We start from the raw sequence: 57,671 nt of genomic DNA on the forward strand, positions 1-57,671 counted from the left end.
ATAGTCGGGGCGATCGCGTCGCTAAAAGCCGTAGCGGCGCGCAAATTCCTGGGCGAGCTGCGATACATCTTCGCAGGCGTTGGCCCAGGGGGCAAAGTCTGGGGTGTCCGAGATAATGCCGTCGGCTTCCCAAACCGCCTGGTGCGAGAGGTCCCAGGGGTCGCGCGGCTCGGGTCGGCAGGGAAGATACGGCGTCTGGTACATGGGGTTCAGCAAGAAGAACGCGCCACCCTCGCAACGGTTAGCGAACTCACGCAGCGCGCGCGTCGCCGGGCGCATCTTGTTTGTTTTGAACAGCAAGATCGTGCGGGCGAGCAAGTACCAAGGAGAGTTTTCGAGTGCGTCTGCCCCCATCTGTTCCTCGAGCTGATGCGCCAGGGCAAAAAAGCCGTCCTGGTCTTCCAGGCGGGCGAGGGCAAGCAATACGGTGCCGGCGGCCCGGGTGGAATAGCCCTCCGCCTTAAGGACACGGCGAGAATAGTTGGCGGCGGCGCGGTAACGAGCGCTCGCCATGCACAGCTGCGAGATGGCCTCGAGTGTGTGAAGCCACCCGATAAGGGCCGGCTCGCTCACGGTAAGGTCCGCTGCGGTGACACCGTCGGCCAAAACATTATTGGCCCAGTAGTGCGGGGCCTCCATATCAAACCCGGGCACGCCCTGTTGCAGGTAGTCGGCCGTGCTCGCTTCGAGCTTCATCAGGTCGCCCAGGCAAGCGTCAACGGGCGTGTCGGCCAAAATGATGGCGAGCAGCTGGGCATCGACGGCCAGCGCATCGATGCGGACGATCTTGAGCAGCTCATCACGCATATCGTCGAACAAGCGGTTGCGCGTCTGCTCAAACTCCTCGTCGCTGCCCATGTCCTCGATGCGATGGAGCTCGTCGAGCAGGTGGCGATGAACACCGGCATAGGACAGCAGCGCCTGAGCATGCTCGGACTGCGCATACTTTTGGGGATTCGCGCTAATGTCGTTATGGACAAGCTCGCGTGCTGCATCGGTGAGCTCGGGGTGCGACGCCAGATAGGTGCGCTCCAGGTAGGCGGGGATGTAGACGCTCGGATCCATTAGAGGTCTCCTCCCTTAAACGGCAAGCCCTGCTCGGCCGCCCGCAGTATGCGCTCGTCGATCTGGGAGCGCACGATGTCGTTGGTGGCGACCCAGGCGGCAAAGCTGGCGTTGTCGGGTGCGCCCAGGCCCTCCTGCAGTACCGGCGTCGCCTCGGAGAGTGCAAGGACGAGCTCGTCGGTGGAGCCTGCACCCACGTTGACGCGGGCATAGACGCCATCGGGAAACTCGGTTTGGAAGTAGAGCGCCTCGGCTGCGTGCGGGCACGAGCGCGCAAGGATACGCAGGTAGTGTTTGGCGCCCTCGTAATCCAGCTCGCGCCAGGCAGCGCTCATCAGCGCGATGAGCGTCCACGGGTCCAAGTCGCGTTCTGCATCCTTGGGACGACGGCGCAGCGGCGTGTTGGCGAGATAGGGGACGGAGTGGGCAGAGCGAAAGCGCTTGAGCTCCTCAGCGGGGTATTCGAGCTTTGCCATGGCGAGCATTGCGGTGTGGCGGACGCCGGCAGGATCGTTGGGGGCAAAGTCGAGGCTGCGGTTTGCGGCTTCGAGCGACATGCGGTAGCGGCCGCTAATGAGCGCGCGCGATGCCAAGGCGGCAAGCCAGCGCAGGTAGGGGCGGCGGGTCAGGTCGCCTGCGGCCTCGCGCTCGTAGGGGTCCTGCGCCGAGGCGATCTTGAGCGCCAGGTCGTGCTCCACCTCGTCGCACTTGGACACCAGATACTGCACGTACTCCTCGTTGGAGTTGGCGGTGAGGGCGGTCAGCATGCGCTGGGCGTCCCAGTTGGTGGGGTCGAGCGCGGCTGCCTCGCGAAGCATGTTCTCGGCAGCGCCCTCTTCTTGCTCTGCCTGGGTATCGTCAGGGATAAAGGGAATGCGGTAGTCGACAGCCTCGACCACCTTGGCAATGAGATGCCCGGCGCGGTCACGGTCGTGCACGATGAGCGGCGCGGGGTTGCGGGTGAATTGTTCCATCAGACGTTCTACGGCGGTGCCGTCGGTGAGCGGGATATTGTCGCGGCGCAAGGCCTCAAGAACGAGGCGATGGCAATCCTCTTGAATGGGATCGAATGCCATGGGGCCTCCTTTGCTGCGGTTAGGGTTCAAATGTCTCTATATAAGGTTCTAGTTTACCCGCATGTGGCACACCGGGGGTGCCGCACTTGGACTTGCACCTTTGCACCACGAAGACGGATGTCGCACAAATGTCGGCACCTTGGACGACCGAGTGGTATCACGGTGCCGCAAACGGTCGATTTTCGGCGGCGAACGGTGCATATTTTGGAGGGGCACCGTCCTGCCCGGGATATGTAGTCAACCTTGATAAAACGTTTGCCCAGCTTGGGGGTATGGATGCTGCACAAGGGTCTTCAGGGATAGAAAAAACGTTTCATCATTGGTAACTTTGGATGAATAACTGACCAACCAGAACGGTAAAATAGTATTTGTCTGAGCGTTGAGACGTTTAGACATCGCGCATTGTCATCGCCGGCAACGCGCAAACCGGTCCTAACGGAGCCAATTGGGTGCTCCGTTATATACGCAAGTCTAAGAGGGGCTTGTTTAGGAGGCACAGTATGGGACGTTTTACCAATCCTCGCGATCTGTACTTTGGTGAGGGCGCTCGCCACGAGGTGAAGAACCTCAAGGGCAAGAAGGCCATCATCGTTTCTGGCGGCAGCTCTATGCGCCGCGGCGGGTTCCTGCAGGACGTTGAGGCCGACCTCAAAGAGGGCGGCTTCGAGGTCAAGCTGTTCGAGGGCGTCGAGTCCGACCCGTCCATTGAGACGGTCATGAAGGGCGCCGAGGCCATGCGCGAGTTCGAGCCCGACTGGATTATCGCCATCGGCGGCGGCTCGCCCATCGATGCCGCTAAGGCCATGTGGGTCTTCTACGAGTATCCCGAGGAGTCCTTCGATAACATCATCCAGCCGTTCAGCTTCCCCGAGCTGCGTCAGAAGGCTCACTTCTGCGCCATCTCCTCTACCTCCGGTACCGCTACCGAGGTCACTGCCTTCTCCGTCATTACCGACTACGCCAAGGGCATCAAGTACCCGCTGGCCGACTTCAACATCACCCCTGATGTCGCCATCGTCGACCCCGAGCTCACCTACACCATGCCCGCCAAGCTGTGCGCTCACACCGGCATGGACGCTCTGACCCACTGCATGGAGGCCTACGTTTCCACCTGCGCTTCCATGTTCACCGACGCCAACGCTCTGCACGGCATCCGCGAGATCGTCGAGTGGCTGCCCAAGTCCTATGCTGGCGACCATGAGGCCCGTCAGCACATGCACGAGGCTCAGTGCATCGCCGGTATCGCCTTCTCCTCGGGCCTGCTCGGCATCGTTCATTCCATGGCTCACAAGACCGGTGCTGCCTTCGAGAACGGCCACATCATCCACGGTGCTGCTAACGCCATGTACCTGGGCAAGGTCATCCAGTGGAACTCCAAGGATCCCCGTGCTGCCGAGCGTTATGCTTACGTGGCCAAGGAGATCCTGCACCTTCCCGGCGAGACCAATGAGGAGCTCATCGCCGCGCTCGTCCAGAAGATTCGCGACCTCAACGACCAGCTCAACATTCCGCAGTCCATCAAGGATTACGCGAATGGTGGCGTGAAGGTCGACGCCGAGAACCCGCAGATGGTCTCCGAGGAGGAGTTCCTCGCCAAGCTTCCCGAGATCGCCGCGAACGCCGAGACCGACGCCTGCACGCCCGAGAACCCGCGTGAGACCAAGGCTGCCGACTTCGAGAAGATTCTCAAGGCCTGCTACTACGACACCGACATCGATTTCTAATCGACTCTTGTTATCGTAACGAGGGGCTCCGCACGTATCCGTACGGAGCCCCTTTCTTTTTTATTATTAGAGAATGGGATAGTTATGGCTGCAATTTTCAATAGCCCCAGCAAGTACATCCAGGGTCCGGACGAGCTCGCAAAGCTCGGCTCCCATGTCGAGCCGCTCGGTGCTAAAGCCCTCGTCATCGTGACGCCTTCGGGCAAGAAGCGCGTCGGTGCCAAGATCGAGGGCGGTTTTGCCGAGGCCAAGGCCGAGCTGCTGTTTGAGGACTTTAACGGCGAGTGCTCCAAGGGCGAGGTCGATCGTCTGGTTGCGCTTGCTCGCGACAACGGTTGCGACATCATCGTCGGCGTCGGTGGCGGCAAGATCCTCGACACCGCGAAGGCCGTTGCCTACTACCTGGAGTCCCCGGTCATCATTTGCCCCACCATTGCTTCGACCGATGCTCCGTGCTCGGCACTTTCGGTGCTCTACACCGACGACGGCCAGTTCGACAAGTATCTCTTCCTTAAGGCAAACCCCAATATTGTCCTGATGGATACGACAGTTATCGCGGCGAGCCCGGTGCGCCTGACGGTTTCCGGCATGGGCGATGCGCTCGCAACCTACTTTGAGGCCCAGGCGACGCATGATGCCGACGGCGGCACTTGCGCCGGCGGCAAGGGCGGCATGGCCGGCCTGGCGCTCGCCAAGCTCTGCTACGAGACGCTTATGGCCGATGGCGTCAAGGCCAAGGTCGCGCTGGAGAAGGGTGCGCTCACGCCTGCCGTCGAGCACATCATTGAGGCCAACACGCTGCTCTCCGGCATTGGCTTTGAGAGCTCGGGCCTTGCTGCTGCTCATGCTATCCACAATGGCCTGACGATGCTGCCCGAGTGCCACGGCATGTATCACGGCGAGAAGGTCGCCTTCGGCACCATCGTCCAGCTGGTACTCGAGGATGCCCCGACCGAGAAGCTCGAGGAAGTCTTGGGCTTCTGCATTGAGCTGGGCCTGCCGGTCACGATGAAGGAACTTGGCGTTGCCGAGCTTACGCGCGAGCAGGCCATGATTGTTGCCGAGGCCGCCTGCGCACCCGATGACACCATGTGCAACATGCCGTTTGAGGTGACGCCCGAGATGGTCGCAAACGCCATCCTGGGTGCCGACGCGCTGGGCCACTACTATCTCATGGATGAGTAAATCAAGCTCAGGAAGGGGCAAAGCCAGCAGATGACTTTGCCCCTTTTTACTATGGTGCAAAGTGGCCTGTCTCCAATGCACAAGTTGGTGCAGGGGGCAAGTTACTTTGCACCAATCGTTGTTTGATGAAGGGCGGATTCTCGTATGGCGCTTCCCATGGTTTATGGCGGTCCCGGCCGGTATGTTCAGGGGCCGGGCGAACTTTCGCGTCAGGGCAGGTATTTGTCATGGTTGGGCTGCGCTGCTTATGTCTTGTTTGACCAGGGCACCGAGGATCGGCTGTGCAAGCAGATCGTCGATGGATTTCTAGACGAAGATCTAAGTGAGCCGTTCTTTAAGATTTATGACGGTCCGTGTACGGAAGACGCCGTTGTCGAAATGGCTAAGGAGGCCCGGGCCGAGTATTGCGACATGGTGGTGGGCATTGGCGGCGGCAAGATACTCGATATTGCCAAGGCCGTTGCGTTTTATGCCGAGGTGCCGTTGTGCGTATGCCCCACGGCGGCTTCGATGGACGGTCCGTGCAGCGCGATTTCGGTGCTGTATCACGAGGATGGGTCGTTCGACCACTACCTGATGCTCGAGAAGAATCCAGACCTGGTCGTGGTCGATACCAACGTGGTCGCGGCAGCCCCACTGCGTATGACGGTCGCTGGCATGGGCGACGCACTGGCAACGTACTTCGAGGCGCGTTCGTGCGCCGCGGCGCACGGTGCCAACGAGCACGGTGGCGCGCCGGGGCACTTGGCCTTGGTTGCGGCTCGTGCCTGCTATGACACACTCATGGAGTGCGGCGTCGCTGCCAAGCGCGATCTCAAAAAGGGCCGTACATCGCCGGCAGTTGAGCGCCTGATCGAGTGCAATATTCTGCTCTCGGGTGTTGGCTTTGAGAGTGGCGGTTTGGCGTTGGCGCATGCGATCGCCAACGGCCTGACGATTTTGCCCGAGTGCAAGGCCATGCACGGCGAGGCCGTAGCGTTTGGTCTGATGGTTCAGCTTCGTCTGGAGCGTGCACCCGAGCTTGATCGGGTGCTCGAGTTTTGCCAACGCGTCGGTCTGCCGACGACGCTCGAGGAGCTGGGCCTTGGCGAGATTTCCGATGCCGATCTGCAGAGTGTTGCAAATGCGGTCTTTAGAAACGAGCGTAACATGGCCAACGAGCAGACCAAGGTGACCAAACAGAAGCTCGTGCAGCTCATGTGCGAGGCATAGTTTGGCGCTTGATTGACCTTGTGCAATCGAGGCAGCGATAGGCTATGGGTTATTTCCCTCAAGGTGCGCCGCGTGTAATTTGCCCGAGGCGTGGGCCGATAGCGTATCATTATCTCTTGCTTGTTTGCACTGCTCAGGGAGGGGCCGCGCATGGCGCAGGAACACGATCTGTTTGATGACATTATCGAGATCAGCAAGGGTTTCGACTTTCTTAAAAACCCGCTTGGCGGTGTGACCGATGCACTCGATCCGTCGGCGCCGCAGTGGAATCCTGCCGACTACAAGGAGCGTCCGCGCGGTAACACCATTCCGTGCCTGACCTGCAAAAACGAAAAGAGCGGCTGCACCGCGTGCATGGACGTGTGCCCGGTCAACGCTATCGAGGTCGAGGAAGACGCCATCGAGATTCTCGACTCCTGTCGCAAGTGCGGCCTGTGCGCCGCTGCCTGCCCGACGGAGGCGATCATCTCTCCGCGCCTTGCACCCAAAAACGTCTACGACGACATTGTCTCGGCGGCTACGAGCCACGAGACCGCCTACGTCACCTGCACGCGTGCCCTTAAGCGCATGCCGCGCGAGAACGAGGTCGTCGTCGCCTGCGTGGGCGATATTACGGCAGAGACTTGGTTTTCGGTACTGGCGGACTATCCCAACGTGAGTGTGTACCTGCCGTTGGGCGTGTGCGACAAATGCCGCAACACCGGCGGTGAGGACATTCTGGGCGAGGCCATTGCCACTGCCGAGGAGTGGGCCGGTACGGGCATGGGCCTGGAGGTCGACCCCAAGAGCCTCAAATGCCATAAGCGCCGCGAGTACGAGCGCAAGGAGTACATGGATAAGATTGCCCGCACCACGGGCCTAACCGTGACTAAGCTCAACCCGGCGACTGCGGCACTGGCCTCGGTGACGCAGAAGTTGAAGGCCCACCGTCACCAGATCACGCAGCTCGAGCGCACGCTCAACACCATGTGCGGCACCACGACGACTAAGCGTCGCCGTTCGCTTACGCACGGACGCCAACTGGTGCTCTCGACGTTGCAAAACCACCCCGAGCTTGCCCAGAACATGCAGGTGAGCACGCCGGAATGCGATTTTGACAAGTGCACGTCGTGCGGCGAATGCGTCAACGTGTGCCCCACGTTTGCCTGCGATTTGGTGGGAAGCGGTCGCTTTGCACTGGAGTCCACGTATTGCCTAGGTTGCGGAGCCTGCGTCAAGGTGTGCCCCGAGCATGCGCTTAAGTTGGTTGAGCATGATGCATCCAACCTGGTCGTCGTCGATCCCGAGGCCGAGGAAAAGGCTGCCCAGAAGGCCAAGGCTCACGAAGAAGCTGAGAAGGTCAAGGCCGAGGCAAAGGCCAAGCTGGACAAGATGCTCGACCAGGTGGAAAAGCTCGCGGACTAGTCAGCGAGCTCTATCTCTGCTTCATTTGCGCCGCCGTGGTGTCCGGATTCGCCCGGATGCTGCGGCGGCGCTATACTTATACTGTTTGAAGTACTGTACCAAAAGGAGCTGTCGTGTCCCTTTCCATCGGTATCGTGGGCCTGCCCAACGTGGGCAAGTCGACGCTGTTCACCGCGCTTACCAAAAAGACCGGCCTTGCCGCCAACTACCCGTTTGCCACGATCGACCCCAACGTGGGTATCGTCGACGTGCCCGATAGCCGCCTGCAAAAGCTTGCCGACATCGTTAACCCGGGTCGTATTGTGCCGGCGACGGTCGAGTTCGTCGACATCGCAGGTCTGGTGAAGGGCGCTAACGAGGGCGAGGGCCTGGGCAACCAGTTCCTGGCCAACATTCGCGAGACCGACGCCATCTGCGAGGTCGTGCGCTACTTTAAGGACCCCAACGTCATGCGTGAGGTGGGCCGCACGGGCGAGTTCGTCGATCCCGCCGGCGATGCCGACACCATCATGACCGAGCTCATCCTGGCCGACATGGGCACGCTCGAGAAGCAGCTGCCTAAGCTCGAGAAGGAGGCCAAGCGCGACAAGGAGCTCATGCCCAAGTTCGAGGTGGCCAAGCGCCTGCTCGCTTGGCTCAACGAGGGCAAGCGAGCCGCGTCCATGGAGATGACCGACGAGGAGCGTGCCGCCGCCAAGGGCCTGTTCCTGCTCACTATGAAGCCCATTCTGTACGTGGCCAACGTGGACGAGGATATGCTCAACGAGGACCTGGCACCCATCGATGGCGTCAAGCCGTTGCCCATCTGCGCCAAGATCGAGGCCGAGCTTTCCGAGCTCGATCCCGAGGACGCCGCCGACTACCTGGAAAGCCTTGGCCTGGAACAGCCCGGCCTGGACGTGCTCGCGCAGGCGGCCTATAAGCTGCTCGGTCTGCAGTCGTTCTTTACGGCCGGCGAGATGGAGGTCAAGGCCTGGACGGTTCGTCAGGGCGCGACCGCCCCGCAGGCCGCCGGCGTCATCCACACCGACTTTGAGCGCGGCTTTATTAAGGCCGAGGTCATTGGCTATGACGACTACATCGAGCTCGGTGGCGAGCAGGGCGCCAAGGCCGCCGGCAAGCTGCGCATCGAGGGCAAGGACTATGTCATGGCCGATGGCGACGTCGTGCACTTCCGCTTTAACGTGTAAGGACGACGCATATGTTTAAATATGGCAAAAAAGCTGGCTACATGGGTATTGCGCTGCTCGTACTTGCGGTGATTCCGCTGGTGGTCGCAGCGTGTGTTATCCCCAACATTGGTCCTGAGGTGGCAACAAAGTTTAATGCCGCCGGCGAGGCGACGCGCTGGGGCAAGAGCTACGAGTTGCTGGCGTTGCCGGTGCTCAACTTGCTGCTGAGCGTGGCGACGTACTTTACGGCGGGACGCCAGGCAAAGAACAATGATGACTCCGCCGCCATGGCGCGCATCGTGTGCGAACGCTACCTGCGTAACGGTTGCATCACGGGTGTGTTCCTCAACGTGATCAACGTCTACTTTATGTATTCGGCGATTACCGGTATGGGCTTTGGCCTGGGCTTTTAGCTTGCGCCTTTAGGCAACGAGCCTGCAAGCATATTCGATGGCTGCTGCGAGGCCGCCGCTCGATCGTGGTTGAAAGACCATGTCGGCGGCGGCCTCGTTTTCGTATCCGGCGCCGCGAAGACAGAGCGCGATACCGGCTTCCAAGAGAAGGGGCAGGCCGCGCTGGCTGGTTGCTATTACGGCAGTCTGATTGAGCGAGCAGCTGTGCGCTTGGCATTGGATGGCAAGTTCACCTTGCGCCGGGCAAGGGACCAGAACAGCGGCAACGCGACTTGATAGCAATGCAAATGCCGTGCGCTCATCGGGCGAAAGGCATGCAGCTTCAACGACGACGAGCTTGGGCGGCGCGCTGTTTGTGCGAGGCGTGGCTCGGTACATGCGGACCGAAGAACCCGACATAGAAAACTCCTGTGTATTCGGCAAAACGTAAACTATAGTTTACGTTTATGTTCGGCTCCATTTCAAACTCGGCTGCATGGACGAACGTGCGAAACAGATTCTTGGCAGGCGGGTCGAAGAGACACGCAGGGACCTTGGTATCTCCAAGGTTGATTTTTGTGTGGCGACAGGAATCAGCCGACCCTATCTCGACCGAATCGAAGATGGGACGGCAAATTTCACGCTCAAGGTTCTATTTAAGATCGCACCCGCACTCGGCATGACGGTGTCAGAGCTTCTTGAGGGTATCGAATAGAAGATGCCTATTGACCGGTGGTTACACCATCGGGATACGGTCGTGGTTGACTTGACTGTAGAACAGGCGCTGAATTTCTGACGCATCGCGTGACTGGCCGAGCGCCCACATGGTTTTGGCCACGAGTGTCTCGGTGGTCATATCGTCGCCGCGCAAAATACCCGGGTGATCGGCGTAGGCACGGCCGACCTCATAAACACCAAGGTCAAGGCCCTCTTCGGGGACCTGCGTGGTCATAACGACGGTGCGACCCGAATCGACCCAGCGGAAAATCGCCTCTTGGAACGACTCGCCCGACTCGCCAAACTCGGGGATACCGCCAATGCCAAAGGTCTCCAGGATTACAGCATCGTAGCTGTCGGCAAGGGCGTCCAGGATACCCGGGTTCACGCCAGGCGTAAGCTTGAGCACAAATACGCGCGGATCGATGCTGTCGTAGAAACGCACCGGGTTTTCGCCCTGATGCGTGCCGTGAAGCCCGTTGCGCACGATGCGGTCGTTGCGGATATAGGCGATGGGCGGATAGTTGACGCTAATGAACGCGTTAAAGCTCATGGTGCGTTGTTTGCGGGCACGCGTGCCGGCAATGGCTACGCCGCCAAACACGATTGAGACGTCGTGCGAGTGCTCGTCGAGCGCATAGAGCAGGCTCTGGTACAGGTTGAGCTTGGCATCGGTAAAGGGATTGCCCATGGGCTTTTGCGAGCCGGTGAGTACGATAGGCTTGGGGCTGTCCTGAATCAGATAGGAAAGCGCCGCCGCGGTGTAGCTCATGGTGTCGGTGCCGTGCAGAATCACGAAGCCGTCGTGGTCGGCATAACCCTCGACGATGACGTCGCGGATACGCATCCAGTCACTGGGGCGCATATTGGTGCTGTCGATGTTCATGGGCTGCACGACGTCGAGCTCGCAGAGGCCCGAGATCTCGGGGACGCTCTGGGCGAGCTCCTCACCGGTCAGGGCGGGGGAGAGGCCGTTGCCGTCCTCGGTCGATGCGATGGTGCCGCCCGTGGCGATGAGAAGGATGCGCTTCATGCTGGTATTCCTATCGTATTTGCCGCCGCAGAGGCGGAGTCGTTCGGCAGTATTGTGGCACAGGGCGTCCAATGTTCAAACGTATTACATCATCTGTAACGTTTGGTAACACTTCAATTGCCGTCAAATAGGGGCCTAGGTCGTGCGTTTGCCGTGCGCTGATGGCTGCGAGGGGCGAGAAACCCCATATAACGTGTACACTATGAAGGCTATTTTCGTTCATTCACGCGGGTGGGCACCGGCTCCCCGCCAACAAGAGGGGGAACCATGGATCAAAAGGCTTCCGCAAAGGTCCTCGTACTCGACTTTGGTGCGCAGTACGGTCAGCTCATTGCCCGTCGCGTCCGCGACCTCAACGTGTATTCCGAGATTGTCCCCTGCGACATCTCGGCCGACGAGATTCGCGAGATGAACGCCTCTGCGCTCATCCTTTCCGGCGGTCCGGCTTCCGTGTATGCCGAGGACGCTCCGTCTATAGATCCCGCCATCTTTGACCTGGGCCTTCCCGTCCTGGGCTTTTGCTACGGCCATCAGATCACGGCCGTGACGCTCGGCGGCAAGGTCGGCCACTCCGAGGTAGGCGAGTACGGCCGCGCCACCATCACGCGTACGGCCGGCGCCAAACTCTTTAACTCCACGCCCATGGAGCAGACCGTGTGGATGAGCCACCGCGACGCCGTGTCCGAGGTGCCCGAGGGCTTTACCGTTACCGCCAGCACCGACGTATGCCCGGTTGCCGCCATGGAGTGCGTTGAGCGCAAGATTTTCACCACGCAGTTCCACCCCGAGGTCAAACACTCCGAGTATGGCCAGCAGCTGCTGAGCAACTTCCTGTTTGAGATCTGCGGCCTGGAGCCCAACTGGAGCATGGACAACCTGGTCGAGACCATGACGGCCGAGTTCCGCGAGAAGGTCGGTGACGACCGCGTGATTCTGGCCCTGTCCGGCGGCGTCGACTCCTCCGTCGTGGCTGCGCTGGGCGCCCGCGCCGTGGGCAAGCAGATGACCTGTGTGTTCATCAACCACGGCCTGCTGCGCAAGGGCGAGCCCGAGCAGGTGGAGGAGGTCTTCACCAAGCAGTTTGATGTCGACTTTATCCACGTCCACGCCGAGGACCGTTATGCCGAGCTTCTGGCCGGCGTGACCGAGCCCGAGGAGAAGCGCCGCATCATCGGCACGCAGTTCTGGAAAGAGTTCTTCGCCGTGGCGCAGCAGCTCGAGACCGATGGCAAGCCGGTCAAGTACCTGGCTCAGGGCACCATCTACCCCGACATCATCGAGTCTGGCGCTCGCAAGACGGGCGGCAAGACGGCCACCATCAAGAGTCATCACAACCTGATCCCGTTCCCCGAGGGCGTGCACTTCGACCTTATTGAGCCGCTCGATCACTTCTTTAAGGACGAGGTCCGCGCGCTTGGTTTGGCACTTGGCCTGCCGGGTCACATCGTGTTCCGCCAGCCTTTCCCGGGCCCGGGTCTGGCCATCCGCATCATCGGTGCGGTCGACAAGGAGAAGCTCGAGATCCTCAAGAACGCCGACGCCATCGTGCGCGAGGAGCTCGACGCCTACAACCAGCGTCTGTTTGAGCAGACCGGTGAGCGCAACTCCGAGCACAGCTGCTGGCAGTATTTCGCGGTCCTGCCCGACATCAAGTCCGTCGGCGTTATGGGTGACGAGCGCACCTACCAGCGCCCGATCATCCTGCGTGCCGTCGAGTCCAGCGATGCGATGACCGCCGACTGGGCCAAGCTGCCCTACGACGTACTGGCCCGTATCTCCGGCCGCATCGTTGCCGAGGTTCCCGGCGCCAACCGCGTGTGCTACGACATCACGTCCAAGCCGCCCGCGACCATCGAGTGGGAGTAAACGATATTCGTTGATTTCAAGCCTCTGACCTGCGAAAACAGGTCGGGGGCTTCTTATTTTGCAACCTCTGTGCAACCTTTGCGGTTTCGCGCCCCGTGAACAGGGGACGTAGCACTGTTCACGTCTGGGTCCATATCGGCACTGATCATTGCCCGCGCTGCTTCTGCTTGCGCTTCAGCTTCCGCTGCTCGAGGCACGTCGCCCGGTGTTCCTCGCCAGAGGAGAGCTGGCCGTTCCTTGCGAAACCGCGAGGCCACCTATATCCGCTTGCTGCGGGCTTGCTTGAACCAGTTCCTCTTGAAAGAGCCTATGCCTCCGAAGAACTTGTTGTACGTCTCACCGTCCTCCTTGGCCTCGTACTTGACCAAGGCAAGTTCGATAGTGCAGAGGTAATCCGCCACTTGCTCGAGGCGGTAGTCGGTCATCGAGGTCTTGCGGCGTCGGACGACCCCTTTTGAGAGGACCTTGCCCACCGAGTCGTCTCGCCCGCGGAACAGAAGGAGCGCATCCTCGCGACCTTCGGCGACCTGTGCTGCGAGATGGAGGGCTGCACCATCGCGCAGGGCCCTTTCCAAAGCGAAGTGTCGAGCCGAAGTGTTGAGCGTCGGCCCTGAATGTTCAATGGCCGTTGTTTTCTGCCCCTCAAGTGGTGAACTTCTCCTCGGGGCTGTTGATTCCCCCACGCGCCCCCTTCCGTTCTCTGTGTTCCCCTTATACTCCTTGTACAAGGAGGTAAGAAGTCATGGACAAGACCGCACAGGACAGCTTGGCAAAGAAGCCCGTCGACATGAGGGACAGAATTCTCGAGCATCTCGAGGCCCTCACCTCTGCCGTCTCGCTCGACGACCTTGCCCGTCTGTCCACCTCCGACATCGCCGAGACGCTCATCATCTCCAGGAGTCTGGCGAGCCAGTACCTCAACGACCTTGTTCGCGCCGGCCTTGTGGTTAAGGTGGCGGGCAGGCCTGTCCGTTATTTTCATCGCCGCGCGTTCCAGAAGCGTTTTCAGGTAAAGCTCTCTGCAAGCGAGTACGCCTCGCTCGCCGACCTCATCCAGGCGACGGGAATCGCCGATCACCGTGACTTCGCGCGTGCCGTGGGCTTTGACCTGAGCCTCAGCTCCGTTGTCGAGCAGTGCAAGGCTGCGGTTCAGTACCCTCCGTTTGGCCTACCCATCCTCTTGAGCGGCGGCGTGGGTGTCGGCAAGTCTTTCCTTTCTCGCCTTGTGTACGAGTACGGCAAGAACCAGGGCTTGCTGTCCCGCGACTCCTCCTATGTGCGCATCGACTGCGCCGGGGTCCCGGACGCCGCCTCGTTCAACGGGCTTCTTGACGAGTCGATCGCGAAATCGCGCGGGGGTGTGGTTTTTGTCAACGGCATCGAGGCACTCTCTCCCTCTGCGATGGAGCACTGCCTTGCGACGGCCCTCGGGCTCGATGCCTCCCAGGATGCGCCGCGCGCTCGCCTCGTTCTTTCGACGACGCTTTCCGCCGATGATCTGAAGGTTTCCTCGGCCTACAGCAAAATGCCCATCTGTGCCCGTGTCCCCTCACTCAAGGAGCGGACCCCCGAGGAGCGCGAGGATCTCATCTTGAGCTTCCTGCGCAGCGAGGGGTGCCGAATCGGTTCTGATGTGAAGATCAGCCGCGGCGCATACCGTTGCCTCGTGAACGCGGACTTTTCCGATAACATCGCCGGCTTGCGCGCCTGCGTGACGAACTGCTGCGCCAAAGCGTTCCTCAATCGCGAGGGCGACTACGTCGTCGTTCGCCCGTATCTTCTTCCCAGCGGGCTCCTCTCCTCCGCGCAGATCGATCAACAGCCCGACGATGGCGTTCTGATCGACGCGTCCCTGGATGCCGCCGAGAGCACAGGGCCGGTCGAGCAGGCGCTCGATGCCCTGTGCTCTCTCGATGAGCGATTCTGCGCCGGGGAGCTCTCTGTCTCCGAGCTCGTCTCGCAAGCTGTCTCCGCTGTGCGCGGCGTTGAGGATCACTTGATCTTCGGCCGCGGCGTCGCCTCCTCGAGGTCGCGCGCCTTCGAGCGCATCGTGGGCGCGGTCCTTGCCGACGCAGGCTCTTCTTATGGCATCGAGCTTTCGAGGAAGGTCGCTTTTCTGCTGGCCCAGGAGATTTGCCTGCAGTTGTGGCCGGGCATCGGCCTGGCTAAGCGAAAGTCTGCCTGTGCGGAGCAAATCTCCCATCTCCTCGGTGCCGTGACCTCCGAATTGCCGTTTGCCTCGAGCGTCTCCGATCAGGTCGCCGCAGACGTGGAAGGGGCGCTGGGAATCTCGCTCGATCACTTCACGAAGACGCTTCTGACGCTGTGCGTCGCATCGGAGTCTCGCGACGCGAAGGCCCTTCGAACGCTCTGCGTCATCTTGTCCCACGGCTACTCAACGGCGACGAGCATCGCCGACGCGGCGAACCGTATGCTCGGCATGCATGTGTACGAGGCGGTCGACATGCCCTACGACCAGCAGCTGAAGGACATCGTCGGTCCGCTCCAGCGCCTCGTCGACCGCCATTCCTACTGCACCGGGGTCGTATTCCTCGTCGACATGGGCTCCTTGGAGGAGGCCTATAAGGCCCTCGAGAACGTTACCGACTCCACCATCGGGGTGGTGAACAACGTCTCCACCGGGCTCGCGCTCGAGATCGGGTCCGGGCTGCTCGGCGGCAAGTCCATCGCCGAGGTTCTTGGCGATGCGACCGCCGCGTGCGTGACGCACTGCAAGGTGATCGAGCGCGTCAACCGTGAGGACGCCATCGTCTTCTGCTCCGAGTCCGGGGTCGACGCCGCGGAGAGGATACGCCAGCTCGTCTCGCAGAGCCTCCCGCGCACCATAGGCGCGCGCCTGCTCACGAGGCCCTTCAAGCAGCTCGTCGCGAACGGGTCGAACGACGCCGTTTTCTCCGAGCACCGCGTCTGCGCCGTCATCGGCACGGGAGACCCCGGGGTCGCCTCCATCCCCTTCGTCGCCCTCGAGGACATCATGTCGACGGCGTCCGCCTCTAAGGTCGATGCCGTGTTCGGCAGGTGGCTTGACGCTTCCGAGCTCTCTTCTTTCCACGAGAAGCTGCTCTCGAACATGACGCTGCAGAACGTCATCCGCTCCATCACCATCCTCGACCCGGAGCGGCTATTCCACGAGATCGAGAGCGCCGTGCACGAGCTTCAGCGCAGGACGGGCGAGAAGATCGGCAGCAACGCCATCATTGGGCTCTACGTCCACCTCTGCTGTCTCGTCGAGCGCCTTGTTACCAGAAACCCCATTGAGACCTACGTTGGCCAGGACCGCTTCGAGGAGGAGCGTGCCGATTTCATCGAGTCCTTCAGGCAGAGCTTCTCGAGCATCTCGACGCGCTATCGCGTAGAGGTTCCCGTAAGCGAGATCGCATATGTCTTCGACTACATAAGCGTGAGCGCCGCCCCGGCGCGAGAAGAGCGCCTCGGCTCCTCGGACCTCCTGCTCGACGAGTGACCTTCCCCGCGCCGCCGCAAGCTGACTGCGCGTCCTCAATAATCCGATAACCCCTTGCCCGGCGCGAATCCGGATAGCGCCGAGGCAGTACCGAACGTAAGACTTCATTTGATAGGAGCAAACATGAGTGTTGTTATGGCACGAATCGACAATCGCCTGCTTCACGGCATCATCGTGACGCAGTGGGCCCCGGTGTCGGGCGCGACCCGAGTCATGGTCATCGACGACAAGGTCGCCGGCGACGAGGTCCTGAAATCCACTATGAGGATGGCGCGCCCCGCGGGCATGGCCGTCTCGATCATCTCCGAGGAGACCGCGCTCAAGAACTTCGCGGCGGGCAAGTACGACCGCGAGAAGGTCTTCGTCATCGCCAAGGAGCCCGAGACGATCCTTCACCTGGCCGAGTCGGGCGTCGAGTTCCCGTCGCTGATCGTCGGCGGCTCTCTTGTCAAGGAGGGCGGCGTCCAGCTCACCCAGCGCGCCTATGCCTCCGCCGAGAACGTCCAGAGCTACAAGGCGCTCATCGCCCGCGGCGTCAAGGTGACGGCACAGTTCGTGCCCGCCGACAAGCCCGTCTCCGTCGCCGACCTCATCTAAGGAGGGATCATGGTCAACTTCACTATCCTGCAAGTCGTCCTTTTGACCCTGCTGGCCTTCATCAAGCACGTGGACTACTACGGCATCCCGATGATCTTCGTCAACTATGCCGTCTTCTGGGGCCTTATCACCGGCGTCGTCATGGGCGACTGGCAGACCGGCCTCGTCATCGGCGGCACCATCCAGCTCATGCAGCTCGGCGTCGCGGGCTTCGGCGGCTCTTCGATCCCCGACTACGGCACGATGGCCATCATCGCCACCGCCTACGGCGTGACCCTGGGCTCGGACACGGGCCTCGCCATCGGCCTGCCGGTCGGCATGCTCGGCATCCAGCTCGACGTCATCGTCAAGATCCTCAACGGCTTCGTCGTCGAGAAGTCCCAGAAGTTCTGCGACGAGGGCAAGTTCAAGCAGATGAACGCCATCCTGTGGGTCTGCCCCGCGCTCTTCGGTCTGTGCGCCGCCCTGCCCGTCTTTGTTTCCGTGACGCTCGGCCAGCCCGCCGTCAACTGGCTCCTCGAGGTCATGCCCCAGTGGTTCCTCTCCGGCCTCACCCTCGCCGGCAAGATGCTCCCGGCCGTCGGCATCGCCATGCTGCTTCGCTACATGCCCACCGCTAAGTACTTCCAGTACCTGCTCGCCGGCTTCTTCCTCTCGGCCTTCCTGAACGTGCCCATCATCGGTGCCGCCATCGTCGGCGTTGCCCTCGCGATCGCGTTCTATCAGCGTGCCGAGAGGGACGCCGAGCTCGCCGCCCACGCTTCCGCAGACGCCTTCATCGGAGAGGATGAGTAACCATGGAAAACGAGAACATCACCGCCGCCGAGGGCAAGCCCTCCGGCTATAAGGTCACCAAGAAGGACCTGCGCAACGCGAACTGGCGCTGGCTCATGAGCGTGTGCACCTTCAACTACCAGACCCAGCAGGGCGCCTCAGTCGCTTACGCCCTCTCGCCGGTCCTGAGGAAGATCTACACGAACGACGAGGACTATAAGCAAGCGCTCAACAACCACTTCCGCTACTACAACACCCAGCCTTGGCTCGCCGCCATCATCCTCGGCGCCTGCGTGGCCATGGAGGAACGCGACGGCCTAGCGGCGGCGGACGCCGTCCAAGACCTGAAGATCGGCACCATGGGACCGCTCGCCGGCGTCGGCGACTCCCTGCTCATGACCATGATCCCGACCATCATGGGCTCCATCGCCGCCTACATGGCCATCGAGGGCAACCCCGTGGGAGCCGGCATCTGGTTCGCGCTCATCCTGGCCATCTTCTGGGTCCGCATGCACGCCCTCGAGTTCGGCTACAAGCAGGGCGTGAAGCTCGTCACCGACTTCAGCGAGAAGCTTCCCAACCTCACTGCCGCCGCCTCCGTGCTCGGCCTCACCGTGGTCGGCTGCCTCATCGCCTCGGTCATCGGCGTCACCTGCCCGATTAGATTCAGCTTCGGCGACGTCTCGATGGAGATTCAGCCGCTGCTCGACAAGATCCTGCCTGCCATGATCCCCGCCGCCATCACGGGAAGCGCGTATTACCTTCTTACCAAGAAGAACGCGAGCATGACGGCCCTCATCCTCGTGGTGATCGTCCTCGCGATGGTCGCCTCCGCCGCCGGCATCCTTGCCTAGCTTCGACCCAAGAGATTGGTGAATCAATGAGAAAGATAGTTGTGGCGAGCCATTCCCTTCTCGCCCAGGGCTTCAAGGACACCCTCGAGTTCCTTACGGGTAAGAGCGACGCCGTCAACGCCGTGTGCGCCTACGTGAACGACAACGGCGAGGGGCTCGACGCGGCGGTCGAGGCGGCTCTTTCGGGCACTGACGAGGTCGTCGTCCTCACCGACGCGCTCGGCGGCAGCGTGAACCAGCGCTTCTCCCGCTTCGCCTCCGACCGGATCCACGTGATCGCGGGTGTCAACCTCCCGCTCGCCATGACGGTCGCGCTCGCGCGCCCCGACGAGAAACTCGACTTCGACGCCCTCGTCGACGAGGCGCGCCAGCAGATTGTCTACGTGAACGGTGCCAGTTCCGCCGAGTGCGAAGACGACGAATAGAGGAGGTCGACGATGAGAGAGTTCCTTAAGGACGTGTGGATGCACGGCGGTGAGGAAAGCCGCGCCATCACCCCCGAGAACATCACGGGCGAGAAGGGCCGTGCCGCCATGTCGGCCAGCCACCTCGGCGTCGGCCGCAAGGGCTCGTGCTGCGTGCCCCTTGAGTCCGGCGAGACCATCACGCTCGCGGACATCGAGGGCCCCGGCATCATCCGCCACATCTGGATGACCGTCCCCGACAAGACCGCCGCCGGCAGCTTCGTCATGCGCGACCTCGTGCTGCGCTTCTACTGGGACGACGAGGAGACCCCCTCGGTCGAGTGCCCTGTCGGCGACTTCTTCTGCAACGGCTTCGGTGAGCGCGCCATCGTCAACTCGATGCCCATCTGCGTGAACCCGACGGGCGGCATGAACTGCTACTTCGAGATGCCTTTCAGGAAGCACGCCAAGGTCACGCTTACGAGCGAGCACCCCGGGTTCATTAAGTACATCTTCTACACGTTCAACTACGCGCTCACCGACGTGCCGGACGACGCCATGTACTTCCACGCCCGTTTTAACCGCGAGCGCAGCACCCGCAGGGGCGTCGACTACACCGTGCTCGACGGCGTGCGCGGTAAGGGCTACTACGTCGGCACCTACATGGCCCTGTGCGCCCTGGAGCGCTATTGGTGGGGCGAGGGCGAGATGAAGTTCTTCCTCGACGGCGACGAGGAGTTCCCCACGGTCACCTCGACGGGAGCCGAGGACTACTTCGGCGGTGCCTGGGCCTTCCTCGACAGGCCGCCCCACGCGCTGCCCGAGGCGCAGTGCTTCAACACGCTGTTCGCCGGCTACCCGTACCGCTCGACGCGCGACGCCACGCGCGACCGCTTCAGCGCGGGCAAGCCGAACCCGAACCCGATGCTCGCGACCAACGACGACGCGCTGCCCAGGCACGGCCTCTACAGGTGGCACCTTCCCGACCCGATCTCGTTCAAGGAGGACCTGCGCGTGACGTTCCAGGACCTCGGCAACGACGACATCAAGCTCTACGAGCGCGAGGACGACATCTCCACCGTCGCCTACTGGTACCAAAGCGAGCCGCACGCCGTGCTCGCCCCGTTTGCCGCAAGGCAGGACCGCGTGCCCAGGTAGGGTCGCCTCGAAACAAGCCAACGTTATGGGCGCCCGCGGTTGACCATGACTGCGGGCGTCCCTTTGTAAGGAGGATCACATGAGCGAAAAGCAAATGAGGCTCGGCGCCCTCGAGGCCGGCGGGACCAAGATGGTCTGTGCCGTGGTGTCCGGCGACGGCGAGGTCCTCGACCGTATGGAGACCCCGACGCTTACGCCCGCCGAGACCGTCCCGCAAATGGTCGAGTGGTTCACCGCCCGCGATGTGGACGCGTTGGGCATCGGCGCCTTCGGCCCGACCTGCGTCGACCCCAACGATGAGCGCTACGGCTCCATCCTCCAGACGCCCAAGCTCGCGTGGCGAGGCTATGGTCTTCGCGCCGCGTTCGCCGACGCCCTCGGGATTCCGGTGGCCTACGACACGGACGTGAACGTTGCCTGCCTCGGCGAAGTGGTCTTCGGCTGCTGCAAGGGGCTCGAGGACGCCGTCTACGTGACCATCGGCACCGGCGTGGGCGCGGGCGTCATGTGCGCGGGCAGGCTCCTTCACGGCATGCTGCACCCCGAGGCCGGCCACATGCTGGTAAGGATTCGTCCCACCGAGGAGGGACGCTGCGTCTGCCCGAGTCACGCGAGCTGTCTCGAGGGCCTCGCCTCCGGCCCCGCCATCGCCGCACGCTGGGGAAAGCCCGCGGCCGAGCTCGCGGACAACGCTGAGGTGTGGGCGCTCGAGGGGGATTATCTGGGGCAGATGTGCGCGAACCTCGTGCTCATGTACTCGCCTCGCCGCATCGTCCTCGGCGGCGGCGTGATGCACCAGGAGCAGCTCTACGGCATCGTCCGCAAGAAGACCCTCGAATATCTGGGTGGCTACATCCAGACCGCCGAGCTTAAGGACATAGAGAGCTACATCTGCGCCCCGGGCTGCGGTGGCGACCAAGGAATCCTCGGCGCGGCCGAGCTGGCAAGAAGGGCGCTCGCGTAACTTGCGCTCTCTCCGCCATACAACGCGTTAAGAAAAGACGAGCGCTTCTTGCCAATTGAGCGGCAAGAAGCGCTCGTCTTTTGCATTTTTGTCTCTCAAAATCTTATTTTCACGATTTGCATTTTCATCCCGTTGTCACCGACCCTTGCGAGAAACCGGAAAAAGCCGCTGACAGAAGGGTCTCTCAAATCGTTATAACCCAGCATATAGCCGCGACTTGTGACCTGCAGACGGCTGTCCCACGTGCCGATTTCCTTGGCGGCATCCGAAACCGCAAAATATGCCCCCACATCCTTGATTTTTGCAGTCTTAAGCCATGTTTTTGCGATCATCTTTACTGCTGTCCGATTGGCAGCATCAAAGACCAGCACACCGCCGGGGAAAGCGTCCGCCATCTCCCGCACCAGTTCCCGGACCTGCTGGGTCAGAAAGTAATAGAACACCCCGGAGGCAAAGAACACCGCCCCGCCGGAGGCATCGATTTTGCTAAACCATGTGGTGTCTTTCAGGTCGCAGGGGATATTTTGTTCTCGATCCCCGGCGGGCAGTAGCTGCTGCCGCAAGGCAATCACATCCGGGAAGTCCAGATTGTAAATCTTGCATCTACCGTTGTCGCAGGTTCTGCCGGTGTTGTCCAGTCCGCAGCCCAGATTGACCACCGCCGCATTGGGGTGGCCTTTCAGGTAATCCTGTACCTCGAAAGCAAGATCACCCTGCCGCATGGCCACCTCCAGCGCACCAAAACGCTGCATCAGGCTGTGGGAGCTTTTCGCTGCCTCTGAAAAGTCGTAGTCGATTTGGTCGAGCAGACGAACCGCTGTTTCATCCCTATAAAGGTTCGGGTACAGCTCCGTACACAGCTTCCGGGAATACAGCGGGAGGATCAGCGTCTCCTGAACGGTGTTTTTCTCAATTTTACATTTCATAGGTTCCTTCCTCAGTGAATAAAAACTGTCATAATTGCCACCAGAACAGCCGCTATGACCGTCATGCCTATCGCCATGTGCAGGATGGATGCAAAAATATCCGTGCTTGATGCCCTTACTTCCGCGCCGTGACGCAGAGCCACTTTTTCTTTTTGTGTATCTGCACCTCGTGAAAACCCGCCTGCTCCAGACATGCCTTTAATTCAATGTCCTTGTAGATGGTCATGCCGCCGATGATCTGCGTCCACCTCTCGTCCTTGTCCGTGTCGCCATTGCTCTCGTTGCAGATAAGAATTGTCCCGCCCGGCTTCAGCACCCGCCAGACCTCACGGAAGCATCGGGGCAAATCAGGCCAAAAATAGACGGTCTCAAAGGCCGTGGCAGCATCGAAGTAGCTATCCTCAAACACCATATCCGCCACACTGCCTTGCAGAACGGCGCAACGCCCCTCCTGAATTGCAACTCGGTTGAGCTTTCTAGCCTTTTCCACGCTGACGGGCGAATAGTCGATGCCCTTGACGACGCCATGCGGGCATTTTTCCAGCAGCCGTTTTATGTTCGCCCCGCCGCCGCAGCCGCAATCCAGCACCTTGGCGTTTGGCGCAAGTCGTAGAAATCGAAGTCCCCACCGCGCCACAGGGCCGTGGCCCAGATTCATCATTGCAACCATAAGTTTTCCGCCGAGGCCCACGGGCTTGCGGGTGTTTTCAAAGAACGACATCTGGCCCCTCCAATTTCGTGCATTCCGCATAGGTCAACGGGAACGAGGCCTTCAGCACCGCGCTTTTCTGCACCGACCAGCCGTTTTGACGCAGGAAACACAGGTATTCCTCGCTTGTCCATCTGCTATGGAGGGGGAATCCCGCCATACTCATGAAAAAGGCTTTTGCCTTGCCGGGAACCGAGTTCCCCGCGTGGGTGAAGGTTGGCGCGATGAGCACGCCGTCGTCCTTCAGCACCCGCCTGATTTCTTGCAGGGCCTTTTCCGGATGCGGCACTATGTGAAGCGCGTTGGACGCGACCACCACTTCGAAGGACTTCTGTGCATAGGGCAGGCAGAACATATCTTGTACGGAAAAGTGTAACTTTGCGGATTGATTGTCCCGCTTTGCTTCAAGGATCATCTTTGCAGAAGCGTCCGTAGCCTCGATGTGCGCCGCCGCATTCACGATGTTCTTTGCGATAAGCCCCGTGCCGGTGGCAACCTCCAGTACGGTTTTTGCTTTCACCACCGGCCGGATCAGCCCATACATCTTCTCATACGCCGCCCGGTCGTTTCGCATGAAACGGTCGTACCGACCAGCATTCTTGTCCCAGAAGCCCTTGCGTTCGTGCATGGCTATCGCCCCCAAACAGTTAGAGCCATCTAACTATAACACACGAATCATGCAGTAAGTTAAGGCTAACCTTATTTTCTTGGCTAAGACGCATCTCTTCGGTTTTCGCTTATAACGGCGCGAGTCAGATACTAGGCTGGAGCTGAAGAAGGAGCTTGGCGGACAGGTAGGTCGATACCGGTTCCCGGAACGGTGATCCAGCCAATTACACCAGGGCTCTAGTCATTGAGTGGGAATAGAAAATTCCTTAGTTATGGGGGTATAAATTTGATTTCCTTCAGGATAAACCCCATGACTATATGAATTGACCTGCTGACTCCAATGAAGATTGGAGGGTAACGGCCAGGGGCGACGGCCCAGCGAGTGTTATTTTGCGAGCTAGGCGCATCGAAAGCAACCTTTCGTGGTATAAACTACTTGCCGGAAGCCGCGGCTTTCAGAGTACGGCTTACGTGTACGTTTAACCTCCGTGGGCGACGGGGTGCCGCAAGGCGTAGAATATCGCCCACCTGTAGGGGCCTGCAGCGATGCGGGCCCCGCTTCGTATGAAGGGGGCGCAACCGATGAAGATCGTATCCATCTCCCAGGACTTCTTCGACCTCGTCGATGGCGACCGCGAGCTCATGCTTAAGCACAATCGTCCCTGCATCGTGGTGGTGAGGCTGCGTTTCCGCGGGAAGCGCAGGGACTTCGCCGTGCCGCTGCGTTCCAACATCGCCCCTAACGTGCCCAAAGACCAGTACTTTGCGTTGCCACCCCGCCCCACGACGCGCCCCGGTTGCCGCCACGGCATCCACTACATCAAGATGTTCCCCATAACCAAGGCCTACCAGCGCCGCTTCAGGACCGAGGGCTCGGCCTACTACGAGACGCTCCAGCGCATCATCGATGGCAACACCAAGCGCATTGTCTCCGAGTGCCAGGCATACCTCGACCGCTACGAGCGCGAGGGAAGGCCTCGCTTTGCCGTCGACATCGACCGCATCGTGGGCCTGCTGGAAGGCAAGAAATAGGGCGCCTCGGCTCAATCCCGAGCCATGCGGAGTCGCTCCGCATTTTTGAACGCCGCGTGTGCGTCCTAAATACTTGAGAAACAAGCTGTGAAGTGCGGTGGCGCGCCCGTGCCCGTGCATAGCCGTCACCATCAGCGTCTACGCGGTGTCGGCTTCAAGTGGAACTGGCGCCGCTGCTGTATATGGTTTGCCTTGCTGCAAATGGCAATCAATGCCCACGATGCTTCTGCTTGCGCTTCAGCTTTCGCTGCTCGAAGCGCGCATCAGCCTCTTCCGCGCGGCGTCGGCTTCTTGCATGAGCTGACTCCTGTTTCATCGCTTCTCTCTGTGCTGCGAGCGCCTGCTGCGCCTTGGTGCTCATCGCGGGCCGCTTAAGGGTTTTCGCCGCCTCACGGGCGCGCCGCTTGGGGTTCTTCGCGGGCTTGTTTGTTTCAGTGGCCTTGTCGCCGAAGAACGAGAGCTTCTCCCATTCGCTTGTAGCGAATCGCAGGATCTCCTCATCGGACGGCTCCGCGCCGAAGACGATGCGGGCGACGCCATACCTTCCGCCCTCGACGTGCTCCGCCAGCCCGACCCAGAATTGACCGTCGTGATATACGGTCAGGGTGGACGACACGCTGATCTGCATGGCTGGTTCCTCCTTTATGTAGATGACCATGCAGAGAAGGGACAACCAAGGAGGCAGGTTACTGATGCGGACTCCCGCACGCCCACGACTACCCGACGGGGACTGTGTTTTCATCTCTGATGCCCGCATTGTAGCACGCGCGGATGCGCCCTTCATCGCTGCCGACATGACGTGGCTGGGATTCGTTCCTCGACACATCCTTTTGTATATTGCCTTCCCGGTTTCGAAACTTTAAATCAATTCGAGTTTCGAAACCGGGAAGGAGAGCGTATGTGAGAGGCGATATGAGCATCAACTTGATGCTTGAGGGGGAGCTCGCGTCGCTTCTGCCCATCGGGGACGTGTTCCCGAAGGTCCTCATCTCCCGCATAGGGCATGAGACCTGTACCCGGGAAGGCGTACTCGTGCTGGACCTCGCGCGGTGCTGCTCGGTGAGCAGGGGTTCTGAACACTGCGTAGGGATATAGCGCGACAGGGGGGTGCAGCACCGTTTGCGCCTTGTCTAGAGAACACGAACAAGAGATGTGGCCTGCAGACGACTGAATAGCTCCATCCGTTTTGGTTACAACAAAATGTGTGCCGCGCGCCTGCGGCATAAGGGAGGGAGATTTCTATGAATATCGTTGTATTGAGTGGTAGCCCGCGCAGGGGCGCCAATACCGACACCATGGTCGAGGCGTTTGCCGAGACCGCGCGCGAGGCCGGCCATACGGTCGAGGTCATCCGCGTTGCCGGCAAGAAAATCGCTGGTTGCCTGGGGTGTCAGTATTGCTTCGCCCACGAGGGCACTTGCGTGCAGAAGGATGACATGGCCAACGTGATTGAGTCGCTGAAAGACGCAGATATGGTCGTCTTCGCCTCGCCTATCTACTGGTTCGATATCACCGCGCAGGAGAAGGCCGCCATCGACCGCCTGTACGCCTTCGGTGCTACGGGCTTCCCGTTCACCAAGACGGCCTTTTTGCTCGATAGCCACAGCGAGGGCGTCTATGATGCGGCGATCGCTATGTACAAGTCGACCTGCGCGTACTGCAAGTGGGAGGACCTGGGCATTGTCACCATCAGCGGTATGACCGAGCGCGACAGCATGGCATCCTCGCCCAAGTTGGAAGAGGTTCGAGAGCTCGCTCGCAAGCTCGCCTAAGAACAAGAAGAACGCATGGCAATCAGCGTTATTGGAAGTACTTGCCGTCCTTGCCGGGTGAATCGTTGATTGCCATGCACCGTTGCCCTTGTGGACAATCTCCGCGTGCTAGGAGACTTTCTCGCTCAGGAACTCCCTGAACGCGGGGATGTCAAAGCCAACGAGGCCACGTCCACGTTCCCCGATGACGCCGTCCTCGAGGAGACGGCGTTTATATTGGCTTGCATAGTTGCTGGCAACGCCCATGCGTTTGGCTATCTCCGAGACCCTGCTGGGGCCAGAATCGGGCAGCATCGCGAGCAAAAACTCAATGTCTTTATCGGAAAGCTCCCGATAGGTCGTTTCGAGAGAAGCCCGATGCCATGCTTCTCGAGTTGCCTGAAGATGCCATTCATGCACGTGCGCCAGTTGCCCTGGGCTTCTTGAACATATGTCCAATCGATGCCCACTGGACCAATTTGAACGCCGTTCATGCGCGCGTGAGACTGTGAAAGGTAGCTATCTGCCGCTTCTTTGGTTCGCTCGATAATATCTTCGAGCATGCCTGGCATGGCGGAGCCATTTGCTGTACTCCATGGTGGCTCCTTTGCAAGTTTTGCTAATTTTTGCAACTTTTGCTAACTTTTGCGAGTTTTGCTAACGGCTTAGGACGGTGCGGGAAGCCCCCGTATCGTCGACATTTCCGAGGATGACCTCCGCAACGAGCGGGGCCCGGGGCGCGATATTGCTGCGCTCCGGGCCCCGCTGCTTTGTAAAACTATGGCGGTTCTGCCGTCGTCCTAATCAAACAAACTCGGCATGTCGTTTTCTTTCATGAGGGCACCGGCTGAGGGGAGGCTCTGCGCGGTGAACTTCTCGGCCGAGACGCCGGCGCCAAGGATCTCTTCGGTTGTGCCGACGGTGGTGACCGAGCGGCCCTTCTTGGCGGTAAAGGCCTGGACGCCCTGCGTGTTGGTAGTCGTCTTGGTCTTGAGCAACGACGTGTTGAAGTTCATCAAACGATAGTCGCTCGAGACCAGTGCGATGTCGCGGTCTTCCTTGAGCACCTGGGCATACAGCAGCTTGCTGCCGCCGTAGATGGCGTTCTTGAGGCGCTTGCGGTTGGTCTTGGTGACGTATCCAGAAAGTGCGACACGCACCACTCGGCCGTTCTCAAAGACAAACAGCACGTCGGCCTTATAGTCCTCGGGGTCGATGACCCAGATGACGCTCTCGTCGGGTTCCATCTCAAGATCGGTCGGCAGGTACGAGCCCAGCTGGGCCGACTTGGTGTCCTCAAACGCCGCAACCTTGCATTTGTACACCTGGCTCTTGTTGGTAAAGACCAGCAGCTCGTGGGTGTTGGAGGACGGGAACTCGATAAAGGGTTTGTCGCCGTCCTTGTACTTGAGCGTGGTCGCCTTCTTGAGCACGCGGTCCGTCATCTTCTTAAGGTAGCCATCGCGCGAGAGCATGATGGTCACCGGGTACTCCTCGACCTCGGGCTCCAAGCTTACCTCGATAACCTCATGGGGCTCGATCCTGCCCGTGCGACGCGGCATCACATATTTCTTGTTGACCGCGGCCAGCTCGTCGCTGATGACCTTCTTGATGTTCTCCTCGCTGGAGAGGATCTCCTCAAGCTCGGCAATCTCACCCTCGAGCTTAGCGATGTCCTTGGTGCGGTTGAGGATGTACTCCTCGTTGATGTTGCGGAGCTTGAGCTCGGCAACAAACTCGGCCTGGGTCTCGTCGATGTCGAAACCCTTCATAAGGTTGGGCACGACCTCGGCCTCGAGCTTGGTGCCACGGATGATGGCGATGGCCTTGTCGATGTCGAGCAAGATTGCCTCGAGGCCGTGCAGCAGGTGCAGGCGCTCGGACTTTTTGCCCAGGTCAAAGTTAATGCGGCGACGCGTGGACTCAATACGCCATTTGACCCACTCGTGCAGAATCTGGCGCACGCCCATAACACGGGGATAGCCGTCGACGAGCACGTTGAAGTTGCACGAGAACGAATCCTGCAGTGTGGTCGAGCGATAGAGCTTGGCCATGAGCTTGTCGGGGTCGACGCCGCGCTTAAGGTCGATGGCGATGCGCAAGCCCGAGAGGTCGGTCTCGTCGCGGATATCAGCGATCTCCTTGACCTTGCCCTCTTTGGAGAGCTTGACGATGCGTTCGATGATGACATCGGTCTTGGTGGTGTAGGGGATCTCATAGACCTCGATGATGCGCTCTTCGGGGATCCAACGCCAGCGGGAGCGAATCTGGAAGCTGCCAAGGCCGGTCTCGATGATCTTCTCCATCTCCTCGCGGCGGTAGATAATCTCGCCGCCGGTCGAGAAGTCGGGCATGGGCATGTACTCGAGCAGGTCGCAGTCGGGATCCTGCAGGTAATGCATGGTGGCGGTGCAGACCTCGTTGAGGTTGAAACCGCAGATGTCGGACGCCATGGCGACGCCGATGCCTTTGTTGGCCGAAACCAGAATATTGGGGAACGTGGTGGGCAGCAGGCGCGGCTCCTTCATGGCGCCGTCGTAGCTGTCAACGAAGTCGACCGGGTCCTTGTCGATGTCCTTAAAGATCTCGGCGCTGATGGGGGAGAGCTTGGCCTCGGTATAACGCGAGGCGGCGTAGCTCAGGTCGCCCGAATAGTACTTGCCAAAGTTGCCCTTCGACTCCACGAAGGGGGCGAGCAGTGCCTCGTTGCCGGTGGCCAGACGCACCATCGTCTCGTAGATCGCGGCGTCGCCGTGCGGATTGAGCTTCATGGTCTGGCCCACGATGTTGGCGCTCTTCTGGCGCTCGCCCTTGAGCAGACCCATCTTGTACATGGTGTAGAGCAGCTTGCGGTGCGAGGGCTTAAAGCCGTCGATCTCGGGGAACGCACGCGAGACGTTGACGCTCATGGCGTAGGGCATGTAGTTGACCTCGAGTGTCTGCGTGATCGGCTGGTCGGTGACCTCGGAGTGCAGGCCGATGACGTTCTCGGCGTTGACCTGCTTTTTCTTTGGCTGGTTCTTCGTCTTCTTCTTTGCCACGATTTCCTCTTGAACTTCTTAAGGGCCGTCGTTATCGATTTGCTGCTACTGCAGGTCCAACTGGTCCAGGTATTCCTTGCCGTGCTCCGAGATATGGCGCTTGCGGCCCGCCTCGTCGTTGCCCAGCAACAGGTTGAACATGGTTTCCATCTTGGTGACGTCCTCGGGCTCCACCTTGATCAGACGACGCGTCTCGGGGTTCATGGTGGTGAGCCACATCATGTCCGGATCGTTCTCACCAAGACCCTTGGAGCGGTTGATGGAGCACTTCTGGTCGCCGATCTCCATAAGGATGCCGTTCTTTTCGAGCTCGGTGTAGGCAAAGTAGGTCTTTTCTTTGCAATTGATCTCGTAGAGCGGCGACTCGGCGATATACACGTAACCCTCGTCGATGAGCGTGGGCACCAGGCGATAGAGCATGGTGAGCACAAGCGTGCGGATGTGGTAACCGTCGACGTCGGCGTCCGTACAGATAATGACCTTGTTCCAGTTGAGGTTGTCCAGGTCAAAGGCGCCAAGGTTCTTGATGCGCTTGTCTTTGATCTCCACGCCGCAGCCCAGCACGCGCATGAGGTCCATGATGATGTCGGACTTAAAGATACGCGGATAATCCTCCTTCAGGCAGTTGAGGATCTTGCCGCGGACGGGCATAACGCCCTGGAACTCGGCATCGCGCGACGTGCGGATGGCGCCTGCTGCCGAGTCGCCCTCTACGATGTAGATCTCGCGACGGTTCTTATCTTTGGAGCGGCAGTCGATGAACTTCTGCACGCGGTTGGCCATGTCGGTCTTCTGCTGCAGGTTGGTTTTGATGCTCTGGCGTGTCTTCTCGGCGTTCTCGCGCGAACGCTTGTTGATGAGCACCTGCTCCATGATCTTGTTGGCAGCGTCTTTGTTCTCGATCAGGTAAGTCGAGAGGCGCTCCTTAAAGAAGGCCGTCATAGCCTGCTGGATAAAGCGGTTGTTGATGGCCTTCTTAGTCTGGTTCTCGTAGGACGTCTGGGTTGAGAAGCAGTTGGTCACCAGCACCAGACAGTCCTGGACGTCCTGCCACTTAATGCCGCTCTCGTTTTTGTTGTATTTGCCCTGTTGCTTAATGTAGGCATCGATGGCGCTGGTCAGAGCGCTACGGGCCGCCTTCTCGGGCGAGCCGCCGTTCTCGAGCCATGACGAGTTGTGGTAGTACTCCTGCATCATGAAGGTGCGCGAGAAGCACATGCACGCGGTAATCTTGACGTTGTAGTCGGGCAGGTCCTCGCGATCGCGACCGCGACGGTCGGCCTCGATAAAGAAGGGCTCGGTGAGGTAGTCGGTACCGACCTTCTCGAGCACGTAGTCTTCGATGCCCTTGGGATAGCAAAAGTCCTCTTCGGTAAATTCGCCGTCGTCGCCCTCGATGCGCAGGCGGAAGGTCACGTTGGCGTTGACCACGGCCTGGCGGCGCATGGTTTCGCGATACCAATCGTGGGGGATGCTGATGGAGGTAAAGACCTCAAGATCGGGGCGCCACTTGATGGTGGTGCCGGTACGGTCCTCGTCGCTGGGCTCAATCTCGAGTGCCTTCTTTTTGGCGCCGACGACCTTGCCCTTCTTAAAGTGCAGGGAGTACTTGTTGCCATCGCGCCAAACCGTGACGTCCATGTACTCGGAGGCGTACTGGGTCGCGCACGAGCCCAGGCCGTTGGTACCGAGCGAGAAGTCGTAGTCGCCGCCCTGGTTGTTATTGTATTTGCCGCCGGCGTAGAGCTCGCAAAAGACGAGTTCCCAGTTAAAGCGCTTCTCGGAGGGGTTCCAGTCGAGCGGGCAGCCGCGGCCGTTGTCCTCTACCTGAATGGAACCATCGCGAAAGGCGGTAAGGGTGATGAGCTTGCCGTAGCCCTGGCGCGCCTCGTCAACGGCGTTGGACAGGATCTCGAAGGCGGCATGCGCGCAGCCGTCGAGTCCGTCCGAGCCAAAGATGACGGCGGGGCGCAGGCGTACGCGCTCCTCGTCCTTGAGCTGGCGGATACTGTCGTTACCATAGTTTGCGGTGTTTTTTGCCATACTCGCTCTCTCGGTGCTCCTTTGCTGCGTTTAAGTCATATAGATAGTCAAGGTAGCATAGCCCAGCCCACAGACGATTCCACCCAACACGAAATCCATCGAACAATCGTTCGGAGTTCGATGGAGATTCGTTTACTCGGACAAAACCGAGTCGGCTCTGTCCGAGTAAGTTTGAAGACGGCCGAATGTGTCTTGCTGCGTTTGCGGTTGGATACGTTGTCGAAAACGTGTCGTGCGGATTGTTGGATCGAATCGAACATTGGGACAGACGTCTCGTTTTATGGGCCGGGGGCGTGCATGTGCGAGTTCTTTTGGCCCATAAGGAACGCTGGTGGGTCGTCATTTGGGCCACGGGTCACTTCGCCGGCGCCGTGTTTCGTCATACGCTCATTGTGGAAGCCGATGCCACGGGACGACGAAGGCCTCGGGCAACGGATGAGCTGCAAGTGAAAGGAGCGGTGAGGATGATGAAGCCCATGACGAAGAAGCTGCTGTTAGGAATTCCCACCGTGGCTCTTTCGGCTGTGTTGGCGTGTACGCTTGCTGGCTGCGGCGGTAATGCGCCGAGTGGCTCGGGCGGGAGCGCACCTGTGCAGGAGAAGTCCAAGAAGGCCAAGGCCTATGAGTCGCAGACGGTCGAGGTGGCAGGCATTACCTATGAGTCGGTGGCTCACGGTACGTTCTATCGTGGCGATGCCAAGCTACAGGACGGCTTTTACCTGCACATCAAGATCACCAACAACAACACAAAGAACAGGACGTTCAGTTCCTTTAACGTGCATGCTGCCCAGGGCGATTTTGAGGCAGGCGACCCGTTGTTTACTTCCGGCAAGGCGGCTGTGCTCGACTACGTTGCAAGCGAGGCCCCCGATGATCTGCACAAGGGAATTGACCTTTCCGAGAGGCCAGACATCGGTCCGGGTGAGACCGTTGAGTACGTATATTTCTGGGCGCCCAAGACGGCGTACTACGGGCCCATCACTGTCGAGTTCGTAGACGCTTACGCCCCCGCTAAGAACCACGAGGCCATGCACTTTGACACCACGGACTGCGAGACCAAGGAGTTCAAGGCGGCCGGCGGCGTGGCCGATTCTGGCGAGAAGGCAGATTTAACGGGCATCGACTGCGCATCGTACAGCATCGAGGCCGCCGATGGGTACACGCTGGATTCGTCCGACGAAGAGCGCGAAAAGGCAAACTTCTTCCACGACGAGACTGGAGGACGCCTGAACATCAGCATCTTCCCGCGCTCGCCGGAGGAAGAGGTTGCAAGCCTAGAGCAGGTCTACGAAGGCAAGGAGACAACAACCGACCAGGTCGAGTACAACGGCATAACGTGGCTGCGCTTTACCGGTCCCGACAACGGCCATACGCTGTTTGCGACGGCTCCCGCGACGGGTGAAACCGTCCGTGTGTCGATCGGCTGGAAGATCGACTGGGATGCTGCCGCGCCCATGATGGAGGCGCTGAAGCTCAAGTAGCGGACTGCGATTCCCATGTCAGGCGACTCAGGGCTGGCTTCGGGTACCCGAGGCCAGCCCTTTTGGTGTTCGATGAGCCGAGTCGGCGTCTCTCACAAAAGTAACTAGGAGCTAGCGAGGCTTATCAGAATTGACCTCATCGGCGGTGTCTTTTTCGAGCGCCGTGCGGCGGGCGCTGTAGGCGATGAGGCCGGCGCCTGGCGCGGCGAGTGCTGCAGCGGCTGCCGTAAGGGGAGCATTGACATCGCCCGTGCCAGCGAGCGCGCCCGCTTTTCCGGAGCGCTTGTTATTGCCGTGGTCCTTGCCGCTGTCGGAGCTGCTTCCGCCGGAGCCGTCGCCCTCGTCAGTACCGCCGCCACTCGAGCCACCATCGCCGTCTACCGTCATCGGGGCGTCGTGAAGTCCTGCCGTATCCGCGCTGTCGCATACGCCGACCTGCACTTCCGAGCGTTCGCATGCCGCATCGGACACGTGAAGCTCGTGCAGCACGGCACCCAGCGCTGAGTTTGCGCCCGGTCGAATTTCCTCGAGCGTTATGGGATCGAGTGCCACCAGGTCACGCGCCTTCGCATACAGCGTTACGCGTTTGCCCACTTCGTCGCTCCAGCTCTCGGGGATGGCGAAGCTCATGCGGAACTGTGCCGTGCAACCCGGTGCCAGCACGGCGTTGCCGTTGTCGGCAACCAGCGGGTGCGTCGCAAAACGTGTGCCCAGCGTCTCGACTGCGTACTTCACGTGTGCCATGTCGTTGGCCGAAGCATCCTCGGCAAGCTCCGGATCGTAGATCGAAGCCATGCGTGCGTTCGCGTCGAATCCGATGGATGCGCTGGAGAACGGCTGACTGGAACCCTCTCGGTACAGATCGGTCGTGCCGGCGGTCAGCAAGGTGTTGCCGTCGTTTCGCACCGTGACCATGAAGGATTCGCCTGCTGCTCCGGGCATCACCGCGCCCGAGGTAGCGACCGCGCCCGTCGGAGTGGCACACGCCACCAAGGGCACTTCGATGCCGTGTAGTTCTGCCTCGCTCTTCTCCGCGCTCACAATGTGCGTGGCGAGCGCGGAGAGCATGCTCCCCGACGTCAAAAATGTCGTTATCTGATCGACGGGATGGTCCAGCTCGCACATCACGAACGGCTCCGTGAACAGATCGCCTGCCAAGGTGCTGGCGAAGATGCGGAAGTGCTTGCCCATCACTGCTACCGGGTTGCCTTCTTCGTCGTAGGTTTGTCCCACCTTGCCATCGGTGTTCTCTACATAGAGCACGCACCTGCCGTTGTTGCTTACGCTAAACGATGCAGGGCCACAGCCTGCGGCACCCACGGGCTGCATTGCAAATGCCGATGCGCCTCGCGTCCAAGTAATATGCTGCAGTTGCTCGTTGACGGTTGCCAAAAAGCCCGTGTGCTGCGGCCACGGCACCGCGTGGGGTACTGTGGCATCTGGCGACATAACGCCCCAGCCCGCAATGGACTGGCCGATCACGGCGTACGATGCGCAGCCACAACCGCCTGCAGTCTCGTATGCAACGGGCACCACCATTTTGCCGTTGATATTCTCGGGCGCGCCGAGCTCGATGCTCGACGGTGCCTGCGGAAAGCGGAGAACTTGGCGGAACGTCAGGCTGTCGCCCGAAACGTCCGACCACAGGGTAAAGCATTCCAGCGCAACCTCGGCCTCGCTGCCGAGCGCCTTCTCTGCCGTGGTTCCGCGGCGGTGGAGATAGGCGCCCGACAGACGCCCGTCGACAAGCGTCTTGCCCACCGTGATGCGTGGACACTGCAGACAATGGTAACCGTCCTCCTGCAGGCGGCCGCGCGAGATGCTGCGCCACGACGTGTGCGATACCACGCGAACTTCGCTATTGCTTATGCGCAGGCGCACAACGGACAGTATGCCGGATGTGCTCGCCGTATCGAAATGGGTGTTGTCGCCGGCGGGGCGCTCGCCCGAGACCAGCAGCACGTAGGCGTCCTGGTTTCCTCTTCCGTCCGTATATTCCACCACGTCGAAGTCGTAATCGTATACGCTGTCGCGCTCCACGTCGTTCTCGCCAAACCCAAGGGGAAAGTCCACGGGCGTGGGAGCGGACCACGTGCCGTTTGCCTTTGTGTGCACCACCAGGCGCGAGCGACCATTGTCGCCGTAGCGCACCGAGGCGATACGGAACGGGCATTCTACGCCGGCAATCATTGCCAGCTTCATGTGAGCTTCGCTGAGCACGCCAGCAAACAGCACGTTGTCGCTCGAGGGTTTGATGCCGCCACGCTCGTCCTCCGACACGCCGGTAGAATTGGCGTTGGGGTCCGCAACGGCGTTCGTTGCCTGACCGATGTAGGTGTACTCATACATCGGCGCGGCGTTTTCGTCGTTCTCTATCAGTGCGTGGACGAAATGCTCGATCTGTCCCGTGTCGTCGCTTTCTGCATCCGCCTCGAGCTCAATGCGCGTGACCGACCGGTCCCAATCGCGTACGGTAGGCGCGACATTCCTTGCAGTGGCTTTAACCTCGGCGCGCGCGAGCAGCTCGGCGTTGGTGACAATGGTGGCCGATGCGATAAATTGCGGAACGCCGCCCGCCTCGGCGTTGCCGGCTGAGCCGAAGCAGGCATCTAGTGTATAGGGCGTATCTCCACCCAATGCGAGCTCAGAGCGCTGGAGTGCATACTGGTCGCCGTTGTTCACCGACATATTCCACGAATCGAGGAGTGTGGGCCACGACCCCGACCAAGCCTTGGTGGTCCACTTGAACATCACGAACTGGAGTATCACATCGACATCGACGTCTGCACCTACGCGCAGTCGCGGAAGCTGGTGTCCATCAGCCTTCTCGTACCCAATGAACAGCGTGAGGGATGCGGCGCCGCGCACGGCGGACGAAGCGACGCCTGCAACGCCGGCGCCAAAGGTGACGGCAAGCCCGATCTGGATGGTGAACGAGCCCGAGGTGTTTGAATAGTCGAGCGATATGTTTTTGAAAAACGCCGCGCCGCTACCGTGCGTGTGGGCGCCCACGGCGAGCGCCAGTTTTGCCAGCACCCAGGGGTTGACGTTTAGGAAAAACGGCACCGGTCCTAGGGTAAACTGCTCGGTCCAATTGAGGTCGGTTCTTACCTGGAAGAGGGCCTTAATATTGCCATATGCGGGGTCGTTGTTGTTACCCCAGGTTTTGCCCACCCAATCGTAGGCGAGCGAGCCGTACAGCTGTGTGGCGATATCCATCGTGAACAGCGGCGTGCAATGGTGACGAAGGAGCTTGGTGTTTCTTGGATCGGTGCCCGAACCGGCACTCATACTTTTGTACTGATTCCACTTCCCCTCCATCTCGTCGAGATAGCGGTTTGCCTGCTTGGCGCCCGACTCGCGCGGCGATTTCTTCCAGTACTCCGGATCCGGATTGCCCGAATCGTTCATGTAGCCGACCGGTTTGTATCCTCCGCCAAACAACACGTATCCGGCAAACGAGAAATCGAACAAAATGGGGAACGAGGGCATCCAGCAGGTGAACTTGTTGCCGCCAATGCCGGGAAACGATGCGGGGAAATCAAACGGAGTGATCTCTTGGTCCATGGTAGTGGGGACGATAGTGGTCGAGCCCGATTCTGCCTTTGCCGCCGGCGCGGCAACAACGGCCATGGGGGATGAGAGCGTGTAGGTTTTACCCTGATAGTCGAGGACAAAGCGCAGCTTGCATCCTTCTTCCAGAAGGCTCGACGCTGCATCGAGGAACTTGTCTTCGAGTGTGAACGTCGCCAGATTATCCGCGCCCGATGCGCTGGCCTTGACTTGGCCAATCTGCGTGACGGTTTCGGATGAGCTGCCCGCAGCGGGCATCAATTTATTGATATGCAACGTTGCCTGCCCGCCCTGCGGCAGATGGGCCTGCACGGTAAAAGCGTGCGTATCGGGCTGCTCGTTTGCCGCATCGTCCTTCGGCAGTGCCATGAACGTGGCTTCAGCGTACTGGATGTCCCATTCGTCAAACGTGAGCTGGCGAAAGTACGGCTCGCCATCGGAGAGTGGACGCGTAGGTGCGGTTATGGCGGTGCCGCCTTGGATGCGCGCAAGGGGAATCTCGACATCGCGGTAGCCCGCCATGCTAATGGAGATGCCGCCGTTAAAGTCGTACGCGTCGAGAAGCGTTGCCTCGTCCACGTAGCCTTCCGAAAGCGGCGCGACCTCAAAGATGGCGGTGCCTTCGTCATCGGTCGTGGCGGCGAGCTGCTTGCCTACGGCATAGCGCGATGTGAGCGTGACCTTGGCACCTGCGATGGGCGTATTCTTGTTGGCGACATCGACCACGACCACACCGAACATGGTGCGCGAGAGAACGAGCACCCTGAAGGGGTCTTTTTCGTCGGCATAGGCTTCGGTGGGCGCGAACGGCAATATGAAGGCGTTTGCGCTTCCCGGCACGCGCGGCAACATAATGCTCGCCAGCGAGGACGCTCCGGCAACAAGTAACGAACGGCGATCAAGCATCTTTGGCTCCCATCCCGCAGGTATCGGTGGAAATAATCCAATTTTGCGAGAAGGCATCCTGTCACGGTAGTGCCGTCCGAGGGCCAAAATGTCCAATTTGAGCGAGCGAAGCGCCGGGTTCCGGAGCGCGTTCGATGCGCTAGGCAGTCTGGCCGCTAACGCAGCATATGCGCGACTAGTTCGGTGCGCGTGCCGATGCCAAGCTTTGCATACACGTTGGACAGTCGATTTTTAACGGTGCCCGGCGATACACCCATATGACGAGCGATTTCGGCATTGGTCCACCCACGGCAGGCGAGCATGGCCATGGTAAACTCCGTGGTCGTTAGGTCGTCGGCCACGTCCTCGCCCGAATCGGGGTTGTGGATGCGCCGCCAACCGTAGCTGAATCGATACGTGATCTCGATGATGCGAGCGAAATCGTCGGGGTATTGCGATTTTAAGCATGCCTCGATAAGCCCCTGCAAAAGGCCATGGTGCTCGCCAATGAGCTCGATAAGGCCGTCGGGGCGCGCAATGTTCCAAGCAGCTTCGAAGTGCGTTTTTGCGGCGTCGATGTCCTTGAGGCTCATGCATGCCATGGAAGCTGCCAGGTGCAGGAACAGCTCCGAGATGGGATAGCTTCCCTGTTTCATGATCAGGGCATTTTCCGCCATGCCCAGACTGCGGCCATATTCGCCGCGCAGGTACAGGGCATGCGCCATCACGTAGCTGGCGAACAGGCGCAGGCCTTCGGGCAAATGCGCCGCAAGTGGATAAAACTCTTCGGCAGAATACGGGGAAGGCAAGTGCAACAGGACACTCGCGGCCGAGGCGAACAGGATATGCGTGGCGTGGACGGCAGGCGATTCCTCATCAGGTGGCGTATCGAGGATGCCAGCAAGGCACCGGCGGGCGTCGGCGATGCGGTTGAGCGATAGACTGGCGTATCCGCAGATAAAGCATGCGGAATAGCGCAGTGCGGGATCGGTGGCGTCAACATAGGGGCGCGCCGTCTTGGCAGCAAGGGCGGCCTGTCCGCGAAAGTACAGCGCTTCTGCCGTGGCAATGGCGCGCGAATCGGGGTCGGAAATGCTTGCAACCGCAGCGTCAATCTGCCCCGGCACAAAGGCAGTGCACATCAACGGCATGGGAATGCGCGGGTAGCCATCGCAGTCCATCTTCCATCTCCCATCAGGTGGCAACAATGCAGCAATTGTACTCCTGTTGCTCGGGACCCCTCTCGTTTTACTGTTCGGTTAACGCTGCGGATCGTTTTGGAAGGCTTACGAGCATGGTGGTTCCGTTCTCGGAACTTGTTTCGACCTCTACCGTGCCACCGTGAAGCGCTGCAATCTCCCAAACAAGCGCTAGCCCGAGTCCTGCGCCGCCGTATGCTCTGCTGCGGGATTTGTCTAGACGAAAGAACGGCTGGAAGATGCTCTCTCGGTACTGCTTGGGTATTCCCGGGCCCTCATCTTTGACTCGCAGGAGCACGTGGCTGTCGCTGCCGCTGATGGAGACGTTGACAGTCGAGCCGGAGCGGCTGTAACGGATGGCGTTTTCGACCAGATTAAACACCAGCCGATAGAGGAGCGTATCACTTCCGATTGTCAAAGCGTCTCCGGCGCAATCGAGGGTTACGTCCTTATTTTCGGCAAGTGGCGCAAGGTCGGTGAGGACCTCTTCGGACAGGGGACCGAGTTCCACATCGTCATCGCAAGGAACGCTGCGGAGCTCACTCATCTCGAGCAATACCTTGGTCATCCGCGACATCCGCTCGGTTTGTTCTTGTAGCAGGCCGAGCAGCTCGGCTGTTTCGGGTTGCAGACCGGAGCGCTCGGAGATGAATAGTTCAATCTGTGCTTGCATAAGGGCGAGCGGGGTGCGCAGCTCGTGTGCGGCGTTGCCGGTAAACTGACGCTGCGCAGAGAACCCTTCGCCAAGACGGGCGATCATGTCGTTGAAAGAGGCGCTGCATCGCTGTAGCTCGGTGGGCACATCTTCACTGAGTCTGATTTCGCTTAGGTTGTCAGGCTGCACACGCTCAACCTGGGCTGCAAAAGCCCGTAGCGGCTTGAGTGCACGGCCGCTCGCAAAGTATGCCAGCGCGCCGCCAAGGAGTGTGACTCCAGCCGTGATGTACCAGGTTGTCGTGCCAAAAGACTCTTGTGCGTCGTTTACGACGATCGTGACCTTGTCATCGGGGGTCGCTTTCGTTGGGTCGAACGCCTGGGGCGAATCTTCGCCGGTTGCGTTAAAGGCCGAGATGTTACTGCCGATGGCATCCATGTAGCGCATGCCCGTATAGCCGACCAGGCAGTTTGTCAGCACGCATGCTGCACACGTGAGCAGTGCCGTCATAATCGTTATGCGCCATTGCAGGGAAAGCCTTTTCATTCGCTATCCTCCATAACGTAGCCCTCTCCAATCCGATTGCGAATCGGGTCGTATCCCAAAGCGCTGCGCAACTTTTTTCGGAGTGACGAGATGTGAACGCGGGTTGCGTTGCTAAAGCTGTTTACGCTGCTATCCCAAACGTGCTCGATAAGCTCCTCCTGACTTACCGGACGCCCCTGATTAAGCATCAGGTATTCCAAGATTCCCGTTTCCTTGCGCGTAAGAGATAAAGCCTCGCTGTTCACGGAGGCGATGCGCGCCTTGGTGTCAAAGCGGAGCTCTCCGCAGGTTAAAACGATGTCGCTTTGTGTAAAGCGCCTGAGGGTAAGGCTACGAATCCTTGCCGCAAGCTCGTCCAGATGAAACGGCTTGGTGAGGTAATCGTTGGCGCCGGCATCGAGTCCGGCGACTTTATCTGATACTTCGCCACGTGCGGACAGAATCAGTACCTTAGTCTCGCAGTCAGTTTTCCTAAGTTCCCTGAGTACGGTCATGCCATCGATACGGGGAAGGTTGAGGTCGAGTACCACGAGGTCGAAGGCCTCAACATTCAGTAGATCGAGCGCCTCCTGTCCGTCGTGACAGCAGTCGACGCTGTACGCCAAGTTTCGCAAGCTGCGCGCGATTGCATCGCACAGTGCTCGCTCGTCTTCGACGATCAAAATACGCATAACAGTCTCCTTGCACATTCCAAATCGCGCTTAACACGGATTTTATAGTCGATATGGTCCAATGGTCGCGTAACGAAAGGAGTGGTCAGGTTGTTCAAAGCGGTAAAACCCGTGGTACAGGTCGCTTTGTTGATCGTCGGAATTGCCATGGTGTGCTTTGGCGTTATGCGTGGCGAGGCGGATGCCGTGCTGGCCAAAGCGATTAGGCTGTGCTTGGAGTGTATCGGAATTGGATAAAAGAAAAAACACTGCGTCGCATGTTTTGGCCCGATTTCGCGGATTCATTCAGGCAGCGGCGACGCTCGTCACCAACATTCACCTGCCAAACTTTGCCAAAGGCGGCATCTATCAGGGCGCGGGAAAAACAGTCTGCGTACCTGGACTTAATTGCTATTCGTGCCCCGCGGCATCGGGTGCGTGCCCCATCGGGTCGTTCCAGTCGGTGGTAGGTTCATCCAAGTTCAACTTTTCTTACTACGTCACCGGTACGCTCATTTTGCTCGGCGTGCTGCTGGGACGCTTTGTATGCGGCTTTCTGTGCCCGTTTGGCTGGCTGCAGGAGCTGCTTCATAAGATTCCCGGCAAAAAGTTCTCCACGAAAAAGCTTAAGCCGCTCACGTACATCAAGTACGTCGTGCTGCTGTTTGCTGTGGTGCTGCTGCCCGTCTTGGTGGTTAACGACGTGGGCATGGGCGACCCGTTCTTTTGCAAGTACATCTGTCCACAGGGTGTGCTCGAGGGCGCCATTCCGCTGGCCATTGCCAATGCCGGCATTCGATCTGCGCTGGGGCAGCTCTTTACCTGGAAACTTGCCGTTCTCATTGCCGTGGTAGTTCTGAGCGTTTTGTTCTATCGCCCCTTCTGCAAATGGATTTGCCCGCTCGGCGCATTCTATGCGCTCATGAATAAGGTGTCCTTGTTGGGGATTCAGGTCGACGCGTGCAAATGCGTCTCGTGCGGCAAGTGTTCAAGGGTTTGTCAGATGGACGTTGATGTGGTCCGGGCGCCCAATCATGCCGAATGCATCCGGTGCGGAAAGTGCATCGGGGCCTGTTCCGTCGATGCCATCAGCTATCGCTATGGCCTGGATGTGTCGGCGGAAAAGCTTCCCTTGACCGCCGATAAAAAGTAAACAAGCTTCGACAAAACGGAGGAATGACTATGAAGCTTTCTAAGATTGCGGCCCTGTTTATGGTGCCGGTATTGGCCTTGTGCCTTGTGGCATGTTCGGCGCCCGGTGGCAATGTGAGCGAATCTGCGAGCTCCGATCCTAAGATCGCAGAACTCACTGCGCAGAAGCCGGCCAATGCCGACGAGGCCGCCGAGCTGTATGCGAAGCTCATGCAGAAGGAGAACGAGATCTTTTCGAGTGATAACGCGCTGTGGGAAAAGGTATTCAATGCGGCAAATAAAGACTCGGCAATGATTGAGGACGGCAGCAATTACGGCGATTTTCTGCTCAAGACCATCGACGGCGCCAAGGATAAGTTCACGGCGGATGAGCTTAAGACGCTCAAGGCCGGTGCGCAGCAGATCAAGGAGATCGAGGACAAGCTCGAGAGCCTGGAGAAGGAGTTCCCCGGCTGTGGAAGCACGCCGAGTGCAGGCGAGAGCGTCGACGCTTCGACCGCTGGCATGACGGCCGGTGCCAATGCTTCGAGCGAGGCGACGAAGTTCCCCAGCTTTACGGGCAAGGACTTGGATGGCAACGACGTGAGCAGCGACGAGCTGTTCTCTAAGAACAAAGTCACCGTCATGAACTTCTGGTTCACTACTTGCAAGCCGTGCGTGGGCGAGCTGGGCGATCTTGAGAAACTGAATCAGGAGCTTGCCGAGAAGGGCGGCCAGGTCGTGGGCGTCAATTCCTTTACGCTCGATGGCAACAAGGGCGAGATTGCAGATGCCAAGGACGTGCTGAGCAAGAAGGGCGTGACATATAAGAACATCTGGTTCAAGTCGGATAGCGAGGCCGGTAAGTTTACGTCAAATCTGTTCTCGTTCCCGACAACGTATGTCATCGATCAGAATGGCAACATCGTAGGGGATCCAATCGTGGGAGCCATCAGCTCCGCCGAGCAGCGCGCAGCACTCGACAAGCTTATCGACCAGGCGATTGCGAATAGCGAGCAGTAAAAAACGCGTAAAGCATGGCGAGGATCGTGCGCCGCTGTGCGGAGTAGTCCGCTGCCTTTCAAGATAATCTCCACCATATAGAGGCCCCACTTGGGGCCTCTTCTTTTGGGCGCCATCCCGTTCGTTTTTTGATGCGGTTCCCTACATTCCTCACTGGCTCCGGCAAAAAATGGGGATAGAGTAGGACAAACGCGTCGAATACGAACGGCGGGGGAGAGCGGGCAAGTGCGCCCGCGTGGGGGAGGTTGCCGTCCATGTTGGAGCTCAAAGGTATTTGCAAAAGGTACGTCACGCAGTCGTTTACGCAGGTGGCGCTCGACAGCGTAAGCCTGTCTTTTCGCGATAACGAGTTCGTGGCCATTCTGGGTCCCTCGGGCTCGGGCAAAACTACGATGCTCAACGTTATCGGTGGGCTCGATCATTTCGATTCTGGCGACCTGCTCATCGACGGTATTTCGACCAAGGATTTTCACGATCGCGATTGGGATGCCTATCGCAACAACCGTATCGGCTTTGTGTTCCAGAGCTATAACCTCATTCCGCATCAGACCATTTTGGAAAACGTGGAGCTGGCGCTCACGCTCACGGGCGTGGGGCATGCCGAGCGCCGCCAGCGTGCGCGCGAGGCGTTGGAGAAAGTCGGCCTGGGCGAGCACGTTAACAAACGTCCGAGCCAGCTTTCCGGCGGACAGATGCAGCGCGTGGCCATCGCCCGCGCCCTGATTAACGATCCCGAGATCGTGCTGGCAGACGAGCCGACCGGCGCTTTGGATTCAACGACATCCGTACAGGTCATGGATCTGCTCAAGGACGTGGCGCGCGACCGCCTGGTTATCATGGTCACGCACAATCCCGAGCTGGCGTACCAATACGCCACGCGCATCGTCAACCTGGCGGACGGCAAGATCACCGACGATTCCGACCCCTTCGATGTCGCTGACGCCACGCGCCGCGAGGCAAAGCCTACGCGCAAAACCTCGATGAGCTTTGTGACGGCGCTGGGGCTTTCTGCCCGCAACCTTATGACCAAGAAGGGCCGTACGGCCATGACGGCCTTTGCGGGGTCGATTGGCATTATCGGCATCGCGGCGATTCTTGCGCTGTCCAACGGCGTAAACGGCTACATCAAAAAGGTCGAGGAGGATACGCTCTCGAGCTACCCGCTCACCATTTCCAAGCAGGATTACGACCTGTCGTCCATGATGGGCGGACAGGGGGCCACAGATGACGAGGCGTCCAACGGCGAGGATTCGTCCGACGACGGTACCGACGGCAAGGCTCAGGGAACCGATAAGATTCCCGTGGTCACGGCCGTAAAGGATATGTTTGCGAGCGTTAAGTCCAACGACATGACGAGCTTTAAGGCATGGCTCGATGCCGGTGGCGACGGCATCGATAAAGAAGTCAACGCCATTCAGTACGGCTACGGTATATCGCCGGTTGTCTATCGTGCCGGCAAGGGCGACGAGAAGCCCGTCCGGCTTGTTCCCAACGCTATGACCGAGGCCATGAGCGGAGGCGCAAGTTCGGCGGCAACGGTGAGCATGGAATCCATGGGAACCACGGTCTTCAACGAGATGATCGACGACCAGAGCCTGCTCGACAGCCAGTACGATGTCGTCGCTGGCCATTGGCCTACGTCCGCCAACGAAGCCGTGATGGTGCTTTCGAGCCGTGGCACGGTGGGCGATTACACGCTCTACAGCATCGGTGCGCTGGATATTGATGAGCTCAATGACCTGGTTAACAGCGCCATGGCGGCCGACGGTGGGGTCGAAACGCCCGAGACCGGCACCGACTTTACCTACGACGATGCGCTGTCCACGACGTTTAAGGTGCTGTTGCCGGCCGATGCGTATCGCAAAAACGAAGAGACCGGCATGTGGACCGATATGTCTGGCGACGCCGACTTTATGTCCGCCAAGGTTGCCGACGGTATCGACGTGCACATTGTGGGCGTGGTGCGACCCAACGAGACGGCCAACGCGAGCGCGTTGTCCCCGGGCATTGCCTACACGCATGCGCTGACTCGCCAGCTTATGGAGCGCGCCGCCGATTCGCAGATTGTGCAGGAGCAACTCGCCCACCCCGAGACGGATGTCTTTACGGGCAAGTCTTTCGATGAGCTGCAGGGCGAGGCCAAACAAGGCGTGGATCTGGGCAGTATGTTCAGCGTGGATGAGGCGGCGCTGAAGAGCGCGTTCTCGTTCGATGCGTCTGCGCTCTCGGGTGCGGCCGGCGGTATGGACCTGTCTGGTCTTGACTTGTCCGGGCTGGACATTGACCTTTCGGGCGTTGGGAAGGACATCGACTTCAGCGACATCATGGCCAAAGCGCCAGCCCCAGATTTCTCGGGTATCTTTGACGGTCTGGAACTCACGCCCGAGCAAATGCAGCAGGTGGGAACGCTAGCCAACCAGCTGTTTGAGGGCTTTTTGCAGTCTGATCAGTTTAAGGCACTGACACCCGAAGATCTTAAGGACGCGTCAAAGCTCGCTGCCGCGTTCTCGACGTATCTTGAGAGTGATACGGCAGCCCAGCAAATTCTGGCCCAGCTCAAAGCGCTCGGCGGCGATGCCCTGGCCGAGCGCCTGCAACAGACGATGACCGACTATGTTCAAAAGCAGCTGGCTCCGTATCTGCAGCAGGCTATGGATCAGGTGATGAAGGCAATCAGCGAGCAGATAGCGTCGACGGTATCGTCCCAGCTTAAAGCAGGCGCGACGGGGCTCATGGGACAGATGGCGACGCAGATGTCTTCGAGTTTTGCCAACCTGGCGAGCGCCATGCACGTGGATGGGAGTGCCTTTGCTCGTGCTATCCATTTCAACATGGACGCCGAGGACCTGAGCTCGCTCATGATGAGCTATGCGAAGGCATCGAAACTCACCTACGACAACAACCTGACCACGCTGGGCTATGCAGACGAGGCAGACCCCATCTCGGTCAAGATTTTCCCGCGTGACTTTGAGGCTAAGGAGCGTGTGCTCGATCACATCGATGCGTACAACAAGCAGGTCAAAGCCGTCGGCCACGATGAGCAGGCGATCTCGTACACCGACTACATGGGTATCATCATGGGCTCGGTGACCGACATCGTGAACACCATCAGCTTGGTGCTCATCGCATTCGTGAGTATCAGCCTGGTGGTGAGCTCCATCATGATCGGCATCATCACCTACATCAGCGTGCTGGAACGCAAAAAGGAGATTGGCATCCTGCGTGCGATTGGCGCGTCGAAGCGCAACGTGGCCAACGTATTCAATGCCGAGACCTTTATCGAGGGCCTCATCGCCGGCGTCTTTGCCATTGTCGTTGTGATGGCCGTGAGCTTTCCGGTTAATGCCTGGGCGCTTGCTGCCAAACAGGTCCCCAATCTGATGAGCCTGCCCGTGCGGGATGCGCTGGTGCTCATTGCAATTTCGGTACTGCTGACGGTTGTCGCTGGCCTGCTGCCGGCCCGCAGCGCATCCAAAAAAGATCCCGTTGAGGCCCTGCGCTCCGAATAATGTGACAAGGGACGGTCCCTTTGTCACATTGAGCGGCTTGTGAATTCGAGGTCTAATACTTTTCCGAGAAGTGAACGAGTCAAAATGGACCCCCGAAGCATCGACGCTTTTGAGATGTAATTTCCTGCGGTTTTGATTGTTGAATCCTGCGGTTTTGGCGTCAGAAAATGTCGATGCTTCGGGGGTCCAAAAACGGTCGTTCACTTCTCGGAAAAGTATTAGACCTCGAGATATAGACGATGTTCGCGAGCGGCAATTAGAGCGTAAGCCTTTAGTTCTTCTTTGCAGAGAGCATGAGCCTAATTTCCGGATGGGTGTATTCGTCGAACTCTTCTTTGGGCTCGGTGTCAAAGGCGTAGTACAACCTGATGGATTCGCCCTCCGTCTTGATGCTGATTTCTTCATATAGGGAGCCGGCTAAAAATGCCTGCTTAAATTCATCCGACAGGCTGCATGGCGTGAGCAGGTCCGGTGTGTCAACGGAAACGTCCAGCCCATTGAGCGGGGCACAGAGCGTCGCGATATCCTGCTCGGCGCGGGCGAGGTTGTCTGCAAGGCTTGCCTCGGGGTCGATCTGACTGACGTAATCGACGTCCGTGAGCGTGCCGTCTACATCAAAAGAAAGGTAGACATAGGCAGCTTGAGCGCCAAGGTCATTGTCGCGCAGATAGCCGATAATGCGGTAGCCGTAGTCGTGATACGACTCGTATGGGTCGTCTGCTGCGACGCGTTCGCACACGGGCTCCAAGGCATCTTGCGCGATGACGAGCTGCTCGGCGGCTGCAGCCTTTCTTGCCTGAAGTTCGTTATTTCCCTGGACAAACTGCGGGATGTAGACGCCAAGCAGCACAATGGCGGGCACCACCGCGAGAGCTATGATTTGCTTCTTGACGCTTGGAATCGTCACGCCGTATGCGTTTGCCATGGCCTCGGCATTGCTCGAGGTTTCGGCCAGCACGTCTGCCGCCGTGGCGACTGCCCCTACGGCGCCGGCGACCTCCGCGGCGCCGCTCAGGTTGCGCGCGAGATCGTTATCACTGTTCTTGAGCAGGCGGCCGGCAGCTTGCGTGGCAAGCACGCCGGCGACCTCCGCGGAGCGGTCTTTGTTGGTTTGGGCTACCGCAAGCCTGCTCTGCAGCTCCTTCCACTGTTTGCCCTGCATTCCAAAGCGCGGCGCAAGAGCGCAATAGCAAAAGATGGCGAGTTCGATTACGGTGAGTGCGATGGCGGTATATATGCCCGCGGGTAGGAATTCCTTTTGGTGGAACGCGATATCGTTGACCATTTGGAGCGGCAACATCAACAGGCATGCTACGAACGACATGACGAGTGCGATCGCTGCGATTTTGGGGTATGTGCAGTACCGCTGGATGCGTTTCTTTTCTTGTTCGGTGAGCTGCTGCATGGGGCCTCGACTCTCATCGTTTTTCGGGGGCGATGTGCACACGCTCTTGAGTATAGATGAGTGGAGGACGTCTGTTGTTCATACATAGCGGTCAACAGCGTGCTGTTGGTGATCGTTTGATCGCGAACGTCGTCTTTTGGAGCATGAAGCCGCTGCCGATGCCCACAAACAGCAAATCGAAGGTGAATGGTTTCCCGAGAAGTGAACGACCTAATTTGGACCCCTGAAGCACCCACGTTTTTCGACGCTAAAACCGCAGGATTTTAGTGATATAACCGCAGGAATTGGCCTTCCAAAAGTGTCGATGCATCGAGGGTCCGATTTCACTCGTTCACTTCGCGGAAAACCATTCACCTTCGTTGCGTGAGGCGCCGGATGGAAGGGTGATTATCGTCAAGCTGCTGCCTCTGCCTTGTGAATCATCTGGAGCACAAGGCATAATGCATGTAACAAGGGGGCGGTTCCTTTGTCACATCCGTTGATATGAGAGAAGAGTAGATGATTCTTTCGCTTGCCCCTATGGAGGGGATTACCGGGCATGTGTTCCGTCGCGTGCATGCGGAGTGCTTCGGTGCACTCGATTGTTATTACACGCCGTTCTTGCCGCCGCCACGGGTGGGAAACCGCTTTGGCGGCAAGGCGTTTAAGGAGATCGATCCTGCCAATAACCAGGGGCTCAACGTAGTGCCTCAGCTGATGTCTAAGAACGCGGACGAGTTTGTGTGGGCGGCGCAGGTGCTCGCCGACATGGGCTATCGGGAGGTCAATCTCAACCTGGGTTGCCCTTCGGGAACGGTTGTCGCTAAGGGCAAGGGCTCGGGTTTCCTGCGCAATCTCGATGAGCTCGAGGTGTTTCTAAGCGACGTGTGCGAACGCTCTCCGCTGCCGGTGTCGGTCAAGACTAGGTTGGGGCTCGAGGACGACGGCGAATACGAGCGCGTGCTCGACCTTTACTGCCGCATGCCGCTGGCAGAGCTGATTGTGCACCCGCGCGTGCAAAAGGACCGCTATACGGGCTCGCCGCGCAAAGAGTTTTATGGCGAGACGTTGGAGCGGGCACCGTTTCCGGTGGCATACAACGGCGACATTTTTGATCTTGAGGATATGGAAGCGCTGGTGGAGGCCTATCCTGCTACGCGCCATGTGATGCTGGGGCGCGGCCTGCTCGCGAACCCCGCTCTGGCTCGTATGGTCAACGGCGGTCCTGCTGCCACGGATGCTGAGCTGCAGCGTTTCCATGACACGCTGTTTGCGGCATATGCAGAAGAGATTGGCGGCAACGCGGTCTTTCGCATGAAGGAGTGGTGGTTCTACGCCAAATGCGCTTTCGCCGACCCCACTACCGTTCACAAGCTCGTACGTAAGACCAAAAAGGTCGACGAATACCGCGCCGCCGTCGAGCGCGTCTTTCGCGAGCAGCCACTTGCACCCATAGCCCGCTTCCACGGCTAGTTGGTCGTTGGCGACGTTCTTTAACGACTAGTCATTTAAGAACGTCCAATGACTATGTTGCAAAAAGCCGTACGCCAGCATCCAAAGATGCCAAAAATGTCGACTTTGGATGCTGGCGTACATGTTTGGGTTCGGTGGGTAACTAGGCAATCATTGCATCGAGCATGATGAGCTCCCTGAGTCGCTCCGTGCGTGTTTGCCCATGGCGCTTTGCTTTTTCGTCAAACGCTTCAAGAACCGATTCGCCAACGCGTGCCGATAAGACAACGCTCGGCTCATCAGAGATTGGCGGCCTTCCCAGCTTGATAGTGCGACCTTTCGGCCATTCATCTTTCTCGTACGCCTCTGCGGCTTTTTCAAGCTCTCCAGGGGCAAATCCCATCATCTTTTCGAGCTGCTTAGCATCCATTGTGCCTCCTATCGATCGATTCCGATTTCCCTGAGCACCTTGTGCGTGGGAGGAACGAGGGCGTGAAAAATGATGTAGCCATTTTGCTCGGAGCAATACCGAGCGATAAGCTCCATGAAACGGTTTCGTCTATCAAGCCCAATGAGAACGTAATCGATGCCTCCGTTTTCAAGATCACGCCTGAACCATGCGAAAGCGGAGTTCCAAGCGCTTGTAATATCCGTCTCAGTCAGCCCGTGTTTGAGGGCATGAGGGTGAATCGCGATGAGCTCCATAAAGACCTTTCTTTTTGTATACAGCTTTGTAGACAAAAATGCAAGCAGCTAATAGAGCTAAGCGGCATTTTTAGGCTGGGCAGTTTGGCTTGAAATGGAGATTAAAGGTTTCGGTGCTTCTTTGCTTTTCAATTCGGTATGTGAGCGTCCGTTGAACTCCCAGAGGGGAGCATCTTCATAGATCGTCGAGAGGAGTTTAGAAACTTTGGCAGTTTTCTCACATTCGTAAAACTCGGGTCGTACGACAATCAGCAAGAAAGCAGCGTCATCGGCTATTTGTTGTGCTGTCGGCATGCCGTTGAGTCCAACAGAACGCATTAGTTTTGTCATGATAAAGTCGAATTCGTCTTCTCTTGCGTGAAGTTCGGCCGCTTTGAGCTCGGGGTCCTTCAAGACATATTGCTTGAGAAGCTCAGCGGATCGAATGTTCTTTATGGAGCCGTTGATGACTTCCTCATAGCGGAGCTTTTTAATTGGAAGACGTTCATGTCCAGCGAATATCGCTGCCATCCTAATGCTAACGCGCCGTTCGCGCAGCGCGCGCATCTCGTCGGTGTATTCGCTATGCCGTTCGTATTTACGATAAGAGTAACCGTAGTCATCGTAGTAATAAGGAGCTTCGTCGACAGCGTTATCGAGTTCGGGCGCTATGAGATAGAGCGTCCCGTGCTTGGACATGATGCATGGGTTGTCAATTTGCCCCGATTCATTTCTGATTTGCCAAATGGTTTCATTCACCTCAAATCTCGATACCGGATTGGGGGCGTAGGAGTTGTAGAGCTCAATTAGCTTATCGAGCGAGATGATTCCGCAGGCATCTGTGTAGGCGCGGGCAAAGCGCCATACCTCTTGATTTGGTTCAAGCGCACGGCGCTCCCAAGCATCCAAAACATCCTGCGGACTCCGATAGCGAGCATGACGATCAATGCGCGATGAACTCCAATGGTTATCTGCGGCAACGTTCATTAGGTCTAAGCGTAGATCTTTGTCTGCGATGCGAGCAAGTGACTGATAGTGGTCCAGCTCAAGCTCCGGTCGAAAAGGCGTGTCTTCTGGAACGATTCTCGCGAGCTTTATGCAGCGCTTGAGATAAGTGGGGCCCAAGCTTGGGCTAAAGTGCTGTTTGAGGTGACAAGCGATGGGCGAGAGTAGTCCATTGAGATTGGAGATGGGATATCCGGCAATCACTTGTTCGAGGCGGCGCCCAATGAGCAGCGTCCCTTCCGAAGGGGTCTCATGATTAATGTCCTTCTGCCCGAGGCACTTGGCCTCGACAATCTTACTGACATCTGAGCAAGCGCTCGAGATAGTGTCGGGCGAAAGGGTTGGAATCTTTTTTGCCATAGCGATGCACTCCTGTGAACTCACGGATAACGGAAACGTTTGGTTGTGAGTGCCGTTCTTTGATGGCGACGGCGAACAGGAGCGCGGCCTGTCTGAGAAGGACGAGTGCGGTAACCACCGATCTTACTTACCGAACCCGCCCCAGCGTGTCATTGGGGACCTCCGCGGGAGCTCTCGACCAGTCTCATACCCTGAGGTGAGTATAGCATAGAAACCAAACGCATGTTCGATTATTTCGAGAAACTGAATTCTTAATTTAGTCATCGGGGACGTTTTTCAATGACTAGTCATTTAAGAACGTCCCCGATGACTACCCAAAAACTGTACACCAGCATCCAAAGATGTCGAAAAATGTCGACTTTGGATGCTGGTGTACATGTTTGGGTCGTATAGGTTGGGGCGAGCCGGTCGCAACGCGAGTGTCAGAGTAGGTTCTCCTGCACCCACGCGATGATGTCGCTCGATTCGTAGAGTGGCTTGCCGTCGATGAACAGGCAGGGAACCTGGCGCTTTCCGCCGATGGAGATGAGTGTCTGTTCGGCATCGGAATCGGTCGAGATATTGCGCTCGGGAATGGTCACGCCGTTATCGGCCAAAAAGTGCTTGACCTTTATGCAATACGGGCAGCCGGTCATAACGTACAGCTCGAGCTCATGATCAGTAGCCATAGGTCTCCAATCGGTTGAGGTTTTGATTGAAATACCCAAAGCTGCCGCGGTCTATGCGCGGACCAGTGACAACTCGATGGCCTGGACCAGAAACGCTGTGGCGCCGGTGCCGCACGGCTTGTCGTAGTAGTCAACAAAGCGCTGGTCGGCGAGGTAGCCGTGGGCGAGTCCCAGATATGCCTCGTCCTGGGGCTCGCTGCCCCAGTTGAGAGCTATCCAGCGGCGATGCATTGCGACGAGCTTGCGAGCCTCGCTGTCTTCCGGTTCGCCATCGCCCATGGCAATCGAGAGCTGGCCCAAAATGGCGCGTTCAAGTTCCTTCATGTCGTTCCACGTCTGAGGGTCCATGTCTAGCAGCGCTTCGTTTGCCGCATTGATGGCCTCGTCGCCATAGCACGCCCGGGCCTCGGTGCCGTAGCGCTCCTCGTTTTCCTGCACGGTGCGCCAGCGCTCCAGTTGCGGCAGGACGGCGCCCATGAGCGAGACGGCTTCGTCGAGCGACATGCCGGTGTTTTGTGCCAGGCGCGGGGCGCAATCCTCGATCATTGCTTCCATCGTGGTCTCGTAGGTGTACTTGCCGTGGTCGTAGCACCATTTGCAGTAATGGTCGGTCGTGGCGCCCGTGGCATCGGTGCCGCAGTCATCGGGCGTGAGTATCATGCCGCAGCTTTGGCAGTAGCGTTCGGGCATTTCGAGTAGGTGAGACAGTGGCTCTCCGGTCACAGCGGCAATGAGCTTCATCATGTCGATGCCCGGCGTGACCTCGCCGCGCTCCCAGCGGCTGACGGCTTGGCGTGTGACGTAGAGCTTGGCGGCAAGCTGCTCTTGGGTGAGATTGTTGGCGCGGCGGACGGCGATGAGTTTTTCTGCAAAGGCCATGACGGCTCCTTTCTGCCGGTTGATGGCTTAAGCATACGCGGCGGCAGGCGCCCTTCCAAGCAACCGTTGGTTGCACGACGGGCGCCGCGGTGGGGAATTGCGCGCAGCGCCTCGTGCGCCCATGCCGTACAATGACCGGCATGGAACCTATTGCACACATACATACCGACCTGCCGCAGAAGTTTGGCATTCCGCGCAACAGCTTTTTGGCGCCTCATCTTGAGGGGCGCATTGTCTTTGAGCCGGAGTTTGCCTCTAACGCCGCGGTTGCAGGGCTCGAGTCTTTCTCGCACTTATGGCTGCTTTGGCGTTTTGAAAATGGGACGCCGGGCGGCACGGCAAAAGACATCGCCGTTGATGCCAAGACGCAGGACAAGGCTGGCACCAATGCCAAGTGGTCAAAGACCGTGCGTCCGCCGCGCCTGGGAGGTGCCGAGCGCGTGGGCGTGTTTGCCACGCGTAGCCCGTTTCGGCCCAACCCCATCGGCCTTACCTGCGTAAAGCTCGACCGCGTTGAGCTCACCGCCGATGGTCCCATCATTCATGTGCTGGGCGCCGACCTGCGCGACGGCACGCCCATCTACGATATCAAGCCCTACATTCCGTTTGCGAACTGTCATCCGGACGCGGCGGGCGGATGGATTGAGGACGCCCCGTGGCAAGAGCTCAACGTCGAGTTCCCACAAGCGCTGCAAGACAAGGTCCCGCCCGCGAAGTTGCCCGGCTTAATCGAGGTCCTTCGCCAGGATCCGCGCCGCGCTGGCAGCAAGCACGAGCCCGATCGCGTTTACCATCTGGCCTATGCTGGGCTCGACGTGTCGTTCACGGTCGACGGGGCGCAGCTTACCGTGACGGATGTCGACGAGGCGCAAAGCTAACCGCCACGGCGTTTGCGCTCCTGCCAAATTCAATCCCAAAACCCGTGCCAAAATCGTCCGCGCTGGTGGACAATAACGCCTACCGAACCAATTCGCTTTGCACGGGAGCCCAGCATGAAGTACGACTTCACCTCAATCATCGACCGCCACGGCATGGATGCCATCGCCGTTGACTCCTGGGGCGAGATCCCCGGCATGGCGCCAAACGTTCCCGACGAGGGCTTCGACCGCATCCCGATGTGGGTGGCCGACATGAACTTTGCCACGGTGCCGACGGTCCAGGAACACATCATTCAGCGTGCCCAGCACCCTATGTTTGGCTACTTTGATCCGCGCGCCGAGTACTTCGATCGCATTATCGAGTGGCAGAGCCGTCGCAACGGTGTTGAGGGCCTGCTTCCCGAGCATATTGGCTACGAAAACGGTGTGCTGGGCGGTGTCGTATCAACGCTGCGCGCGTACGTCCAGCCGGGCGATGCGGTGCTGGTCCATAGCCCCACCTACATCGGCTTTACCAAGTCCATCGAGGCCGCGGGCTACCGTATTGTTCACAGCCCGCTGAAGCTCGACGACCAGGGCGTATGGCGCATGGATTTTGAGGACATGGAGCGCAAACTCGCGCAAAACCACATCCATGCTGCCGTCTTCTGCTCGCCGCACAATCCCTGCGGCCGCGTGTGGGAGCGCGACGAGATTGGGCGCGCCATGGACATCTATCGCGAGCACGATTGCGTGGTGATCTCGGACGAGATTTGGTCTGACATCATCCGTCCCGGGTACAAGCACATTCCGACGCAGTCGGTGAGCGAGGATGCCCGCATGCGCACGGTCGCCCTTTATGCGCCCAGCAAGACCTTTAACCTCGCGGGCCTGGTTGGCAGCTACCACATCATCTACAACGAGACGCTGCGCGACCGCGCGTGCGCCGTGTCCAACAAGACACACTACAACGAGATGAACGTCCTCTCGATGCATGCGCTCATCGGCGCCTACCAGCCTCAGGGCTACGAGTGGGTGGATGAGCTCAACGAGGTCATCAAGGGCAACGTCGACTACTTCTGCGACTATGTGGACGAGCATTTCGAAGGCGTGGCCTATTCGCGTCCGCAGGGCACGTACATGGTGTTCCTGGACTGCACGGAGTGGTGCCGCGAGCATGACCGCGATATTCAATGGCTGCTCGACGAGGGCGCCCGCGTAGGTGTGGGCTATCAGGACGGCCGTCCGTTCCACGGACCCTGCCACATTCGCGTGAATCTGGCGCTGCCGCTTTCGCGCGTAAAGGAGGCGTGCGAGCGCCTGGATTGCTACGTTTTTAATGCTCGGTAAACGTTCACTTTGTTGGGACCGGGCCATATTGTTAGCTGCGAGGTCCTGCTGCCGGGGCCTTACTTTTCTTTAATCTGCTTGCCGCAGAGATGCTCAATCGTAATCTCGTACAGCTGAACGCCCTTAATGTCCTTGGCGATTTCCTCCTCGACTTCCTCGGCGATGGGGTAGTACTTGAGCGCGAGCTCACGGACCTTGTCCTCGACAAACGCGGGGGTGTCATTCGCTAGGCGGCAACGGCCAAAGACAACGGTGCTCTGCACGTAGGGCGCCCAATCGTCGTCCTTGTACCAGTCGTTGCCGTAGACGGTAAAACAGACCTTGTCGTCACGCTTGAGAGCGTCGACCTTGTGGCCCGCCTTGGCGCCGTGGAAGTAAATCTTGTCGTGCTCGGCGTCAAAGAAGTAGTTGACGGGAATGGCGTACGGATAGCCATCGTCGCCGTTGACGGCAAAGACACCGCGCTTGCAGGTGGCGAGCAGCTCGCGCGCCGCCTCGTCGGTAATGGCGCGCTTCTTTCGGCGTAGAGGCCTAAACATTGCGGGATTCCTTTCCAATCGGGCATGGTTCTTGGGGAGAGGCTATAGCGAACTGGGGCCGTGCTGCTTGATGCGGGCGAGAATGTTTTTGAGCTTTTCAAAATCGAGCGGCTTGGGCAGATGGGCGTTCATGCCGGCATCATGCGCTGCCTTAGCGTCCTCGGCAAAGGCATTGGCGGTCAGCGCGATGATGGGGATGTCGGCGGCGTCGGGCTTGCTGCTCAGGCGAATCGCGCGTGTTGCCTCGTAGCCGTCCATACCGGGCATCATGATGTCCATGAGGATGGCATCGAAGCTGCCGGCGGGACGTGAGAGATAGAGGTCGACATCTTCGTTGCCATTGGCGGCTCGGGTCACCACAACGTCCTCGGATTCCAGCAGCGCCTGGGCAATTTCGGCATTCAGGTCGTTGTCTTCGGCGAGCAGGACGTTCATGCCGGCAATCGAGCGGCTGGGCATTGCCTCGGCTGGCTTTATGTGGGCCCGAGGGTTCTTGTCGATATCGAGCGGAATCTGGACAGTGAACGTGCTGCCCACGCCGAGTTCGCTTGAAATCTCGATGGAGCCGCCCATCATGTCGATGAGCGATTTGACAATGGGCATGCCCATGCCGGTTCCCTGGAACTTGCTGCGGGCGTCGTCGCCCTCTTGGGCGAACGGCTCGTAGATATGCTTCAAAAACTCGGGCGTCATGCCAATGCCGGTGTCTTCGATGGTGAGGCAAAAGAGTGCGTGTGCGTCGTTGAGCGGTTTGACGGTAGACGAGAAGGTGACCGTGCCACCGTGCTTGTTGTATTTGATACTGTTGTCAAGCAGGTTGATGATAATCCGGCGGATATGGGTGGGGCTGCCGATCATGCTCTGGTCGACGGCATAGGGCTCGCTGGTGTTGAGCAGCGTAATGCCGCGGTCCGATGCGCGGAGTTTGCACAGCACCAAGGCATCGTCGCAGAGCTCTTTGAGGTTGAACGACTCGTGCTCGAGGGTCATCTTGTGCTCTTCGATCCTGCCCATCTCGAGGATGTCGTTGATCAGAGAGAGCAGATGGTTGGCGGCAACACGCGCTTTGGCGCGGCTTTCTCGGGCGACCTTTATATCGCCCTCTTTCAATTCCTCAATCTCAATAAGGCCCAAGATGCCGTTGAGCGGTGTGCGGATGTCGTGGCTCATACGCGTGAGGAACGCGGTCTTGGCGGCATTGGCGGCGTCGGCTTTCTGCCGCTCTTTCCGCGCGCGTTGAAGCGACCAGACAAGGATAACGATGCCGGTCAGCAAAATGCAGATGATAACGGTGGCAATGGCGGTGCGGTTGCGATAGAGGAATCGAAGCGTATCGGATTCTTGAGCCGAATACGATGTGGGGGAATAACTGTTCGCGGAGAGCGATTCGCGGGCATTGACGATGCCCTTATTAATGATTCCTAAGAGCTGGGGATTGCCGCGCGAGATCAAGCACGATAGTTCTGCTGTGTTGGTGAGTTCCTGCGTTTCGAAATCTTCGATGTCGTAGGTGTCGCGGATGGTTTCCAGACGCGTGCTGGGGACAATGATGCAACTGGCCTGTCCCTTATTGAGGGCCTTGAGCGCCTCGCTGCCGCTTGGGCACTCGGTTACCGTCGCGTCGGGGAACAGGTTCTCGAGCTCAAAACGGTTGACGATAGCGCCCTTTGTGCAAGCGATGCTCTTGAGGTCCTTGCTCAGGTCGTTGCCGCTGTGGATGGCGGTCAGGGAGACCGTTCCCATCGAGTTTGACTGGATGACCCCTATTTGTTCGGCGAGCCAGTAGTCACGAAAGAATGGCAGGGCGACATCGATGGTGCCTTCTGAAAGGGCTTCGATCATTTGTTTGGTGTCTGCGAGGGCGACTGTTTTAACGTTAATGCCAAAATTGTCGTGCAACGTCGTCGCGAGCGAGGCAAGCGACCCCTCCATTTCGCCGTCGTCATTTTGCGTGCAGTAGGGGAGCTGGTTTGTAAGATAGCCGAGCGTGATGGTGTTGTCGTTTGCTTTGAGCCAAGCGGTCTCGGCACCGGCGAGCGACGATGACCCGCTGTTTTGGGCTGAGTAATTCGCCTTGACTTCGTCGTTATAGCGGGGATTGACGCGGGCAATTGCCGCCATGGCGGCATTAATGTCGTTCATCAAGTCGGGACGGCTTTTGGGGACGGCGAAATAGTAGTCACTTGACCCAACGTAAAACATGGGGGAGGCGCTGGGCGACGAGATGGTGTCGTTCATGATGATAGCGTCGACCTCGTCGTTTGCCAGCGCCGCAAAGAGGTCGCCACCACCAGGCATTTCTTTATAGGTGCAGGTGATGCCCTCGTCGGCGAGCCACTGCTGGCCGACGATCGTTTGCATGACGCCGGGGTTGCAGCCGACGGTAAGGCCCTGGAGTGCCTGAGGGTCGCCCTTGGAAAGATCGTCGCGATCGGGCCTGGCGTAGATGTAGTAGCGCTCGGTTCCCTCGGGGTTCGAGGAGTAGAGCAGCTTTTGCGCGCGCTCCTCGGAGTACGAGATATTGGGCATGAGGTCGATCTCGCCTGCCTCGAGCATGTCCATGAGCTCGGTGAAGGTGCCGGAGACGTATTCGTATTGCCAGCCGGGGGTGTAGTACGAGAGGGTCTGCAGATACTCGTAGCCCCAGCC

Annotated in this window: 48 protein-coding genes (1 of these 48 running past the window's edge); 25 read left to right on the top strand and 23 right to left on the bottom strand. The window is 59.1% G+C overall.

Annotated elements, in window-relative coordinates; translation table 11 throughout:
- Positions 1-21: 21 nt before the first annotated feature.
- Both OIL88_03810 and OIL88_03815 read right to left on the bottom strand, forming a co-directional pair.
- Positions 22-1,065, bottom strand: a complete 1,044-nt coding sequence (locus OIL88_03810) for a hypothetical protein (protein ID HJI71495.1) — start codon at positions 1,063-1,065, stop codon at positions 22-24.
- Positions 1,065-2,141, bottom strand: coding sequence for a hypothetical protein (locus tag OIL88_03815; protein HJI71496.1), 1,077 nt, complete (start codon positions 2,139-2,141; stop codon positions 1,065-1,067). Before OIL88_03815 ends, OIL88_03810 begins: the two co-directional genes overlap by 1 nt.
- Positions 2,142-2,641: 500 nt before the next feature.
- Here OIL88_03815 and OIL88_03820 point away from each other — a divergent pair, with 500 nt between their 5' ends.
- From OIL88_03820 to OIL88_03845, 6 genes are all read left to right on the top strand, one after another.
- Complete coding sequence (locus OIL88_03820; GenBank protein HJI71497.1) at positions 2,642-3,865, top strand: iron-containing alcohol dehydrogenase; 1,224 nt, start codon at positions 2,642-2,644, stop codon at positions 3,863-3,865.
- Positions 3,866-3,949: 84 nt separating this feature from the next.
- Positions 3,950-5,050 carry a glycerol dehydrogenase gene (locus OIL88_03825; GenBank protein HJI71498.1) on the top strand — a complete coding sequence of 367 codons (1,101 nt, stop codon included), beginning with the start codon at positions 3,950-3,952 and terminating at the stop codon, positions 5,048-5,050.
- Between the two features lie 144 nt (positions 5,051-5,194).
- Positions 5,195-6,262, top strand: coding sequence for a glycerol dehydrogenase (locus tag OIL88_03830; GenBank protein ID HJI71499.1), 1,068 nt, complete (start codon positions 5,195-5,197; stop codon positions 6,260-6,262).
- 150 nt (positions 6,263-6,412) lie between these two features.
- Positions 6,413-7,666, top strand: coding sequence for a 4Fe-4S binding protein (locus tag OIL88_03835; protein HJI71500.1), 1,254 nt, complete (start codon positions 6,413-6,415; stop codon positions 7,664-7,666).
- A gap of 113 nt (positions 7,667-7,779) precedes the next feature.
- Positions 7,780-8,856 (top strand): redox-regulated ATPase YchF, encoded by a 1,077-nt coding sequence (ychF, locus tag OIL88_03840; GenBank protein HJI71501.1) that lies wholly within the window; start codon positions 7,780-7,782, stop codon positions 8,854-8,856.
- 11 nt (positions 8,857-8,867) lie between these two features.
- On the top strand, positions 8,868-9,251 hold the full coding sequence (locus OIL88_03845; protein ID HJI71502.1) for a DUF1648 domain-containing protein: 384 nt from the start codon (positions 8,868-8,870) through the stop codon (positions 9,249-9,251).
- 9 nt (positions 9,252-9,260) lie between these two features.
- Here OIL88_03845 and OIL88_03850 read toward each other — a convergent pair whose 3' ends face one another.
- Positions 9,261-9,650, bottom strand: coding sequence for a hypothetical protein (locus OIL88_03850; protein ID HJI71503.1), 390 nt, complete (start codon positions 9,648-9,650; stop codon positions 9,261-9,263).
- A gap of 76 nt (positions 9,651-9,726) precedes the next feature.
- On the opposite strand from OIL88_03850, the gene OIL88_03855 reads away from it, so the two are divergent.
- Positions 9,727-9,945: a helix-turn-helix domain-containing protein gene (locus OIL88_03855; protein ID HJI71504.1), complete on the top strand. Its 219-nt coding sequence runs from the start codon at positions 9,727-9,729 to the stop codon at positions 9,943-9,945.
- Positions 9,946-9,966: 21 nt separating this feature from the next.
- Here the strand turns inward: OIL88_03855 and OIL88_03860 are convergent, their stop codons facing one another.
- The gene (locus OIL88_03860) at positions 9,967-10,980 is read right to left on the bottom strand and encodes an asparaginase (protein HJI71505.1); all 1,014 of its coding nucleotides are present in this window, start codon (positions 10,978-10,980) and stop codon (positions 9,967-9,969) included.
- Between the two features lie 267 nt (positions 10,981-11,247).
- Between OIL88_03860 and guaA the strand changes: the two genes are divergently transcribed.
- Positions 11,248-12,846 carry a glutamine-hydrolyzing GMP synthase gene (guaA, locus tag OIL88_03865; protein ID HJI71506.1) on the top strand — a complete coding sequence of 533 codons (1,599 nt, stop codon included), beginning with the start codon at positions 11,248-11,250 and terminating at the stop codon, positions 12,844-12,846.
- A gap of 257 nt (positions 12,847-13,103) precedes the next feature.
- Here guaA and OIL88_03870 read toward each other — a convergent pair whose 3' ends face one another.
- Complete coding sequence (locus tag OIL88_03870; GenBank protein HJI71507.1) at positions 13,104-13,529, bottom strand: hypothetical protein; 426 nt, start codon at positions 13,527-13,529, stop codon at positions 13,104-13,106.
- Between the two features lie 59 nt (positions 13,530-13,588).
- Here OIL88_03870 and OIL88_03875 point away from each other — a divergent pair, with 59 nt between their 5' ends.
- From OIL88_03875 to OIL88_03905, 7 genes are all read left to right on the top strand, one after another.
- Positions 13,589-16,330: a PRD domain-containing protein gene (locus OIL88_03875; protein HJI71508.1), complete on the top strand. Its 2,742-nt coding sequence runs from the start codon at positions 13,589-13,591 to the stop codon at positions 16,328-16,330.
- A 123-nt stretch (positions 16,331-16,453) separates the two neighbouring features.
- Positions 16,454-16,927 carry a PTS sugar transporter subunit IIB gene (locus OIL88_03880; protein ID HJI71509.1) on the top strand — a complete coding sequence of 158 codons (474 nt, stop codon included), beginning with the start codon at positions 16,454-16,456 and terminating at the stop codon, positions 16,925-16,927.
- A gap of 9 nt (positions 16,928-16,936) precedes the next feature.
- Entirely contained in the window at positions 16,937-17,722 is a 786-nt protein-coding gene (locus OIL88_03885; protein ID HJI71510.1) for a PTS sugar transporter subunit IIC, read from the top strand.
- Between the two features lie 2 nt (positions 17,723-17,724).
- Positions 17,725-18,555 carry a PTS system mannose/fructose/sorbose family transporter subunit IID gene (locus OIL88_03890; GenBank protein ID HJI71511.1) on the top strand — a complete coding sequence of 277 codons (831 nt, stop codon included), beginning with the start codon at positions 17,725-17,727 and terminating at the stop codon, positions 18,553-18,555.
- A gap of 26 nt (positions 18,556-18,581) precedes the next feature.
- Entirely contained in the window at positions 18,582-18,980 is a 399-nt protein-coding gene (locus OIL88_03895; GenBank protein HJI71512.1) for a hypothetical protein, read from the top strand.
- A 12-nt stretch (positions 18,981-18,992) separates the two neighbouring features.
- Entirely contained in the window at positions 18,993-20,117 is a 1,125-nt protein-coding gene (locus OIL88_03900) for a DUF2961 domain-containing protein (GenBank protein HJI71513.1), read from the top strand.
- Between the two features lie 79 nt (positions 20,118-20,196).
- A complete protein-coding gene (locus tag OIL88_03905; GenBank protein HJI71514.1) occupies positions 20,197-21,081 on the top strand; it encodes an ROK family protein in 885 nt (294 codons plus the stop codon).
- 95 nt (positions 21,082-21,176) lie between these two features.
- On the opposite strand, the gene OIL88_03910 is transcribed toward OIL88_03905, so the two are convergent.
- The 3 genes from OIL88_03910 to OIL88_03920 all read right to left on the bottom strand — a co-directional run bounded on the left by OIL88_03910 (position 21,177) and on the right by OIL88_03920 (position 23,344).
- Positions 21,177-22,007 carry a class I SAM-dependent methyltransferase gene (locus tag OIL88_03910; GenBank protein ID HJI71515.1) on the bottom strand — a complete coding sequence of 277 codons (831 nt, stop codon included), beginning with the start codon at positions 22,005-22,007 and terminating at the stop codon, positions 21,177-21,179.
- Between the two features lie 115 nt (positions 22,008-22,122).
- Positions 22,123-22,728, bottom strand: a complete 606-nt coding sequence (locus OIL88_03915; GenBank protein HJI71516.1) for a class I SAM-dependent methyltransferase — start codon at positions 22,726-22,728, stop codon at positions 22,123-22,125.
- On the bottom strand, positions 22,715-23,344 hold the full coding sequence (locus tag OIL88_03920) for a class I SAM-dependent methyltransferase (GenBank protein ID HJI71517.1): 630 nt from the start codon (positions 23,342-23,344) through the stop codon (positions 22,715-22,717). Before OIL88_03920 ends, OIL88_03915 begins: the two co-directional genes overlap by 14 nt.
- A gap of 563 nt (positions 23,345-23,907) precedes the next feature.
- Between OIL88_03920 and OIL88_03925 the strand changes: the two genes are divergently transcribed.
- On the top strand, positions 23,908-24,357 hold the full coding sequence (locus tag OIL88_03925) for a hypothetical protein (GenBank protein ID HJI71518.1): 450 nt from the start codon (positions 23,908-23,910) through the stop codon (positions 24,355-24,357).
- Between the two features lie 208 nt (positions 24,358-24,565).
- Here OIL88_03925 and OIL88_03930 read toward each other — a convergent pair whose 3' ends face one another.
- Entirely contained in the window at positions 24,566-24,985 is a 420-nt protein-coding gene (locus OIL88_03930; GenBank protein HJI71519.1) for a YjdF family protein, read from the bottom strand.
- Between the two features lie 613 nt (positions 24,986-25,598).
- Between OIL88_03930 and OIL88_03935 the strand changes: the two genes are divergently transcribed.
- Positions 25,599-26,129, top strand: a complete 531-nt coding sequence (locus OIL88_03935; GenBank protein HJI71520.1) for a flavodoxin family protein — start codon at positions 25,599-25,601, stop codon at positions 26,127-26,129.
- Positions 26,130-26,908: 779 nt separating this feature from the next.
- Here the strand turns inward: OIL88_03935 and OIL88_03940 are convergent.
- Together OIL88_03940 and OIL88_03945 are read right to left on the bottom strand one after the other, a co-directional pair.
- Positions 26,909-29,149 (bottom strand): topoisomerase IV, encoded by a 2,241-nt coding sequence (locus OIL88_03940; GenBank protein ID HJI71521.1) that lies wholly within the window; start codon positions 29,147-29,149, stop codon positions 26,909-26,911.
- 45 nt (positions 29,150-29,194) lie between these two features.
- Entirely contained in the window at positions 29,195-31,192 is a 1,998-nt protein-coding gene (locus OIL88_03945; GenBank protein ID HJI71522.1) for a toprim domain-containing protein, read from the bottom strand.
- Between the two features lie 464 nt (positions 31,193-31,656).
- On the opposite strand from OIL88_03945, the gene OIL88_03950 reads away from it, so the two are divergent.
- Positions 31,657-32,673, top strand: a complete 1,017-nt coding sequence (locus OIL88_03950) for a DUF5067 domain-containing protein (GenBank protein HJI71523.1) — start codon at positions 31,657-31,659, stop codon at positions 32,671-32,673.
- A 111-nt stretch (positions 32,674-32,784) separates the two neighbouring features.
- Here OIL88_03950 and OIL88_03955 read toward each other — a convergent pair whose 3' ends face one another.
- The 4 genes from OIL88_03955 to OIL88_03970 all read right to left on the bottom strand — a co-directional run bounded on the left by OIL88_03955 (position 32,785) and on the right by OIL88_03970 (position 40,220).
- Positions 32,785-37,152 (bottom strand): hypothetical protein, encoded by a 4,368-nt coding sequence (locus OIL88_03955; GenBank protein HJI71524.1) that lies wholly within the window; start codon positions 37,150-37,152, stop codon positions 32,785-32,787.
- A gap of 155 nt (positions 37,153-37,307) precedes the next feature.
- Positions 37,308-38,312: a LuxR C-terminal-related transcriptional regulator gene (locus OIL88_03960; protein ID HJI71525.1), complete on the bottom strand. Its 1,005-nt coding sequence runs from the start codon at positions 38,310-38,312 to the stop codon at positions 37,308-37,310.
- Positions 38,313-38,379: 67 nt separating this feature from the next.
- Positions 38,380-39,531, bottom strand: coding sequence for an ATP-binding protein (locus tag OIL88_03965; protein ID HJI71526.1), 1,152 nt, complete (start codon positions 39,529-39,531; stop codon positions 38,380-38,382).
- Positions 39,528-40,220 (bottom strand): response regulator transcription factor, encoded by a 693-nt coding sequence (locus OIL88_03970; GenBank protein ID HJI71527.1) that lies wholly within the window; start codon positions 40,218-40,220, stop codon positions 39,528-39,530. Before OIL88_03970 ends, OIL88_03965 begins: the two co-directional genes overlap by 4 nt.
- Before the next feature lie 147 nt (positions 40,221-40,367).
- Here OIL88_03970 and OIL88_03975 point away from each other — a divergent pair, with 147 nt between their 5' ends.
- From OIL88_03975 to OIL88_03990, 4 genes are all read left to right on the top strand, one after another.
- Positions 40,368-40,439 carry a CD1871A family CXXC motif-containing protein gene (locus OIL88_03975; protein ID HJI71528.1) on the top strand — a complete coding sequence of 24 codons (72 nt, stop codon included), beginning with the start codon at positions 40,368-40,370 and terminating at the stop codon, positions 40,437-40,439.
- Positions 40,432-41,334, top strand: a complete 903-nt coding sequence (locus OIL88_03980; protein ID HJI71529.1) for a 4Fe-4S binding protein — start codon at positions 40,432-40,434, stop codon at positions 41,332-41,334. Before OIL88_03975 ends, OIL88_03980 begins: the two co-directional genes overlap by 8 nt.
- A gap of 29 nt (positions 41,335-41,363) precedes the next feature.
- The gene (locus OIL88_03985; GenBank protein HJI71530.1) at positions 41,364-42,335 is read left to right on the top strand and encodes a TlpA family protein disulfide reductase; all 972 of its coding nucleotides are present in this window, start codon (positions 41,364-41,366) and stop codon (positions 42,333-42,335) included.
- Positions 42,336-42,589: 254 nt separating this feature from the next.
- A complete protein-coding gene (locus OIL88_03990; GenBank protein ID HJI71531.1) occupies positions 42,590-45,844 on the top strand; it encodes an ATP-binding cassette domain-containing protein in 3,255 nt (1,084 codons plus the stop codon).
- Positions 45,845-46,115: 271 nt separating this feature from the next.
- Here OIL88_03990 and OIL88_03995 read toward each other — a convergent pair whose 3' ends face one another.
- Positions 46,116-47,168 (bottom strand): hypothetical protein, encoded by a 1,053-nt coding sequence (locus tag OIL88_03995; protein HJI71532.1) that lies wholly within the window; start codon positions 47,166-47,168, stop codon positions 46,116-46,118.
- A 579-nt stretch (positions 47,169-47,747) separates the two neighbouring features.
- Between OIL88_03995 and OIL88_04000 the strand changes: the two genes are divergently transcribed.
- Positions 47,748-48,701 (top strand): tRNA-dihydrouridine synthase family protein, encoded by a 954-nt coding sequence (locus OIL88_04000; GenBank protein ID HJI71533.1) that lies wholly within the window; start codon positions 47,748-47,750, stop codon positions 48,699-48,701.
- 142 nt (positions 48,702-48,843) lie between these two features.
- Here OIL88_04000 and OIL88_04005 read toward each other — a convergent pair whose 3' ends face one another.
- The 5 genes from OIL88_04005 to OIL88_04025 form a co-directional block, all read right to left on the bottom strand.
- A complete protein-coding gene (locus OIL88_04005; GenBank protein ID HJI71534.1) occupies positions 48,844-49,110 on the bottom strand; it encodes a ribbon-helix-helix protein, CopG family in 267 nt (88 codons plus the stop codon).
- A gap of 8 nt (positions 49,111-49,118) precedes the next feature.
- The gene (locus OIL88_04010) at positions 49,119-49,385 is read right to left on the bottom strand and encodes a hypothetical protein (GenBank protein ID HJI71535.1); all 267 of its coding nucleotides are present in this window, start codon (positions 49,383-49,385) and stop codon (positions 49,119-49,121) included.
- Between the two features lie 57 nt (positions 49,386-49,442).
- Positions 49,443-50,729, bottom strand: a complete 1,287-nt coding sequence (locus OIL88_04015) for a hypothetical protein (GenBank protein HJI71536.1) — start codon at positions 50,727-50,729, stop codon at positions 49,443-49,445.
- Positions 50,730-51,151: 422 nt separating this feature from the next.
- On the bottom strand, positions 51,152-51,397 hold the full coding sequence (locus OIL88_04020) for a glutaredoxin (GenBank protein HJI71537.1): 246 nt from the start codon (positions 51,395-51,397) through the stop codon (positions 51,152-51,154).
- A gap of 51 nt (positions 51,398-51,448) precedes the next feature.
- The gene (locus OIL88_04025) at positions 51,449-52,276 is read right to left on the bottom strand and encodes a zinc ribbon domain-containing protein (protein ID HJI71538.1); all 828 of its coding nucleotides are present in this window, start codon (positions 52,274-52,276) and stop codon (positions 51,449-51,451) included.
- Between the two features lie 140 nt (positions 52,277-52,416).
- Here OIL88_04025 and OIL88_04030 point away from each other — a divergent pair, with 140 nt between their 5' ends.
- Positions 52,417-53,154: a tRNA (N6-threonylcarbamoyladenosine(37)-N6)-methyltransferase TrmO gene (locus OIL88_04030; GenBank protein HJI71539.1), complete on the top strand. Its 738-nt coding sequence runs from the start codon at positions 52,417-52,419 to the stop codon at positions 53,152-53,154.
- Between the two features lie 114 nt (positions 53,155-53,268).
- Positions 53,269-54,483: an aminotransferase class I/II-fold pyridoxal phosphate-dependent enzyme gene (locus OIL88_04035; GenBank protein HJI71540.1), complete on the top strand. Its 1,215-nt coding sequence runs from the start codon at positions 53,269-53,271 to the stop codon at positions 54,481-54,483.
- Positions 54,484-54,542: 59 nt separating this feature from the next.
- Here the strand turns inward: OIL88_04035 and OIL88_04040 are convergent, their stop codons facing one another.
- Entirely contained in the window at positions 54,543-55,022 is a 480-nt protein-coding gene (locus OIL88_04040; GenBank protein ID HJI71541.1) for a pyridoxamine 5'-phosphate oxidase family protein, read from the bottom strand.
- A 42-nt stretch (positions 55,023-55,064) separates the two neighbouring features.
- Positions 55,065-57,671 carry the 3' portion of a transporter substrate-binding domain-containing protein gene (locus OIL88_04045; protein HJI71542.1) on the bottom strand. It continues 198 nt past the right edge of the window, so only the last 2,607 of its 2,805 coding nucleotides appear in the window; the start codon falls outside the window, past its right edge — the gene reads right to left on this strand; it ends in the stop codon at positions 55,065-55,067.

It is taken from the genome of Coriobacteriaceae bacterium, assembly GCA_025992855.1.
Lineage (GTDB): Bacteria > Actinomycetota > Coriobacteriia > Coriobacteriales > Coriobacteriaceae > Collinsella.

Bases quoted from the DNA above. Each gene is read 5' to 3' on its own strand.
- OIL88_03810 (HJI71495.1), bottom strand. From the start codon at position 1,065: ATGGATCCGAGCGTCTACATCCCCGCCTACCTGGAGCGCACCTATCTG.
- OIL88_03815 (HJI71496.1), bottom strand. From the start codon at position 2,141: ATGGCATTCGATCCCATTCAAGAGGATTGCCATCGCCTCGTTCTTGAG.
- OIL88_03820 (HJI71497.1), top strand. From the start codon at position 2,642: ATGGGACGTTTTACCAATCCTCGCGATCTGTACTTTGGTGAGGGCGCT.
- OIL88_03825 (HJI71498.1), top strand. From the start codon at position 3,950: ATGGCTGCAATTTTCAATAGCCCCAGCAAGTACATCCAGGGTCCGGAC.
- OIL88_03830 (HJI71499.1), top strand. From the start codon at position 5,195: ATGGCGCTTCCCATGGTTTATGGCGGTCCCGGCCGGTATGTTCAGGGG.
- OIL88_03835 (HJI71500.1), top strand. From the start codon at position 6,413: ATGGCGCAGGAACACGATCTGTTTGATGACATTATCGAGATCAGCAAG.
- OIL88_03845 (HJI71502.1), top strand. From the start codon at position 8,868: ATGTTTAAATATGGCAAAAAAGCTGGCTACATGGGTATTGCGCTGCTC.
- OIL88_03850 (HJI71503.1), bottom strand. From the start codon at position 9,650: ATGTCGGGTTCTTCGGTCCGCATGTACCGAGCCACGCCTCGCACAAAC.
- OIL88_03855 (HJI71504.1), top strand. From the start codon at position 9,727: ATGGACGAACGTGCGAAACAGATTCTTGGCAGGCGGGTCGAAGAGACA.
- OIL88_03860 (HJI71505.1), bottom strand. From the start codon at position 10,980: ATGAAGCGCATCCTTCTCATCGCCACGGGCGGCACCATCGCATCGACC.
- guaA (HJI71506.1), top strand. From the start codon at position 11,248: ATGGATCAAAAGGCTTCCGCAAAGGTCCTCGTACTCGACTTTGGTGCG.
- OIL88_03875 (HJI71508.1), top strand. From the start codon at position 13,589: ATGGACAAGACCGCACAGGACAGCTTGGCAAAGAAGCCCGTCGACATG.
- OIL88_03880 (HJI71509.1), top strand. From the start codon at position 16,454: ATGAGTGTTGTTATGGCACGAATCGACAATCGCCTGCTTCACGGCATC.
- OIL88_03885 (HJI71510.1), top strand. From the start codon at position 16,937: ATGGTCAACTTCACTATCCTGCAAGTCGTCCTTTTGACCCTGCTGGCC.
- OIL88_03890 (HJI71511.1), top strand. From the start codon at position 17,725: ATGGAAAACGAGAACATCACCGCCGCCGAGGGCAAGCCCTCCGGCTAT.
- OIL88_03895 (HJI71512.1), top strand. From the start codon at position 18,582: ATGAGAAAGATAGTTGTGGCGAGCCATTCCCTTCTCGCCCAGGGCTTC.
- OIL88_03900 (HJI71513.1), top strand. From the start codon at position 18,993: ATGAGAGAGTTCCTTAAGGACGTGTGGATGCACGGCGGTGAGGAAAGC.
- OIL88_03905 (HJI71514.1), top strand. From the start codon at position 20,197: ATGAGCGAAAAGCAAATGAGGCTCGGCGCCCTCGAGGCCGGCGGGACC.
- OIL88_03910 (HJI71515.1), bottom strand. From the start codon at position 22,007: ATGAAATGTAAAATTGAGAAAAACACCGTTCAGGAGACGCTGATCCTC.
- OIL88_03915 (HJI71516.1), bottom strand. From the start codon at position 22,728: ATGTCGTTCTTTGAAAACACCCGCAAGCCCGTGGGCCTCGGCGGAAAA.
- OIL88_03920 (HJI71517.1), bottom strand. From the start codon at position 23,344: ATGCACGAACGCAAGGGCTTCTGGGACAAGAATGCTGGTCGGTACGAC.
- OIL88_03925 (HJI71518.1), top strand. From the start codon at position 23,908: ATGAAGATCGTATCCATCTCCCAGGACTTCTTCGACCTCGTCGATGGC.
- OIL88_03930 (HJI71519.1), bottom strand. From the start codon at position 24,985: ATGCAGATCAGCGTGTCGTCCACCCTGACCGTATATCACGACGGTCAA.
- OIL88_03935 (HJI71520.1), top strand. From the start codon at position 25,599: ATGAATATCGTTGTATTGAGTGGTAGCCCGCGCAGGGGCGCCAATACC.
- OIL88_03945 (HJI71522.1), bottom strand. From the start codon at position 31,192: ATGGCAAAAAACACCGCAAACTATGGTAACGACAGTATCCGCCAGCTC.
- OIL88_03950 (HJI71523.1), top strand. From the start codon at position 31,657: ATGATGAAGCCCATGACGAAGAAGCTGCTGTTAGGAATTCCCACCGTG.
- OIL88_03955 (HJI71524.1), bottom strand. From the start codon at position 37,152: ATGCTTGATCGCCGTTCGTTACTTGTTGCCGGAGCGTCCTCGCTGGCG.
- OIL88_03960 (HJI71525.1), bottom strand. From the start codon at position 38,312: ATGGACTGCGATGGCTACCCGCGCATTCCCATGCCGTTGATGTGCACT.
- OIL88_03965 (HJI71526.1), bottom strand. From the start codon at position 39,531: ATGAAAAGGCTTTCCCTGCAATGGCGCATAACGATTATGACGGCACTG.
- OIL88_03970 (HJI71527.1), bottom strand. From the start codon at position 40,220: ATGTGCAAGGAGACTGTTATGCGTATTTTGATCGTCGAAGACGAGCGA.
- OIL88_03985 (HJI71530.1), top strand. From the start codon at position 41,364: ATGAAGCTTTCTAAGATTGCGGCCCTGTTTATGGTGCCGGTATTGGCC.
- OIL88_03990 (HJI71531.1), top strand. From the start codon at position 42,590: ATGTTGGAGCTCAAAGGTATTTGCAAAAGGTACGTCACGCAGTCGTTT.
- OIL88_03995 (HJI71532.1), bottom strand. From the start codon at position 47,168: ATGTCGTTCGTAGCATGCCTGTTGATGTTGCCGCTCCAAATGGTCAAC.
- OIL88_04000 (HJI71533.1), top strand. From the start codon at position 47,748: ATGATTCTTTCGCTTGCCCCTATGGAGGGGATTACCGGGCATGTGTTC.
- OIL88_04005 (HJI71534.1), bottom strand. From the start codon at position 49,110: ATGGATGCTAAGCAGCTCGAAAAGATGATGGGATTTGCCCCTGGAGAG.
- OIL88_04010 (HJI71535.1), bottom strand. From the start codon at position 49,385: ATGGAGCTCATCGCGATTCACCCTCATGCCCTCAAACACGGGCTGACT.
- OIL88_04015 (HJI71536.1), bottom strand. From the start codon at position 50,729: ATGGCAAAAAAGATTCCAACCCTTTCGCCCGACACTATCTCGAGCGCT.
- OIL88_04020 (HJI71537.1), bottom strand. From the start codon at position 51,397: ATGGCTACTGATCATGAGCTCGAGCTGTACGTTATGACCGGCTGCCCG.
- OIL88_04025 (HJI71538.1), bottom strand. From the start codon at position 52,276: ATGGCCTTTGCAGAAAAACTCATCGCCGTCCGCCGCGCCAACAATCTC.
- OIL88_04030 (HJI71539.1), top strand. From the start codon at position 52,417: ATGGAACCTATTGCACACATACATACCGACCTGCCGCAGAAGTTTGGC.
- OIL88_04035 (HJI71540.1), top strand. From the start codon at position 53,269: ATGAAGTACGACTTCACCTCAATCATCGACCGCCACGGCATGGATGCC.
- OIL88_04040 (HJI71541.1), bottom strand. From the start codon at position 55,022: ATGTTTAGGCCTCTACGCCGAAAGAAGCGCGCCATTACCGACGAGGCG.